Below are 57,671 nucleotides of genomic sequence, written 5' to 3' on the forward strand. Positions count from 1 at the left end.
GACCGGGTGACCACGATCGACCTGGACGCCGAGATCACCGAATCCGCGCGCCGGCATCTCGCGGCCGCCGGGCATCACCCGCTCGTCGTCACCGGCGACGGAGCCCGTGGCGTCCCCGAGCGCGCCCCCTTCGACCGGATCATCGCCACCTGCACACTGACCACGATCCCGCACCCCTGGCTCGCCCAGTGCACCCCGGGCGCCCGCATCCTCGCGCCGCTGGCCACCGGTCTGATCGCCCTGCGGGTGCGGGACGCCGGGCACGCCGAGGGGCGCTTCCTGCACACACCGGCCTACTTCGTGCCCCTGCGCGGTGCGACCCGGCCCGAACGCGCGCCGGAGCACGTCGAAGGGCTGCCCACCCGGGCCCGGAACGAGGAACTGCTCCGCTTCCTGCTGGCCCTGACCGTGGGCGGTCTCGACCCGCGGGAGGCCTACGCGCTCTGGGAGCGCGAGGGCCACCCGGTGCGGGAGCGCTACGGGGTCACGGTCAGCGGGGAGCACGCCCGGGCCTGGCTGGACGACCCCGAGGGGCCGCACACCTGGCCGCTGCCGTGAACCCCGTACGGGCTCGTGTGGCGGTGCTCAGCCCCGGCGGATCGTGATCGTCGTCCAGGCGCCGACGTGCACCCGGTCGCCGTCCTGGAGAGGCACCGGCACGAACGGCTGGATGGGCTCCTCCCCGCCGTTGACCGTGGTGCCGTTCGTCGAGTTCTGGTCGACGACCGCCCAGCCCCCGTCCGGCTGCTGGACCAGGACGGCGTGCTGGTGCGAGACGCCCGGGTCCTCCGGGGGCACCGACAGGTCGATGTCCGGGGTGTCGCCGGTGGAGTGCCGGCGACGGCCGATCGTGAGCTGGTTGCCGGTGAGTGGACGCTGCTGCTCCGGCGAGTACGCCGGCAGGTTCAGTCCCGCGGCCTCGGGGCCCGAGCGCTGCATCATCGCCATGAAGTACTCGCGGTCGGGACCGATCGTCACGCTCCACGCCAGCGGCTGCTGCTGGTAGCCGGGGCCGGGCGGGGCCTGGGTCACGCCGGGCTGCGGGTAGCCGTAGCCGCCCTGGCCCGCGCCGGGACCGTTCGGACCGCCGGGGCCGCCGGGCGCGCCCGCAGAGGGCGGGGAGATCACCCAGTCGTCGTCACCGCCGAAGGCCGGGCCGCCGGGCTGCGGGACGCCGGGCTGCGGCGGGCCGCCCTGGGTGAAGGGCGCGGCGGGCTGCTGGGTGTACGCCTGCGGGGCGCCGGGACCGCCGGGCGTCGGGCCCGGAGGCGGCGGCACGGGCCGCGAGGGGTCGCCGCCGAAGGCCGAGGGGCCGTCCGCACCCCACGGAGAGGAGGGCGGGCCGGGCGGGATCGGCTCGGCGGGCCGGTTCATCTGCGAGGGCCGCGAACTCTGGTACTCGAACGGGTCGTGACCGGGACCGGCACCGGGACCGCCCGGCTGGCCGGGGCCCTGCTGCGGGAACCGCTGCGGGGGGTTGCCGCCGGGACCGCCCATGCCGCCGGGACCGCCCATGCCGCCGGCCGGCGGACGCGGCGCCGCCGGCGTGTACGACGTGGCGGTGTTGGTCAGGAAGTTCCACCGGCACTCCTCGCAGAACGGCGCTGCGCCCTCACGGGGCGTGCGGCACTGCGGGCAGAGCTCCGGCTCGGGGTCGGGCACGGCGGAGAGGTGCGGGCGCCCGCCGGCACCGGGCGGCGGCGGGGGCGAACCGGGCGGCGGATAGCCGTACCCGGCGCCGGGCGGCGGCGGGGGAGGTGGCGGGGGCACGGCTCCGGCCATGCGGTGACCACAGACCTCGCACCAGTCGTCGGAACCCGACTGATGTCCGTTCGGGCAGGTCGGCATGTCGGCGCTTCCCCCTTTCCTCACCGGCCCTCGGGGCCGGGTTTCTCCGGCTCCCCTCGGGAACCGGGCTCGCTACTTCTTTACACGAACAGTCTTTGTGGACCGTGTCTCGAGAGTCATCTCGTCGGCCTCTTCGACCTTTGCCTTCAATCGCACAGTACCTGCCGCGGCGTCGACCACGTCCACCACCTTCGCAAGCAGTTTCGCAGTATCGGCGTTGCCGGAGGCGCCGGCGAGCTGAACGGCACGTCCCAGCTTGGCTGTTGCGCCGTCCACATCGCCCGCTTTGCGGGCATCCAGGCCTTGTTGGATGACTTGCGCCAGTTCGGCCTGTCCTGTGTAGTGCGCCACCTGCGGGTTGATCGACGTCGAGGCGGCCATGTCGTCCGTCCACACCGCCCGGACGAGACCCTGCGCGCCGAGGTTCTGCACGCTGCCGTCGCCCTGCGGGATGACCAACGACACGCGGGCCGCCAGCATCTCCTGGCCGATCCCGGCCGCCGGGACCTCCACGCACACGTGGTAGTCGCGCGACTCGTCGCCCCAGGAGCCGGTCGGGTAGTCCCCGGCGCGCGGACCGGCCTCGCTCCGGCGCTCCGTCAGTTCCTCGACCGTGGGCGCCACTTGCTTGACGAACTTGATCTGCGTCCCGACCGGTGTCCACAGGCGCAGCGCGACGTCCGCGACCTCCTTGCCCATGGCCGTCTCCATCATCTGCGTGAAGTCGGCGGACAGGGCGGCGGGGTCGGCCACGATGTCGGCGGTGCCGAGCAGCGCGGAGGCGATCCCGGTGACCTCCTTGACCTCCCAGTCGGTGCCCACTCCACGCGCGTCACACGTGAACCGTCCGGCGCAGGAGTCCAGCGCGGCCTTCAGGTCCTCGGGCGACTCGTGTTCGTTGCGCCCGTCGGTGAGCAGGATGCCGTGCCGGATGGAGACCTCCGCGGAGGACAGCAGCCGGTCGGCCAGGCGCAGCCAGGTGCCGATGGCCGTGCCGCCGCCCGCGCTCAGCCGGCGCAGGGCCTGCTTCGCCTGGTCGCGGGTGGCCGCGTCGGCGACAGCGAGCCGCCCGCCGCCGGGATAGATCTCCTTGGCGACGTGCGTGCCGCCGATCACCGCGAAGTGCACGCCGTCGCGCAGTGTGTCGATCGCGGCGGCCGTCGCGTCGCGGGCGTTGCGCATCTTGGTCGGCGGGTAGTCCATCGACCCCGAACAGTCGACCATGATCGCCACGGCCGCGTCCGGTCCCTGTCCGGGCGAGTAGAGGTGCGGTGCCGCCACGGCGCTTCCGATGGTGCCGCCGCCGGTCGCGCTCACGGTGACGATCGCGTTGACCTCACGACCGCCCTCGGGCAGGTACTCGTTCTGGTACACGTCGACCGAGAACTGCGGCACGTTCGACTTCGAGAAATTGGCCATGCCTTCTCTGTCCCCCTCGGGCCTCCGGTGCTGGCGGAGGTGATGACTGTATGCGGACCGGTCCCCTCCGGTCCGAGGCCGTCGCTCTGTGCGCGGTCCGCGGTGCCGGGACCCGCGGTGCCACCACCCGCGGACCTGCGGTCCGCGGGCCGGTGGTTCCGTGGCCCGGCTGGTCCGGGTTTCGCGGCCTCAGGCCGATCCTGCCCCCTGCGGTGGGGCGGGGAACGGCAGGACGGCCACTGTTACGTTGTCGTGGCCCCCGCCGTCCAGGGCATGACCGACCAGCACCTGCGCGCTGTGCAGCGGCCGTTCGGCGGCGTCGAGGGGTACGACCTCGGCCATGTCCTCGGCCGCCTCCGCGTAGTTCCACAGACCGTCGGTGCACACCACCACTACACCCGGCCGGTCCGGCTTGAAGGAAGCGGTGTGCGGCTCCAGTTCGTAGGCGTCCGCGCCGAGCCAGCCCGTGATGGCGTGGGCACGCTCGTCGGCGTACGCCTCCGCCTCGTTCATCAGGCCCGCCGCGACCATCTGGGCGGCCCACGAGTCGTCCTCGGTGAGCCGGGCCGGCGGCGAGGAACGGTCGACGGGCACCCAGTAGGCGCGGCTGTCGCCGACCCAGCCGACGACCAGCAGGGCGGTCGTGACGACCGCGCCGACGAGGGTGCACGCGGGCGCGTTCACGTGGGGCGCGTGCTCGCCCTGCGCGGTGGACGCGTCGGCCAGCGCGTTGACGGCGTCCGCGGCGGCGACGATCGCGTCGTGCATCGCCTGCTGCGGATGCGTGCCCCGCGGCAGGGCCGCCAGGAGCGCCTCGTTGGCCGCGTTCGACGCGGCGAGCGAGGCCTCGTCCGGACGGGTCGCCGAGGAGACGCCGTCGCACACGATCGCGACGACCGCGGGCGATCCGTCGGGCAGCGCGGTGGACGAGATCGCGAACGCGTCCTCGTTGCGGTGGTGGCGCAGACCGCGGTCGCTGACCGCCGCGACCGCGCCGAGTTCCTGCTCCATGTGATCGCGCTCCCGGGGCTGCGCGTGGCCGCAGTTCTCGCAGTAGCCGTCGTCGTCGACGCGGCCCGAACGGCAGGCGACGCACAGCTTGGTACCCGCGGACGGGCTCGCCAGATCGGCGGTGCGGGGATCCGCGGGGGCACCGGCCGCACCGCTGCCGGCCGCGGGGGCCTCGGCGGCCGGGGGTGCCAGGGGGTACTCGTCCGGCTCGGAGGGCCGGTCGAAGCGCACCCCGGACGGTTCCGCGCCGTGCCCCTGCCCGCCGGACGGCCCGCCGGCCGGAGTCGGTGCGCCCGCCGCCGCGGCGGGCGCCTGGGCCTCGGGGAGTTGTCCGCCGGACACCTGTCCGACGGGTGCCTGCGTGCCGGGGAGTTGTCCGCCCGGCAACCGGCCGCCGGGCGGCCGCGCCCCCGGTGCCGGGGTGCCGGGGCCCTGAGGGGCGGGGGGCGCCGTCGGAGACTGCGGGGCGGGCGGCCGCGCACCGGAGGCCGGGGCGGTCCCGGGCCGCGCCGGACCGGGCTCGTGCGCACCCGCGGACTCCAGGTCCGGGTGCGGGTGCGGGAGTTCGGAGCCGCCCGAATCCGTGCCGCGGATGTCGGTGGCCCGGTGCATCGGCGCGGGCATGTCGGAGCTGTCGACCTCGGGGGCGACGGGCCACTCCACGGACGCGGCGGCGGCCGGAGGCCGCGCCGACGTGCCGTTCATCGTGATCGTCGCGTCGTCCGGGCTGTCCTGCGGCGGTGCGGGCACGGCCGACAGGTCGTAGCCGCACGCACCGCAGAAACGGTCACCCGCCTCCAGCGGCTCCTCGCACACGGGGCACCGCGAAAGGGCCGTCGGCTGGGGCATCTGGGACATCAATCACACCCACGTCCGGGGGCGGTAACGATTCGCACGTTCCACCAGGTCGATCCTCTCCTCGCCGCCCTGCGCGAGCCGGGCCAGCGTGCGGTACGAACGCTCCAGTCCGAAGCGGAGACCGCGCTCGTCCAGCGCGCTGCCGAGCAGCACACGTCCGCCTCCGGGCGCCGGAGCGGAACCCTGGCTACCGGAGAGTACCCAGTCCAGCGCACAGCCAAGGACTTCCGTCGACAACTGCTCGCGTCGGACCGCGTCCAGACCGTACCCGTCGAGCGCCTCGACCTGGCCCGCCGCCGCGGTCAGATCGTCCAGGAACGCCGCTGCCGCCGCCTCCTCGGCCAGCCGCCGGCGCAGCCGTGCCCGGACGGCCGCGACCCGCGCGGCGGTGTAGTGGATGGACGCCTCCGGCACGGACTCCAGGGTGGCCACGGCGGCGCGGCGGTCTCCCGCGGCGAGCTGCACGCGAGCCAGCCCGAACGCCGAACTCACATAGCTGGGGTCGGTCGTCCACACCAGCCGGTAGTACTCGGCGGCGTTGTCCAGCTGCCCGAGCACCTCCGCGCACAGGCCGAGCGCCAGCTTGGGCGCGGGCTCGCCGGGGAAGGCGTCGTAGACCGCGTCGAAGGACAGCGCCGCGATCTCGAACTCCCCGGTGGCCAGCGCCGCGACACCGCGGTACCAGACCACCCGCCAGTCGTCGGGATGGTCCGCCTCCAGGGTGTCGAGGGCCTTGCCCGCGCTGGTCAGCTCGCCCATTTCGAGGCGGGCCCGCAGCTCGCGCAGCCTGAGCTCGGGCGATCCGGCGGGCGCCGCCTGAAGCGCGGTGATCAGCTCCGCCGGGGCGGACGTCATCAGACCCGCGAGGAAACCCGCGTTGGGGTCGCTCGGGTCCACCAGCGGGACGGGCAGGGCGAGCGCCGTGCCGCCCGCCTGGACGGCCTTGACGAGCGCGCTCGGTGCCGTCGTCGGGGGCAGCGCGGGAGCCACGTACGCCCCGTCCGGCCGCGGGGCCGCGCCCCTCTTCCCGCGTACGGGCAGGGCCCGCGCGCCCAGGCGCGACACCTGGCCGTCCAGCTTCCCGAACAACTCGGTGTCGGTGACCTTCAGTTCGGGGCCGAACAGCGTCGACAGCGCCGGCCGTGCCCGCCCCGTCTGGAGGGAGACGACCTCGCGCAGGACACCGGTCAGCTGCTCGGACATCTCCTGCGCGGACGCGAACCTGCGGGCCGGGTCGGGATCGGTGGCCCGGACGAGGAGCCGGTAGAACGACTCGTACTGGCGGAAGACCTCGATGTTGTCCGGGTCCGGCAGGGAGTCCACGAAGACGTTCGTGTAGCCCTGGAAGTCGAAGGTGAGCACCGCGAGGGTGCGGGCGACCGTGTAGAGGTCGCTCGCCACCGACGGCCCGACCTCCGCGACCTCCGGCGCCTGATAGCCGACCGTGCCGTAGATGGCCGACTCGTCGTCGTCCATCCTGCGCACCGCGCCCATGTCGATCAGCTTCAGCTGGTCCTCGGTCTGGATCGCGTTGTCGACCTTGAAGTCGCAGTACAGGAGGTTGCGGCTGTGCAGGTGACCGAGGGCCTCCAGCGCCTCGATGCCGTAGGCGCAGGCCTGTTCCACGGGCAGCGGGTCCCGCTTCCCGTCCGGTGTGCGGCGGCCGTTGGCGATCTCCTTCAGCGACTTCCCGCCGACGTACTCCATGACGATGTACCCGTCCAGCGAACCCGTCCGCTGGTCGAGGTGCTCGACGAAGTTGTAGATCCGCACGATGTTGGCGTGCTCGATCTCGGCGAGGAAGCGCCGCTCGGAGATCGCGGCGGCCATCGCGTCCTGGTCGCCGGTGTCGAGCAGGCCCTTGAGGACCACCCAGCGGTCGGAGACCGCGCGGTCGACGGCGAGATAGACCCAGCCCAGCCCGCCGTGCGCGAGACAGCCCACCACCTCGTACTGGCCGTGCACGATGTCGCCCGCGTGCAGCTTGGGCACGAACGAGTACGGGTGGCCGCACTTGGTGCAGAAACCCTCGGTGCGTCCGGGCCGTTCGCCGCGGGCGCGACCCACCGGGGCCCCGCAGTCGGAGCGCGAGCAGAACCGCTTGCGCTCGGGGACCTCGGGGTTCTCCTGGACCATCGCGCGCGGGTCGGGCCGCGGCACGCCCGGCACCTCGACGAGACCCGCCCCGAGCCGGCCGCGCCCGGAGGCACCGGCGGTCGAACCCGAGCTGCGGACCGACACCGAACGGCCCGTCGTCCGGCCCGACAGCGAGCGCGACAGGCGTCCGGAGACCGAGCGGCGCGACTGCGAGGAACGTGACGAAGTGCGCGAGCTCGCCCGTGAACTGCTGCTGGACCCCCGGCCGGAGCCGCGCGAGCCCTTCCCGCCCGCGGTGATCCCGGTCGGGGGCGAGCCCACCATGCCGGTCGCCGACACCACCGGCGCCAGGCCGCACGTGTCGCAGTACAGCTCTCCGCCGCCCACGTCCTCGTACGAACCCGAGCAACCGGGCCGCTGGCACTTCTGCTGCCCACCCGGGGCCTGCTGACTCACGATTCCCCCCTCCGGTCCGCCCCGTCGATCCGGTCGACGGGCCCGCCGCCCTGCTCAGGCACGCGCGGACTCAACAGGTCGGCCGCGGCGCGCTGGTAGCGCAGCACCGCCTCCCCGGCGACCCGCAGATCGCACGGCGCGCTCCACAGCATGCGGCGCGCCGCGTCGTACCGCTCGACGAGGAACGGGTCCTCGGCGAGGCCGTGCCGTGCCACCTTCGCCTTGTACGCGTCGAGGCGGCCGCGCAGCTCCGCGCGGACCGCCAGCGGCGCGGTGACCGCGGTCAACGACTCGCGGGCGCGCAGGAGTTCGTCCTCGGCCCGCTCCTCCAGCGATTCGAGCAGCGGGGAGAGCCGGTGCCACTGCGCGTGTCTGCGGTACTCCGCGGCCGTCGCCAGCTGCTCCTGGAGCGCGGTCGGCGGACCGCTGACCACCGGGACCTCGGACGCGGCGATCTTCGCGAGGACCTCACCGCGGGCACTGCGCGCCTCGGCGAGCGTGCGGTCCGCGCGGCTGAGTATGTCCCGCAGCTTCACGAGCCGTGCCTCCGCGTCCTGGCGGACGGTGAGCACCGCGTCGATCTCCCGGCGCACGTCCTCCAGGGCGCGCGCCTCGCGGTCGTACGTCGTCGTGTCCGGACGGCCGCCGCCCGGGGCCGAACTGCCCTGCGCGGGGGTCCAGAAGGCCAGCGGGTCGGACACCACCCGCTCACGCAGCGCGGTGAGCGTGCGGGTGATCCGCTCCAGGTCGTCGCCCGCCGGATGCTCGCCCGGGCGCACACCGACGGAGTGCGCGAGCTGGCGGGTGCGCTGGAGCTCCGCGGCCAGTAAATCGATGCGGGCGGGCAGCGCGGACCAGACGGCGTCCGCGGCGACGACCATGTCGAGGGAGGACGCGTACAGCTCGTTCATCCGCTCCACGAGCGCGGCCAGCGAGAACTGTTCGCTGAGCTTGCCGGCGGAGAGCGTCGGGGCGTTCGCCGTGGCGGTCGCGCTGCCCGCGACCGTGACGCTCTCGCCGCGCAGCAGTTCGGTGAGTTCGACCAGGTCGTCACGGCTGGACCAGCGTCTGCGGGAGCGGATGTCGCGCGCGGAGCGCAGCGCGTCCGTGTACGCGTCGAAGTAGGCCCACAGCAGGGTGATCGACGCGTCCGCGGCCGTCCAGCGCTCCTTGGTGGTGCCGGTGAGTTCGGCGCCCTCCAGGAGCCTGCGGCCCGCGTGGTCCTGCAGGGCGAGGAGCGAGGTCTCGATGGCCTCGTGCTCCGCGCCGAGCCGCGCCAGCGCACGGTCCACCTCGTCCCGGTCCATCACCGGCCCGGGGGGTCCCGTGACGCCCATCGATCACCTCTCGCTCTCCGTCGTCCCCCGTGCGCCCGCCGTTGCCGGTGGTCCGCGCCGGGTAACTCTCCAGTCGTATCAGGTCGGTTACTTGTACTTCGCCGCGGGCGGGTCCGCCGACAACGAGTTCTCGCCCAGGGTGGCGGACAGCCACTCGTCGTACGAGGCGCGCCAGCCGCTCTTGCGGTAGTCCACGAGGACCTGGTTGACCCGGCGTACCAGATCGTCCGCGCCCAGTTTCATCGCCACGCCGTAGTACTCCGTCGTGAACGTGTCGCCCTTCAGCACGACCGTCGGGTCCTGCGCCGCCTGGCTCGCGGCGAGCGCGCCGTCGGTCACCACGGCGTCGACCTCACCCAGTTGGAGCCGCACCAGGCAGTCGAGCTGGTTGGGGACCGTGGTGGAGATGTCGGCGGAGGAGACGAGCTTGTCCGCCTTCTTGTCCGCGTCCAGCTTGTCGTAGGCCGTGGAGCCCGCGGCCGTGCAGATCCGCTGGTGCGCCAGCGTCTTGTCGTACCCCTTGATGGGGGAGGTCCGCGGGGCGAGGACCTGCTGGCCGGTCTTGAAGTACGGGGCGGAGAAGGCGACCTGGCCCAGGCGCTCGCAGGTGATCGTCATGGTGCGGACCACCATGTCGACCTGGCCGCTCTGGATCGCCGGGACGCGCTGGTTGGTGGGGATGGCGTGGAACCGGATCGCGTTCTCGTCACCGAGGATCTCGCGTGCGATGCGGTGCGCGAGGTCGATGTCGAAGCCCTCCAGGTCGCTGCCGCCGCGGTTCGGGTTGCGGTAGCCCCAGCGGTAGCTGTTCTGGTCGACGCCCACCGACAGATAGCCGCGCTTCTTGATGGCGGTGATGGTGTCGCCGCTCTCGTCGCCGGACGGGGCGGGGCTCCGGTCCTGCGGGTCGGTGCACTCCTCGGCCTTCGCCTGGGTGCCCTCGGCCACGCCCCGACTGCCGATCCCCGTGCTGCCGTCCCCACGGCTGCCGCTCAGGGGCAGCAGCAGGGCGAAGACCACGGCGAGCGCGCAGGCGACGGCCATCGCGCCCACGCCGCCCCAGCCCTTCAGGCTCGCCCTCAGACGTCGTGCCGTCATTGCCGCTCCCCCTCTCACCGGTACTCCGAAAGCCTGCGCCCGATACCGAGCACGGCGCCCGCCGCGGCCAGCACCGCGAGGACCGCCGCGCCGACCGGCAGACCGGTCATCGCGTCCAGGCCGTCACCCGCCGCCTGCTTGAACTCGGCCTGCTCGTGGTCGAGCGCCTTCTCCAGGTTCTTGTCCACGCCGTCGAAGCACTCGCCGGTCGGCTTGACCTTGTCGGAGCCGATCACCAGGTCCAGGGCACCCTGGTAGTCGCCGCCGTTGTCGGCCTCACGGGCATCGGCGTGCCGGGACTTCCACACCTTCATGTTGGCCGTCGCCGCCTTGACGGGAGTCTCGCCCGCCGCGTCGTCGGAGAGCTCCGCGGCCTTCGCCAGGCCCTTGGTGAGCGTCTTCATGTCCTGCTGGAAGTCGTAGTCGTACAGGTCGACGGTCGTCTTGCCGTCGGCGAGCGTCTTGGTCTCCGCGCCGCGGCTGACCAGGGTCAGGTTCTCGTTGCCCCGGGCCTTGAGGGAGGCGATCCGGGCGTCGTGCAGCACGTTCAGCGAGCGGACTCCGTGGTCGTACGACTCATCGAGCCCGGCCCGCGCGATGCTGTGCCCGACGACCAGCCAGAGCAGCACGACGGTGGCGGCGGCGGAGGCGGCGACCATGCCCTGGTTCAGCACACGGTTCGTCCGGCGGTAGTTGCGCCGCTGCGCCCACACGAGACCGCCGAGCGCGAGCACACCGAGGCCGATCGCGGCCCACGGGTACGGCTTGGCGTCCGCGTAGTCGGACCCGAGCCGCTGGTTCTCCCGCTTGTAGAGGTCCTCGGCGGCGGGCAGCATCTCGTGCTGCATCTTGTCGTTCGCGTAGCGCAGGTACGCGCCGCCCAGCGGGTAGCCCTGGCGGTTGTTGGCACGCGCCCGCTCGATCAGGCCCTTGTACTCGGGCAGCAGACGGTTCAGCTTGGTGATCGTCTTCGCCGAGGGGGAGCCCGGCTTCGAGCTGTTCGCCGCCGTGATCAGCTTGGCGGCCGCCGTCCTGATGTCCAGCTCGTACCGGTCGCGGGAGGCCTTGGTCTCCTGGCCGCCGGCCAGGAAGCCGCTGGAGGCCGCCGTGTTCGCGTCCGCCAGCGAGCGGTAGATGTCGGCGGCGCTCGCGCTCAGCGGCTGACTGCTGTGCAGCACGTCGTCCGCCGCCGCCGCGCGCTCCGTCATCTGCCAGGCGGTGACCGCGCCGAACGCGACGACCAGCAGCGCGAGCAGCGCGCCGATGATCCGCAGGCGGCCCGGCTCGGTCGTGGCGGCGGCGCGCAGACGGTCGACGCCCTCCGCCCAGGCCGTTCGCCGGGCGGGGGCCGAGGGATCCGTCCGCGGGCCGGCGGGGCCGCCCGGCGGGCCCGGAGGACCGGGCTGCGGCGGGACCGCGGGCATCGTGGGCGTGGCCCGCCCCGGTGGTGCCGTGCTGCCCTTCGGCGGCTGTGTCACTTGACCTCCCCCATGGTCATCCGTTCCGTCACCGTCGTCCCGTGCGCCGGTGGTACGGGGCGCGGACGAAGGTGCACGGCCGCAAGTATCCCCGCCGTGGCTGACATCCGCACAGGCCTTGACTGGATCTTGTTCGGATTGCCCCGCACCCTCCTTACGAGAGCGGGCCGTTCGGGCGGCAGCGCAGCGCGAAACCCCCGCACCACCCCCCTTCCCATGAATACGCGATCCGGATCTGTTCGGTTCCCGTTCGTGTCAGAGCAGACCGGTGAGCCGCCGCAGGCCGCGCTCCCCCTCGCGTCGCACGCCGAGCGGCACCAGCGCCGCGCGTCCCGGCACCCGCACCCCTCCCTCCTGCGCGGCGTCCGGACCCTGGTCGAGTGCCAAGGGAACCGCAGATACGGGCCACGTAGGGGGCGAGTTCGTCGAGCAGCCCGGCCATGGCGAGGGTGTCGCCGCGCTGCGCGGCGCGCACCAGGCGGGCCGTTTCGTCATCGGACACGTACGGCATCTTCCCCGCGCGCGGCGAACCCGGAGGCGGCGGGGCGCCGGTGCCGGGCGACGCGCAGGGCGGCGACGCACAGCAAGGCGCACAACGGGGTGTAGAGCACGAGGTTGAGCCGGTGGAACACCGTCGAGGTGTCCTGGGCGAAGACCCGGTGGACGCCGGCGAGAGCGCACAGCGACAGCCCTGCCGCCGCGGCGAGGGTGCCCAGCCGCAGCACGCGGCGGGGCCGTAGGGACTGGGCGACGACGATGCCGCTCGCCGTCAGCAGGAGCGCGGCGAGCGGCAGGAGGACGGGCGGCGTGAACGGTGCCTCGACGCCCAGGACGGCGTGCGACAGGCCCTTCTCGTCGGCGGCCGGCCAGGTGGAGCCGGTCGCCCGGAAGAGGTGGAGCAGGGCGTCCGCGGTGAGCACCGAGGCGAGCGGTACGGCGGCTCGTCGTCCCGTGCGGTCGGACATGAGGCCTCATGCGGTAGGGATCGACACCCACCAGAGGCGCCGTCCGCGCCGTTCGTTCCCCCGGACGTGCGGGAATTCCCGGCGCGGACCGTCCGGCGGCCCGACGTGGCCTCAGGCCTCCTCGTAGTGCGCCCGCACGCGCGCGTGCACCGCGTCCGGGGCGTCGACGTGGTCGAGACCCAGGAGTGCCGCGCCGAGCACCGGGCTGGTGGTGACCACGCGGGGGACCGCCTTGGGGGCGCGGGCGGCGAGGAGTTCGCGTACGCGGTCGTCGAGCTGGGGGTGGCGCGCCGCGAGGACGGACCCGCCGAGCAGGACCGGGGTCTCCTCGGCGAGCAGGTCGAGACGGGTCAGCGCGACCGTGGCCATCGCCACCACCTCGTTCGCGAGCCGGTCGACGAGGGAGCGGGCCACCGCGTCGCCGTCCGCCGCGGTGGCGAACAGCACGGGCGTCAGCTCGTGCCGCCGGGCGGTGTCGACGTCCCCCAGGTGGAGGGCCTCGATGAGCGCGTACATGGAGGTGAGCCCGAAGTGCGCGGGCAGGGTCCGGGCCAGGGCCGTGGGCCCGCCGCGTCCGTCCTCGGCGCGTGCCGCGTACCAAAGGGCCTCCTCCGCCAGGCCCCAACCGCCGCCCCAGTCACCGGAGATGCGGCCTATCGCGGGGAAGCGGGCGGTGCGGCCGTCGGGCCGCATGCCGACGCAGTTGATGCCGGCCCCGCACACGACGGCCACGCCGCGCGGTTCGGCGATCCCGGCGCGCAGGATCGCGAAGGTGTCGTTGCGCACCTCCACGCTCGGCCCCCACGCGCGCGCGTGCAGCGCGGCGGCCAGCTGCTCCTCCTCCACGGGGAGGTCGGCGTTGGCGAGGCACGCGGACACGTGCGAGGCGGAGTTCACGCCGGCTTCGGCGAACGCCCTGCGTACCGCCTCGCCGACCGTGTCCACGGCCGTGTCGACCCCCACGGCCGGGGGCCGGAAGCCGCCGCCGCGCGCGGTGCCGGCGACGTCGCCGTCGGCGGTGATCACGGCGACGTCGGTCTTGCTGTTCCCCGCGTCGATGGCCAGGACCAACGCCGTCTCCCGGGAGGCCGGGGCGGGCGCGGGGTGCGCGGGGCCGGTCCCGGCGGCCGTCCCGGCGCCGGGACCCGATGACGTCATGCCCACGCGAGGTGCTCCCGGTTGTGCGCGATCAGCTGGTCGGTGAGGGTGTCGGCGTACGCGTACTGACCGATCAGGGGATGGGCGAGGAGAGCCCGGAAGACGCGGTCGCGGCCACCGCGCAGGGCGGCCTCCAGCGCCAGGTCCTCGTACGCGGTCACGTTCGCCATCAGGCCCGCGTACAGCGGGTCCACGGCGGGCACGGGCAGCGGTGCGGGCCCGTGGGACCCGACGGCGGCCTGCACCTCGATGACGGCGTCGTCGGGCAGGAAGGGGAGCGTGCCCTTGTTGTACGTGTTCACGACCTGGTACGGGCTGCCGCCACCGCCGAGCAGGGAGGCCGCGAGGTCCACGGCCGCCTCGGAGTAGTAGGCCCCGCCGCGCCTGGCGAGCAGCTCGGGCTTCTCGTCGAGCGCCGGGTCGCCGTACATCTCGAGCAACTGCTTCTCCATCGCCGCGACTTCGGCGGCCCGGGACGGCTTGGTCCGCAGGTCGCGCACGACCTCGTCGTGCGCGTAGTAGTAGCGCAGGTAGTAGGAGGGGACGACGCCGAGGCGGTCGACGAGGGTGCGCGGCAGGCGCAGGTCGTCGGCGACGGCGTCGCCGTGCTCGGCGAGCAGCTTGGGCAGCACGTTCTCGCCCTCGGGGCCGCCGAGGCGTACGCCGGTCTCCCAGGTGAGGTGGTTGAGGCCGACGTGGTCGAGGTGCACGTCGGCGGGGGCGACGCCGAGCAGCGCGGCGAACTTCCGCTGGAAGCCGATGGCCACGTTGCACAGTCCGACCGTCCGGTGACCGGCCTGGAGGAGGGCGCGGGTGACGATGCCCACGGGGTTGGTGAAGTCGATGATCCAGGCGTCCGGGTTGGTGCGGCGGACACGCTCGGCGATGTCGAGCACCACCGGGACCGTGCGCAGCGCCTTCGCCAGGCCGCCCGCACCGGTGGTCTCCTGCCCGATGCAGCCGCACTCCAGCGGCCAGGTCTCGTCCTGTTCGCGGGCGGCCTGGCCGCCGACGCGCAGTTGCAGCAGGACGGCGTCGGCGCCCTCGACTCCGGCGTCCAGGTCGGACGTGGTGACGATCCGTCCTGGATGCCCCTGCTTCGCGAAGATCCGCCGGGCGAGGCCGCCCACCAGTTCCAGGCGTTCAGCGGCGGGGTCGACGAGGACCAGTTCCTCGACGGGCAGAGTGTCCCTGAGCCGCGCGAACCCGTCGACGAGTTCGGGGGTGTAGGTCGATCCCCCGCCGACCACGGTGAGTTTCATGTGTGGTTCAACCCTTCACTCCGGTGAGCGTGACACCCTCGACGAACGCCTTCTGTGCGAAGAAGAACACGAGGATCACAGGGGCCATGACCAGCACGGTAGCGGCCATGGTGAGGTTCCAGTCGGTGTGGTGCGCGCCCTTGAACGACTCCAGTCCGTAACTGAGGGTCCAGGCGCCCGGGTTCTCGGACGCGTAGATCTGGGGCCCGAAGTAGTCGTTCCAGGCGTAGAAGAACTGGAAGAGCGCGACGGCGGCGATGCCCGGCCTGGCCATCGGCAGGACGACCCGCAGCAGGGTCCGCAGCTCCCCGCAGCCGTCCACCCTCGCCGCGTCCACGTACTCGTTCGGGATGGTCATCAGGAACTGGCGCAGCAGGAAGATGGAGAACGCGTCGCCGAAGGCCATCGGGATGATCAGCGGCCACAGCGTGCCGGACAGGTCCAGCTGCTTCGCCCAGAAGAGGTACATCGGGATGATGACGACCTGCGGCGGCAGCATCATCATCGAGATGACCAGCATCAGCGACAGGTTCCGGCCGCGGAAGCGGAACTTGGCGAGCGCGTACGCCACGGGGATGGACGACACGACCGTGAGGACGGTGCCGGCACCGGCGTACAGCAGCGTGTTCTTCCACCACGTCAGGAAGCCGGGCGTGTCGAAGACCTTCTTGTAGTTGCCCCACTCCCAGGTGTGCGGGATCAGGTCGCGGCTGAGGGCCTGGGTGTCGCTCATCAGCGAGGTCAGGAACACGAACACGAAGGGCAGGACGAAGAAGAGGGCTGCCGCGATGCCCAGCGCGTGGACCGCGACCCACTCCAGGAGGGCCCGGCGGCGGGCGGTGCGCTCGGCGGGCGAGGAGGGCGCCCTCAGGCCCACCGGCTTGTCGAGTACTTGGGTCATGGTCAGTCACCTGCCTGGATGAGGCCGCCCCGGCGCCGCATCAGGAACGCGGTGAACACCATGGACAGGGCGAACAGCACGAGCGCGACCACACAGGCGGAGCCGTAGTCGAAGCGCTGGAAGCCGAGGTTGTAGACGAGCTGCGGCAGGGTGAGCGTCGACTTGTCGGGGTAGCCGGGCTCGAACTGCGTGCCGGCGCCCTGGATGACGCCCGAGGCGACCTTCCCGGCGATCAACGGCTGCGTGTAGTACTGCATGGTCTGGATGACCCCGGTGACCACGGCGAACATCACGATCGGCGAGATGTTCGGCAGCGTCACGTACCGGAACCGCTGCCACGCGGAGGCGCCGTCCAGCTGGGCGGCCTCGTACTGCTCGGTGGGCACGTCGAGCAGCGCGGCCATGAAGATGACCATCAGGTCGCCGATGCCCCACAGGGCCAGCAGGGTCAGGGCGGGCTTCGACCACGTCGGGTCGTTGAACCAGCCGGGGGCGGGGACGCCCGCCTTCTCCAGGATCGAGTTGACCGGTCCCGTACCGGGGTTGAGGAGGAAGGCGAAGGCCATGGTGGCGGCGACGGGCGGTGCCAGGTAGGGCAGGTAGAAGAGAGTGCGGAAGACACCCGTAGCCGTCTTGATCTTCGTGATCAGCAGGCCGATCCCGAGTCCGAACACGACCCGCAGGCTGACCATCACGACGACCAGCCACAGGGTGTTGCGCAACGCGGGCCAGAACAGCGGGTAGTTCTCGAAGACGTACGTCCAGTTCTTCGTTCCGCTCCACGTCGGCGGCTTGAAGCCGTCGTAGTGCATGAAGGAGAAGTAGACGGTCGAGATCAGCGGGTAGGCGAAGAAGACCGCGAAGCCGATCAGCCAGGGCGACATGAAGGCGAGGGTCCGAAGCGCCGAACGGCGGCGCTTCGAAGCCAGCGTGACGGTGGTCATCCCGGGCCTACTTCGCTTGCGCGATGTCCGTGTCGATCTGCTTGGCGGTGCTCTCCAGACCCGCCTTCAGATCCTTGGCCTTGCCGCTCTCGTAGTCGTACCCGAACTGCTGGATCGTCACGAGGTAGGTGCCGCCGTTGATGGAGGCGGGCGTCGTCGTCGAGTTCGGGTCGGACGCGATGTCCAGGAAGGTCTTGAAGCGCGGGTCGTACTTCAGCTTCGGCGACTTGAGCGCGGCGAGCGTGGAGGGGACGTTGTGGATGTCGTTGGCGAAGCCGACCACCGCGTCGGTGTTCGTGGTCATGTATTCGACCAGTTCCCAGGCCGCGTTCTGCTTCTTGCTGGTGGACGCGATGCCCGCGATGGTGCCGGTGATGTAGCCCTTGCCGTACTGGTCGGCCTGGTCGTCGGGCACGGGCAGCGGCGCCACGCCGATCTCGAAGCCGGGCTTGGCGTCCTCGGCCATGCCGAGGCGCCACTCGCCGTCCAGCTGCATGGCGACCTGGCCGGTGTGGAAGGGGTGCTTGGGGCCCCATTCGTCACCGAGCTTGGAGCGGTAGCGCTCCAGCTTCTGGAAGCCGCCGAGCTCGTCGACGAGCTTCTTCTGGAGGGTGAACCCGGCTGTGAAGGCGGGGTCCTTGGCGATGTTCGACTTGCCGCTGCTGTCGAAGTACGTCGGCGAGAACTGCCCGAAGTAGTGCTCGGTGGTGGACTCCCAGCCGTGGTAGTTCGGCATGAAGCCGAGCTGCTCGTAGGAGTCGCCCTTGGAGACGGTGAGCTTCTTGGCGTCCTTCTCGAACTCGGACCAGGTCTTCGGCGGACCGTCGATCCCGGCCTTCTCGAAGGCGGTCTTGTTGTAGTAGAGCCCGTACGCGTCACCGAGCAGCGGCACCGTGCAGCGGTTGCCGTCGAACTGGGTGTACTCGTTCATCGCCTTAGGGAACGTCGTCTCCGGGTCGATGCCCGACTTCTTGAAGAAGGGGTTCAGGTCGACGAAGGCGCCCGACGAGCAGAACTTGCCGACGTTGTTGGTGGTGAAGGACGAGACGACGTCGGGCGCCTTGTCGCCGCCGGCCCGCAGCGCCTGGTTGATCTTGTCGTCCGTCATATTGCCGACGATGTTCACGTGGATGTTGGGGTGCGCCTTCTCGAAGCCCGCGACCAGCGACTTCACGGCCTTGACCTCGCCCGGCGCACTCCACGCGTGCCAGAAGTTGATCGTCTGTTCCTTGGACGCGTCGTCGTCGGCGCCGGAGCCGGACTGGCCGGTACAGGCGGTGGTGAGGAGGGCTATGGAGGCGGATGCGGCGAGCGCGACGACCGCGTTCCTGGACATTCCGGGCATGACGGGGTCTCCCTAGGCAGGGCGGGGCGGTGAAGGGGATGAGAGGGGGCGGGAACCGGCTAGCGGGAGGTGTCGAAGACCTCGTCGCGGGTGGCCGCCAGGGCGCTTTCCAGCGCGCCCCGGAGCACGGGGTGTTCGTGTACGTCGCCGACGACGAGGCGCGGCCGGGACGCGGCCAGCTCCTCCAGCTCGGCCTGGACCAGGGTGCGCAACGGCTCGCCGCCCGCGGTGAGCGAGGTGCCGCTGAGGACCACGAGCTCGGGATCGAGCACCGAGACGAGCGAGGCGAGACCCGTGGCGAGCCCCGTCGCGTACGTCTCCAACAGCCGCCGGTACGGCCCCTCGTCGCGGGCGGCGGCCCGTTCGACGACGGCGGCGGCGACCTCGGTGTACGGGCCGGCGGGTACGTCCTTGATGCCGAGCTCGCGCGCCAGCTTGGGGATGGCCTGCGAACCGGCCAGCTCCTGGTAGCCGCCGCTGTTGGCCTTGGTCACCTGGCGGACCAGGGGCGCGCCCGGCACCGGCAGGAAGCCGACCTCGCCCGCGCCGCCGGTCCAGCCGCGGTGCAGCCGGCCGCCCAGGACGAGTGCGGCGCCGAGACCGCCCTCGTTCCACAGCAGGACGAAGTCGTCGTGACCGCGGGCCGCGCCCAGCCGCTGTTCGGCGATGGCCACGAGGTTGACGTCGTTCTCGTACTCGACGGGCATCGGCAGCGCGGCCGCCAGTTCGTCGAGCAGGCTGGGGGAGTGCCAGCCGGGCAGGTGCGAGGCGTAGCGCAGCCGACCGGTGTTCGGGTCGAAGGCGCCGGGGGTGCCGATGACGAGCCGGCGGACGTCGTCGCGGGCGAGCCCGGCCGCCTTCACCGCGCCGTCGAGGGCGTCGGTGACCTGGCGCACGACCGGCTGGGAGGGGTGCCGACCGGGGGTGGGCAGTTCGTACTCGCCGACCGTGCGGCCGGTGATGTCCGCGACGGCGGCGAGGATGCGCTCGGGGGTGACGTCCAGGCCCGCGGCGTGGCCCGCGCCCGGATTGACCACGTACAGCTGGGCGTTGGGGCCGGGGCGGCCCTCACTGGTGCCGGTGGCGAGGACGAGGCCCGCCGCCTCCAGACGGGCGAGGAGCTGCGACGCGGTGGGCTTGGACAGCCCGGTGAGCTTCCCGATCCTGGTCCGCGACAGCGGTCCGTGCGCGAGGAGCAGGTCGAGGGCGGCGCGGTCGTTCATGGCGCGCAGGACGCGCGGGGTGCCCGGCGTACCGGCGGATCCTGCCATCGGGGTCGACACCTGCCTCTCTCGACTGCCCAGCTTCCCAGTGACCGGACGGGGGAGTCCACGGGGGGTCCGCGTGAGGTCGCGCGGTCCACCACAAGATCACTGTTAGGAAAGTTTCCTGTTCGGTGAGAGGAACGTAGGCCGGGGGCCGAGGGGGCGTCAATAGAAACCGCCCCCGAGGCAACAGACTCGTTACCTGCGGGGGCGGCGTTCCTGCCTGCGGGGCCGCGCTACCTCGCCGGGCCGGACGGGGTGCCGGGCGCGACGGCCGGTGCGGGGATCGGCGCGGCGGCGGCGGTCTGCGGCGACGCGGGGTTGGCCAGGGCCGAGGGCGCCGCGACGTTCTCCGTCGGGTCGGGAGCGTCCTCCTCGGGCACCGCGGTCGGGCCGCCGACGATGCGGATGTCCGCGGCGTCGAAGGCCCGCTTGATGCGCCAGCGCAGCTCGCGCTCCACGGACAGCGCCTTGCCGGGCATGGTCTTGGCCGAGACACGGACGACCATCGAGTCGAGCAGCACACTGTCCAGGCCGAGGACCTCGACGGGGCCCCACAGCTGCTCGTTCCACGGCTCGGCCTTGCTCATGGACTCGGCGACCTCGGTGAGCACGGACCGGACCTCGTCCAGGTCCTCCGAGGCACGCACCGTGACGTCGACGCCGGCCGTGGCCCAGCCCTGGGACAGGTTGCCGATGCGCTTGACCTCGCCGTTGCGGACGTACCAGATCTCGCCGTTGTCGCCGCGCAGCTTGGTGACGCGCAGGCCCACCTCGATGACCTCGCCCGAGGCGACGCCCGCGTCGATCGTGTCGCCGACGCCGTACTGGTCCTCCAGGATCATGAAGACGCCGGAGAGGAAGTCGGTGACCAGGTTGCGGGCGCCGAAACCGATCGCCACACCGGCCACACCCGCGGAGGCGAGCAGCGGGGCCAGATTGATCTCGAACGTGCCGAGGATCATCAGTGCCGCGGTGCCCATGATCAGGAACGACGCCACCGAGCGCAGGACCGAGCCGATGGCCTGCGAGCGCTGACGGCGGCGCTCCACGTTCACCAGCAGACCGCCCAGCGAGGTGCCGTCGACCGCCTGCGCCGTGCGGTTCATGCGGTCGATGAGCTTGGTGATGGCCCGCCGGACGGCCACTCTCAGTACGGCCGCGATCACCAGGATCAGCAGGACCCGCAGTCCGATGGCGAGCCAGGTGGACCAGTTCTGCTGGACCCAGCTCGCGGCGTTGGTCGCACTTTCCTGGGCGTCCTGAAGCGTGGCGGTCGCCGGGTCCGTCGACGTCGAGGGGGACGGCGACGGCGTCGAACCGACGGCCAGTAGGACGGGCAGGGACACGGCAGGTACCTCCAGGCGTAGCGGTCCGCCCGCGGCAGGGGACACAAGAAGGGCACCGTCGGGCAGACCCACCACACTAACGGGGCATCGTGTGTGGATCGTTGCAATGTTCGAGGGAGAGACCGTGCTCACCTGGGGATGAAGGGGGTGTGGTCGAAAACACTCCCAGCCCGTTACCGGGACATGGTGGCGCTTCCACCAGGCATGAGGGGAGACTGACTGCAGATCGTCCCGGCGCGAGCCACGCGCCGCCGGCGTACAAGGAGGCATCCGTGCCGCATGTCCTGGTCCTCAACGCGTCGTACGAGCCCCTCGGCGTCGTACCGCTCCGCCGCGCGCTCGTCCTCGTCCTCGAGAACAAGGCTGTCTGTCTCGAGGAATCCGGCGCCTTCATGCACAGCGCAACCGTTACTGTCCCCGCACCCAGCGTGGTCCGGCTGAAGAGGTTCGTGCGGGTCCCTTACCGGGGGCCCGTTCCGCTGACCAGGCGAGCGCTGTTCGCTCGCGACGGCGGCCGGTGCATGTACTGCGGTGGCGTCGCAACCAGCGTCGACCACGTCATCCCGCGCAGTCGCGGGGGTCAGCACGTCTGGGACAACGTGGTGGCGTCGTGCCGCCGCTGCAACCACGTCAAGGCCGACCGTCACCTGGTCGAGATCGGCTGGCGCCTGCGCCACAAACCCGCCCCGCCGACGGGGCTCGCATGGCGCATCATCGGAACCGGGCATAGGGACCCGCGCTGGCTGCCATACCTGCAGCCGTACGGCGCGGACGACGCGATGGCCCGGATCGACGGCATTTCCGCCTGACGATCCGGGCCTTTGTGTTGCCGCACGGCGCCGTCCGCCGCCGTTCCGGCTCCCCAGAGGACCCCCGTGCCTCCCGGGGAGCCGGCCCGTCCGCACGGCCCGGCCGACCCGAGTCGGGGCCGGCCGGACCCGGTCAGACGTAGCGCAGCTCCGCCGGGTGTGCCGAGCGACGCAGCAGCGGCAGGGACGTCGCCGCGGCCAGCAGACAGGCCGCGTAGACGGCCACGGGGACGACCACCGGCAGCAGCGGCACCGTCCCACCGCCGGCGAGCTGCCCGTACCAGACGCCGATCCCCAGGCCCCCGACGCCGGCCAGCGCGACCGCCGGAGCGAGCGGCAGGGCCGTTTCGAGGAGCAGCGCCCGGCCCAGCACCGCCCGCGGCACCCCGGCGGCGGCCTGCGCGGCCAGCCCGCGACGGCGGCCGACCAGGGACTCGGCGGTGCCCACGGCGAGGCCGGAGAGGGTGATCACCAGGGCGACCAGGACGGCGGCGCCGGTCAGGTTCACCCCGGTCGTGTAGAAGGACATGTCCTCGGCCAGCGTGTTGCGGTCGCGGCCGTGCAGGCCGTCCAGCAGGACCTGCCGCACCCCCAGGAAGCCCGTCCCCACCACGGTGACCAGGAGGACGGCGGCATGGGTGCGGGCGGCGGCCCACGGATCGTCGCGCAAACGCTCCGCCGCGATCAGGGTCGCCGGGTTCTGCGTCCGGGCCGCGAGGAAGCGGCCGGTGAACCGGGCGGCGGCACCCGTCGCCCACACCGCGCCGGTGCCGGTGAGGATCACCACGGAGAAGACGATCAGCGGGGCCGTGCCGAAGCCGCCGAAGCTCGCGGGGGCCAGGACGAGACCCGTGAGAAGGATCACCAGCGCCGCCACCAGGAAGGGGAGGCCCGGACCCCGGCCGGTGCCCGGGCGCACCCGCCGCACCCGGCCCAGCGGTGAGGCGACCACACCGCGCAGCGCCAGCAGGCTGACCAGGACGCCCAGCACGGGTACGGCCAGCAGGACCGCCGCGAAGCCGCCCCAGACGACGCCCGGCGGACTCTGCCACTGCCCGCGCAGCACCACGACGCACGAGACGGTGGCGGCGGCCGATCCCGCGAGGCAGGTGAGCCCCGCCTCCAGAGCGGCGATCCGCCGGACCTGGGCCGGGGAGGCCCCGGCCAGCCGCAGTGCGGCCAGTCGCCGGTCGCGGTGCACGGCGCCGATGCGGGCGCACTGCCCGAGGAAGCCCAGCACCGGAACCAGCAGGAGCAGCAGGGCGAGGACGACGCCCGAACGCTCGCCGGGCTGGTCGAGCAGGCCGTCGGCCAAGGCCACGTGGTACTGGCCGCGCAGCGAGGCGACCGCGGTGGCCGCGAGCGCGAACGCCGTGGCCAGGGCGGCACCCAGCGCGGTGAGCGTGATCCGCCACCACTCGCGCCGGTCCGAACCGCGGACGAGGAGCAGCGCGAGCCGCGCATCGTTGATCATCGGGTGGCCTCCGTGGACGTCGTGCCCGTGGACCCGGCCGTGCCCGCGGCGGAGGGGCCGGACGTGCCGTCCGCGGACGGGTGCCAGGCGCCCTCCGCGGTCACCGTCCCGTCCCGCAGGGACACCTCCCGGTCCGTGTACGCCGCCACCTGCGCGTCGTGGGTGATGAGCAGGACGGCGGTGCCGGTCTCCCGGGCGGTGTGGACGAGCGCCGTCATCACCTGTTCCCCGGCGAGGGAGTCGAGCGCTCCGGTCGGCTCGTCGGCGAAGACGATCCTCGGGCCGGTCACCAGGGCCCGCGCGAGCGCGACCCGCTGTGCCTGACCGCCGCTCATCTCGCCGGGTCGCAGTGCCTCCTGACCGCGGACCCCGAACCGCTCCAGCCACTCGCCGGCCTGCTCCCGCGCCGCTGAGCGGGGGGTGCCCGCGAGCAGCAGTGGCAGTGCCACGTTGTCGGCGGCGGTCAGCTCCGGGATCAGCTGCCCGAACTGGAACACCACACCGAAGTCGGTGCGCCGCAGTTCGCCGAGCCGCTTCTCGGGGAGCCGGTCGAGGCGTTCGCCGTCGTAGTCGACCGTGCCCTCGTCGGGCCGGACGATGCCGGCGAGGCAGTGCAGCAGCGTGGACTTTCCACTGCCGCTCGCCCCGGTGACGGCCAGGATCTCGCCCGCGTGCAGGTCCACCGAGGCCCCGCGCAGGGCGGGGGTGGAGCCGTGCGTCTTGACGAGGTCCCGGGCCACCAGGAGTGGGTTGCTCATGCTGCGTCGACCTCCGCGGTCAGGGTCGTGAGCCGGGCCGCCGTGGTGTTCATCCAGCGGAGGTCGGCGTCGAGGTGGTTGAGGGCGTAGTCGGCCGAGAGTACGGTCGCGAGATCGGCACCGGGCGCCGTCTTCACCGCCGTGAGGTCGCGCATCCGTGCCATGTGCGCGGCGCGCTGGGCCCGCAGATAGCCGGCCGGGTCGGCCGAGGCGAGGATCGAGACGACGACCTTGGCGAAGATCTCGTTCGTCACGAACGGGGCGGGCGGGGTGATCTCCGCGGCCCACTCGGCGAGTTCTCGCGATCCGTCGTCGGTGGAGCGGTACAGCGTCCGCTCGGGGCCGCCGTCGGAGTCGGTGCCGTCGACCTCGGCGAGACCGTCTCGGACCAGCCGCTGAAGGGTCGTGTAGACCTGCCCGTAGGCCAGCGGACGGGCCTGTGGGAAGCGTTCGTCGTGGCGTCGCTTGAGGTCGTACCCATGGCTGGGCCCTCCGGCGAGCAGCCCCAACAGGATGTGACGGGTGCTCATGGAGATCAGTATGCACTCGATATATGTACTGAGTGAATAGTGTTCGCGAAAAAGTGTGTCCGCGCGGGCAGGGAGGGCGTGGATACGTGCGGGCCCGAACTCGCGCGGGGCACCCGCCACTTGCCGTCGCGCGCACGGCTGCCCGGGCCTGCGGTCGGGCGGGCGGTGACCGGCAGGCGCCCGTCAGGGGCCTGTGCCACGGGTGACGGGCGAGCCCGGGGGCGGGCGGGGTGTGCGGTACAGGGCGTGCGCCGGCGGTGTACGGACCCGCGGACGGGGGCGGGCGTCCGGGACGGGCGGTGCGGGGCCCGGACGGGCGACGCGGGGCCGGGAGCGCGGTGTGCGCGCCCGCGGGCGGAACTCCGGTCGCCGCGGGTCGTTCCGGACGCCGGACGCCGGACGCCGGACGCCGGACGCCGGACGCCGGACGCCGGACGCCGGACGCCGGACGCCGGACGCCGGACGCCGGATCAGGCCCGGGGCCCGGCAGGTCTCACGGGGCGGGTGACGTCTTCGTCGCGTCCTCGTGCGTCTCGCGAGCCACCGCGTACGCCCCCACCGACCAGAGCGAATACCCGTACCGCGTCGCCCTCTTGAGCCCCTGGACGCGCACGTACCGGACATCGCGTTCGTCGAAGCGGACCGACTCGCGCCCGCCCCGGCCGTCCCGCACCGTCGCCGCCGTGCGCCAGGTGCGCCCGTCGGCGGAGACCTGGACCCGGTACTCCGACGGGTGGGCGTCCTGCCAGTGCAGCAGGACCTGGCCGAGGTGCGCCGGTTCGGCGAGCCGTACCTGCCACCAGGCGCCGTCCTCCACGGGTGACGACCAACGCGTCGCCGGGTCGCCGTCGTTCGCCGCCGAGGCGGGGAAATCGGGCGTCTCGTCGCCCGAGGAGGACGCCGTGCCGGTCCGGGCCAGGTCGGGGCCCGCCGTGCGGGGGAAGGCACGCACCGTCAGGGTGCGGGTCTGCGCGCCGAAGGCGACGGTGACGCTGTAGGCGCCGGCCGGTGTCCCGGGCGGCACGGTGACCTCGACGGGGACGTCCACGGCTGTTCCGCGCGGCAGGGCGGCAGGCGCCCGCGGGACCTCGGCCCGGATGCCCTTCGGCGCCTTCACGGTCAGTTCGCCGTGCACGTCGGCGGGGCGCAGCGACGTCAGCCGGGCCGTCACCCGGCCCGTGCCGCCGATCTCCACGTCGGTCTCGGAACGCGCCAGTTCCAGCGCGGCGGCCGGTGAGTCGGCGAACCACGGCACGAGATGGCGCACCTGGGAGGGCCGCGGGCCGGTCACGCGGACGGCGTCGGCGCGCAGCCCCGCCGCCGTCGCCCAGCCTTCCCCGGCCTCCTCGCCCGTCTCCTTCTCGCCCGTGTCCTTCCCGGCCGGGACCTCCGTCGCGCCTCCGGCCGCGAGGGGGCCGAGCCGCCGCCAGCCCTCGCCCGGCACGTGCGCCTCGACGGAGCCGGCCGTGCCAGGCTCGGTGAGGACGCTCACGGCGGTGAGGGTGCGGGCGCGCGGGAAGCGGACCGTGCGGCCGTCCGTGGCCGCGCCGTGCTCCGCGGCCGGTTCGTGGCCGAGCCCCGCCCACGACTCGTACGCCGACCGCGCCTTCTTCAGGAACGCGTCCAGCACGCCCTTGCCGACCGTCACCTCGCTCGCGGCGATCCCGGCACGCAACCGGCCCAGGGCGCGGTACGCTGTCCAGGCCGCCGTCGCGTCGCCGTCCGCCTGGGCGCGCAGCATGCCGACCGCGGTCTCGCCGGCCTCCCCGTAGCGCGCCAACTGCTCCGCCCAGGGCGCCACTTCGGCATCGAGGGTGCTGTCGGACAGTCGCTCGGGGGTCTCGCGCATCACGGTGAAGGCGGCGCGCAGCCGACGTGCGGCCGTCTCGTTCGCCGTCCGGTCCGTGCTCGTCCGCGCCTGCCAGAACGCCTCGATCAGCGGGCGCAGATACGCCGACTCCTCGACGCCGAGGACGGAGGACGCGTCGTTGCCGGCGAGGGCGCGCAGTGCCTCCCCGCGGTCCGGGTCCCCGTCCGCCAGGTCGTCCACCGCCGCCCTCCAGGACTCCTGAGGGCGGTAGTCCCGTGGGTTCCACGCGTAGTCGGCGGCGGTGAACAGCGGGATGCGCGAGGCCACGGCCTGCGGCATCGCGTTCGCCAGCAGCGCCGCCGAGCCGGTCGCGACCGCGGGTTCGCGTCCCTGGTAAGGCCCCAGGAAGATCCGGTCCTGTGCGTAGTCGTTGACCGGGTAGTTGTCCATGGTGACGAGCCGGTGGCCGCCGAACGCGTCCCGGGCCCGCGCCAGTTCGGCCCCGGTGATCGTCCTCGGCACGACGCCGACACCGGTCCAGGCGATCTCGATCCCCTCGTCCAGGGCGCTCGCCAGCTCCCGACGGTAGTCGGTCGAGCCGTCCTCGTAGTACTCCGTCGGCATCAGGGACAGGGCGGTGGTGTCCGGACGGCGCTCGGCGAGATACCGGGCGACCGTGTTCGCCACCCGGGCCTGCGCCCTCGCGGCCGCCTCGGGGCCGGAGCCGAAGGCCTGGGCGTCCGCGCCGCAGTGCCACTCGCTGTAACTGACGTCCTGGAACTGGAGCTGGAAGGACCGGAACCCGAGTGCCCACATGGCGTCGAGCTTGCGTGTCAGGGCCTTGACGTCGGCGTCCGACGAGAAGCACATCGCCTGGCCGGGGGCCACCGCCCACGTCAGGGTGACGTGGTTGCGGAGCGCCCGGTCGGTCAGCTCCCGGAAGTCCGAGCGTTGCGCGGCCGGGTACGGCTCCCGCCAGCGGGCCTGCCGGTAGAGGTCGTCGCCGGGGGCGTACACATAGCGGTTCTGCTTGGTGCGGCCCATGAAGTCCAGCTGGGAGAGCCGCTGTTCACGGGTCCACGGGGTGCCGTAGAAACCCTCGGTGGTGCCGCGTGCGGGTGTGCCGGGCCAGTCGCGGACGACGACGCCCTTGATCCGCCCGTCGGCGCCGACGAGCTGACGCAGCGTCTGCACCGCGTGGAAGAGGCCGTCCTCGCCGACTCCGGCCAGGACCACCGTGTCCCGGCCGTCCGTGCGGCCGACGGCCAGCCGGTAGCCCCCGGCGGGCAGGTCGGCGCGGGGGGCGGCGCCCAGAGCCGTGAGGACCCGTTCCAGGGAGCTCGCACCGGCACGCGCGCCGAGGCCGTGCGCTCCCTCAAAGGCCCTGCTTCCGGCGTGCCCGCCGAAGGAGTGGCGCGAGGCCGGGACCGACGGCGAGTGCGAGGAGCCGGTGACCTTCGTGCTCGTGCGGCCACGCGCGGCAGGCGTGCCCGTCGCGTCGCCGGTGCCCGACGCGCCCCGTACGCCGGACCGGGGCGTGGCAGCCGGGTCCTCGCCGAGGCGCACCACCAGCGCACCCGCCGGGAGGGCGTCCCCGTCGCGCACCGTGGTGATCTTCCGCGCGCCGGCCTGGCGCAACAGCGCCCGCAGTGCGTCGAGGGCGTACGGGTCGGTCGTCGCGCCGGGCGCGTACGGACCGGACCCGGCCGTGGGCCCGGATGCGCCCGGCGCTTCGGTGACCAGGACGACCTCGTCGGTGACCGTGACCGCCGCGCCGCCCGCGCGCAGCGACTGGGGACGCGGCCAGACCGCGGGCAGCCCGCCCCCGGTGGGCTCGGATTCGTCCGCGGAGGGCAGCGGAGCGGGCGGCGCGGCGACGGCGGCGGGCGCCGATCCCAGTGCGCCCGCGACAACGGCGAACGCGAGCGCGGCCGCCCCTTTCCCACGCCGCAGCTGCACGCTCCCCCTCCTCGTGGCCCGGCTCCCCGGCAGCCCTGTGCCCGGTTCCCCGACAGCCCTGTCGCTGAGGCGTCGAGCCCACCATTCGCGTGGTGAGGGTGTCAATGAGAGTGGTGGAAGTGCGAGGATTGCCCCAATTCGGAGTCGCACCACGGGGACAGAATGTGACCAGGAGCACCTTGTTCGCCCTTGTACGTCTGCCATCGCGTCCGCTGGGTAGGGCTGCGTTGACCGCCAGGGCCGGAGCGCGCGGCACGACTTTGCGGGAACCGCCCTGGGCCGCCGTACTCGACGTACTCGACAAGGAGGCCCCCGTGGCCGCATCGGCACACCTTCTGCTCTCGGCCCTCTCCAAACGCGAGGCGGAGCTGTCCGCCGAGCCCGAGGGCGCCTACCTGTGCCTGCTCAGCGCCGAAGGCGCCTGCGCGGAGGCGCCGTTGACCAGCGAACCCCCGCTGCCCGACGCCGAACCGCTCACCAGCGAGCCGCCGCTCACCGACGCCGTGCCCCTGACCAGCGAACCCTCCCCCCAGCTCTCGGCCTGCCCCGACCAGGGGGCGCCCCCCTACCCCGGCGCCGTGTCGGAGGTCTAGATGCCACCTCGCCGGCCCGCCGAATCAGCGCAGGCGCCGTCACCGACGCCCCTGTCGCGGCTCGGTGACCTGCACGGCGTCGCCACGTCCTACGAGCCGTCCCCGGGCCGTACGGTCGCCGCGTCCGAGACCGCGCTCGTCGCGGCCCTGGCGGCGCTCGGCGTCGACGCGGGCACCCCGGACGCCGTGCGCGCCGCCCTCGCGGCGCGGGAGGACGCGCTGAAGGGACGGCTGCTGCCGCCGACAGTGGTGTCCTGGGGCGAGGGTGCCCCCGCCGCGCTGGCCGCCCTGCCGGACGGAACCCGGCTCCGCATCGTGACCGAGCAGGGCGAGACCCGCGCCCGGCCCGAACAACTCCCGCCCGGCGTACACGCCCTGCACGCCGCCGCGCCGGACGGCCGCACCGCCGACGTCCACCTCGTCGTCGCGCCCGCCCGGCTGCCCGCGCCGCCCGGACGCGCGTACGGGCTGCTCGTCCAGCTCTACTCCCTGCTGTCGCGCCGCTCCTGGGGCATGGGCGACCTCGGCGACCTCGGGGAGCTGACCGCCTGGGCGGGACGGGCGCTCGGCGCCGGGTTCGTCCAGGTCAACCCCCTGCACGCGGCCGTGCCCGGCACACCCACCGACCCGTCCCCCTACCGGCCCTCCTCCCGCCGCTTCCCCGACCCGGTGCACCTGCGCGTCGAGGACATCCCCGAGTACGCGTACGCCGACGGCTGCGACCGCTCGCTGCTGGAACGCGCCGAACGGCTCCGCGACTCCGTACTCACCGAAGGCGCCCTGATCGACCGCGACGCCGTCTGGGAGCTCAAGCGCGAGGCGCTCGAAGCCGTGCGCGCGGTGCCGCTCGGTCCCGGCCGGCAGGCCGCCTACGCCGACTTCCTCGCCGAAGAGGGCGAGGCCCTGGAGGACCACGCCACCTGGTGCGCGCTCGCCGAGCTGTACGGCTCCGACTGGCGACGCTGGCCACCCGGCCTGCGCGACCCCCGCTCGTCCGAAACCGCTCGCGCCCGGGGTGAGTTGATGGACCGCGTCGACTTCCACAGCCGCCTCGCCTGGCTCACCGACGCCCAGCTGGCCGCCGCGCAGCGGGCCGCGCGCGACGCGGGCATGTCGGTCGGCCTCGTGCACGACCTGGCCGTCGGCGTCCACCCCGACGGCGCCGACGCCTGGGCCCAGCAGGAGTACTTTGCCGCGGGCATGTCGGTCGGCGCGCCCCCGGACGCCTTCAACTCCCGCGGTCAGGACTGGGGTCTGCCGCCCTGGCGCCCCGACCGGCTCGCCGCGTCCGGCTACGCCCCCTACCGCCGCCTCCTGCGTGCCTTGTTCCGGCACGCCGGCGCCCTGCGCATCGACCACGTCATGGGTCTGTTCCGGCTCTGGTGGATCCCGCAGGGACACCCGCCCACCGAGGGCACGTACGTCCGTTACGACGCCGAGGCCATGCTCGCGATCCTCACCCTGGAGGCCTCCCGGGCCGGAGCGCTGGTGATCGGTGAGGACCTCGGCACCGTGGAGCCCGGTGTGCGCGAGACGCTCCAGTCGCGCGGGGTGCTCGGCACCTCGGTGCTGTGGTTCGAACGGGACTGGGACGGCGACGGGCTCCCGCTTCCCCCCGAACGATGGCGCGCCGACTGCCTGGCCACCGCGACCACGCACGACCTGCCGTCCACCGCCTCCCGGCTCACCGGCGACCATGTCGAACTCCGCGACCGGCTGGGCCTGTTGACCGGGTCCCTGGAGCAGGAACGGGCCGCGGCCGCAGCGGACGCCGGGGAGTGGCTGGCGCTGCTCGCCCGGCTCGGGCTGCTGCACGGCGCGAGCGGCGGGTGCGCGGCGGTGTCGGAGGAGGCCGAGATCCAGGCCGTGCACCGCTTCCTGCTGCGCACCCCGGCCCGGCTGGTCGGCGTCTGGCTCCCGGACGCCGTGGGCGACCGCCGTCCGCAGAACCTGCCCGGCACCTGGGACCAGTACCCCAACTGGCGCCTGCCCGTCGCCGACGCCGAGGGCCGGCCGGTGACCCTGGAGGACCTCGCCGCCTCGCCGCGGCTGCACGCCCTGATCGACGTGGTGCGGGGGCGCGCCGCGGGGGATCGGGTCGTGCGGGACGACGCGGGTGCGGCGGACGGTTCGGGCCCGCGGGACGGCACGGCTGCGGGGGACCGAACAGGTGCGGGGGACCGCACGGGTGCGCGGGACGGCGCTGGTGCGGGAGGCGGCCGAGGGGCGGGGCCGGTTCCGGAGGCCGGCGGAAAGACGGCCGGGACACCGGCCTGAGGGCGAGCGGGGCCCGCGCCCCGGGCCCAGCGGAGGGGCGCCCTCCGGCCCCGGGGCCTCCGTACGGCACCCCCGGGCGCGCGACTCATTCAGGTGTTCGCTACGTTTGCACCGTGGACAAGAAGAACGCCCTGCGCGCCGGCGCCCTGGCTGCCGGTACGACGCTGATGATGCTGCTCATGTCGTCCCCCGCGCTCGCGCTGACCCGCGACGACGGCGACGACCCCGGCACCGGCCTGAGCGTGATCGACACTCTGGGTCTGTACGTAGCTGCGCCGATCGTGCTGTTCCTGGTCATCGCCGGCCTCGTGATGGTCCTCGACAAGTCCGACAGGCCGCAGAAGCAGAGCTGACCCGGGTACACCGGTTTCTTCACTTCCGTCGAGGGAGTCCGCGCACGTGTCGCGCGGGCTCCCTCGATGTGTTTGTCCCCCGTCCGGGGCGCTTCCCGCGCCGGCCCGTAGAGCCCAGCCCCACCGCGCCCGCACGCGCCGGTGGCGCCGGATCCGCACGCGCTCGTGGCGCAGGGTCCGCACGCGCTCGTGGCGCAGGGTCCCCCTCGTGGGGCAGGGTCCCCTCGTGGCGAGGGTGATCGGATCGGAGTCGCGGCCTACGGATGCGGCGCCGTCAGATACCGCTGGACCGTCGGGCCAAGCCAGGCCACGATCTCCGCACGGCTCAGCGCGACGGCCGGGCCGATCCGCAGCACGTAGCGGGTGAGCGCGAGCCCGAGCAGTTGCGAGGCGCACAGCGCGGCCCGTACCGGCGCCTGCTCGGGATCGGGGCAGGCGCGCCGTGCGACCGGCGTGAGCTGGTCCTTGAAGATGGCCTGGAGGCGCTCGGCGCCCGCCTGATTGGTGACACCCACCCGGAGTATCGCGGTGAGGACTCCGTTCTCCTCCCACAGGTCGAGGAAGTGGCTCACCAGCACCCGGCCCACGTCCCGCGGATCGAGGCCCGCCGGGTCCGGCAGCCGCAGGTCGACGTCGAGGACGGCGGCGAACAGCCCGTCCTTCGAGCCGTAGTAGCGCATGACCATCGACGGGTCGATCCGGGCGTCCCTGGCGATGGCGCGGATGGTGGCGCGCTCGTAGCCGTCGGCGGCGAAGCGGGCGCGTGCCGCGTCGAGGATCGCGGTGCGGGTCGCGTCGGAGCGGCGGGGCGCGGGCGCGTCCGTCGCCGCCGACGTGGGCGCGGGGTGTTCCTTGAGTGCCATGCCAACGACCGTAGGCCAACACGTGTTGACAGTCCAGTGAGGTCGTCCTATGTTGGCAAACGAGCGTTGGCCAACAAGCGTTGGCAAGCCAGGGAGTGCGGATCGGTCGACAGGCGCTGCGGGTCAACCACGGTTGGCCCACCACCGTTGGCCGACAGGTGTTGGCATCGGAGGTCACCATGAAGGACCACACTCGGAACGCACAGTTCATGCGCCACACGCATGACGACCGGCCCGCCGAGCCCCGCGCCACCGCCGGGGACGCCATCGCCGGGGACGCCATCGCCGGGGACGCCGGCGCCCCTCGCCGCGCGGCGGCGCGCCCCACCGCCGACCCTCGCGGTGTCCTCGTCGTCGGCTCCGGCCCCACCGGGCTGCTGCTCGCCGGTGACCTCGCCACCGCCGGCGTTCCCGTCACCGTCGTCGAGAAGCGGCCGCACAGGATCAGCAACCTCTCCCGGGCCTTCGTCGTGCACGCCCGCACGCTGGAGCAGCTCGACGCCCGCGGCCTCGCCGACGACCTGGAGCGCAAGGGCCGGCGGCTCGACCGTCTCCAGCTCTTCGGCGCGTTCTCCCTCTCGCTGGACACCCTCCCCTCCCGCTTCAACCACCTGCTCGTGATCCCGCAGTACGAGGTGGAGAAGGTGCTGGTGCGCAGGGCGGAGGACGCCGGGGTGCGGTTCCTGTACGAGACCGAGGTGACCGGTCTGAGTCAGGACGCGGACGGCGTGACGCTGACGGTCCGCCGTCCGGACGGCGCGGCCGCGGAGCTGACGGCGGCGTACGTCGTCGGGGCCGACGGGATGCGCAGCGTGGTGCGGACGGCGGTCGGGCTGCCGTTCCCCGGCAAGTCGGTGATCCGGTCCGTGGTGCTCGCGGACGTCCGGCTCGACGAGGAACCTGAGTCGGTACTGACCGCCGCCGCGGTCGGCGACGCCTTCGCCTTCCTCGCTCCCTTCGGCGACGGCTACCACCGGGTGATCGGCTGGCATCGCGGCCGGGACGTCCGCGACGACGAGCCGCTCGATCTCGACGAGGTCAAGGAGATCACCCGGCTCGCCCTCGGCCGCGACTACGGCATGCGGGACGCCCGCTGGATGTCCCGCTTCCACAGCGACGAACGCCAGGCGCCCGCCTACCGGGTGGGCCGTGTCCTCCTCGCCGGTGACGCCGCGCACGTGCACACCCCGGCCGGCGGCCAGGGCATGAACACCGGGCTCCAGGACGCGGCGAACCTCGGCTGGAAGCTGGCCGCCGTCCTCGGCGGACACGTGGACGCGGCCCTGCTGGACACCTACCAGGCGGAGCGCCACCCGGTCGGCCGGGCCGTGCTGCGCAGCAGCGGCGGCATCGTGCGGCTCGCGATGGCCAAGTACCCCTGGACGCTGGCGCTGCGCACCGGGCTCGGCGCGTTCCTGAGCCATGTCGGCCCGGCCCGGCGCAGGGCGCTCGGCCGGATCACGGGCATCGGGTACGCGTACGGGGCGCCGCACGGCTCCCACCCGCTGGTCGGCCGGCGCGTCCCGGACCTCGCGCTGAGGAGCGGCCGGCTCTACGAGGCGCTGCGCGGCGGCCGGTTCGTCCTGATCGCCCCGCGGCCCCTCACCGCGCAAGGCCGCGCGGACCGCCTCGCGGTGGAGCGGTGGGCGGACGGCAGGAGCACGACGGTGCTGGTGCGGCCCGACGGATACGTGGCCTGGGCCGCGGAGTCCCCGGACGCGGCGGCGGTCGAGGCGGCGCTCACCACCGCGCTGGGCGCGCCGGACGACCGCCTAGACGGCAGTGCTGGTCAGCAGACGGCGCAGCAGGTCGGCGAGTTGGGCGGCCCGGGCCTCGTCGAGGCCGGCGAGCGCGTCGGTCTGGACGGCGAGTCCCGCCCCGACGGCCTCGTCGATCAGGCGCAGTCCCTCGTCGGTGAGCGTGACCTGGAGTCCGCGCCGGTCGTGCGGATCGGGTGACCGGCGCAGCAGTCCGGCGCGCTCCAGCTTGTCCAGGCGTCCGGTCATCCCGCCGGTGGTGAGCATGAGCGTCGCCGAGAGCTGCCGGGGGGAGAGCGTGTACGGGGTGTCGGAGCGGCGGAGCGTGGCGAGCACGTCGAACTCGCCCCGGGAGATCCCGAAAGGCGTGTAGGCCTTCTCCATCCGGTCGCCCATCGCCCGCGAGAGCCGGAAGATCCGCCCGAAGACCTCCATCGCGGTGGTGTCGAGGTCCGGCCGCACGGCGGCCCACTGCTCGATGATCGCGTCGACGGCGTCCTTGTCGGCCGGGACCTCGGCCGGGACCTCGGTCGGGTCCTCGGTCAGGTCCTCGGTCGGGTCCTCGACCGGGCCCGTGGAGGCCTGGGCGGAGTCGTCGACGGAGTTCTCGACGGGGTCCTTGGGGGTGTTCATGCGGGTGAGTATCCGCCGAGGCCGGATCGGTCGCAAGAAAGTAGCTCACAAGAGAGTGGATGGACACTGAGTAGATCAGTGAAAAGCGGCTTGACGATAAGTAGCTTGCGACTAAGCTACTTAGTGTCGAGCCGCTCGCGGTCGATGTGCTTCTCCTGGCCCAGTTCTCGCCGGTCTACTGGAAATCGGGTGTCCCATGGCCATGAACCGCCCCACTCTCATAGCGCTCACCGCGCTCGCCCCCGTGTCCTGGGGCAGCACGTACGCCGTCACGACCGAGCTGCTGCCGGCCGACCGCCCCCTGTTCACGGCGGTGATGCGCGCCCTGCCCGCAGGATTGCTCCTCCTGGCCCTCGCGCGGGTGCTGCCGCGCGGCATCTGGTGGGGCAAGGCGGCGGTGCTGGGCGCCCTGAACATCGGTGCCTTCTTCCCGTTGCTGTTCCTGTCCGCGTACCGGCTGCCCGGCGGCATGGCCGCGGTGGTCGGCTCCGTGGGCCCGCTGTTCGTCGCGGGGCTCTCGGTGCTGCTGCTCGGCGACCGGCCGACCCTCCGCACGCTCCTCACCGGTGTCGCCGCGGCCCTCGGGGTCAGCCTGGTCGTGCTGAAGGCCGCCGGGGCCCTCGACGCGGTGGGTGTGCTCGCCGCGCTCGCCTCGACCGCGTCGATGTCCACGGGCACCGTCCTCACCAAGCGCTGGGGGCGCCCCGACGGGGTCGGACCGCTGGCGCTCACCGCCTGGCAGTTGACGGCCGGCGGACTGCTGATCGCGCCGCTCGCACTCGCGGTCGAGGGTGCGCCGCCCGCGCTGGACGGCCGCGCGGTCGGCGGCTATCTGTACCTGGCGCTGGCGAACACGGCCCTCGCCTACTGGCTCTGGTTCCGCGGCATCGGGCGGCTCTCCGCCACCCAGGTCACCTTCCTCGGTCCGCTCTCGCCGCTGACCGCGGCGGTGATCGGCTGGGCGGCGCTGGGGCAGGAGCTGACTCCGGTGCAACTGGCGGGCATGGGGCTCGCGTTCGGGGCGACCGTCCTCGGTCAGCTCCGGCCCCGCCCGGTGGCGGTCAGGACCGTCTCCGGCTCCGGATCTTTCAGTTCTGCTGAAGAAAATGCTCGAAAAGATTCGATGGACGTGACGGTTTCCGCTTTGCGACGGTAGCCGGGCGACCCACCCGACCACCGGAGAGGCGAGGGATACACGTGACAGTCCTGGACCGGACGAGAACGCAGGGCCTGCCCGCAGGGGCCGCCGGGTCCGTCGAGAGCACCGAGCCCGAGAAGAGCACCTGGCTCGCCGACACCACCGAGCCCGTCGCCCCGTTGGAGTCCGTCGAGTCCGTCGAGTCGGCCGGGGCCGCCCAGCCGTCCCCGGCCGCCCAGCCGTCCCCGGCCGCTCGGCCGGGCAGGACCGGAGCGGTCGCGGGGAAGGGCCCGGTCGGACTCGGTCTCGCCCTCGCGGCCGTCGCCACCGTCGTCTGGTCCGGCAGCTTCGTCGCGTCGCGCGCCCTGCACGACAGCGTGCCGCCCGTCCAGCAGGCGTTCTGGCGCTGGGTCGTCGCGCTCGCGGTGGTCGCCCCCTTCGCGGCACGGGAGACCTGGCGGCAACGGCCCCTGATCCGCGGACACCTCGGTCACCTGCTGCTCGCCGCGCTCCTCGGCGTCACCGTCTACAACACCCTGGTCAACCAGGCGGGCGTGTCCACGTCCGCCGGCACCATGGGCATGATCATGGCCGCGTCGCCAGTCCTGATGGCGGTGTACGAACGGCTCGGCGGCGCACGCCTCGGCGCGCGCCGGGTCGCCGGCATGCTGATCGCCTGCGCGGGCGTCCTCCTCCTGGTCGGCGGTGGCCCCGCGGCGTCGACGGACTTCACGGAGGGCGACCTCTGGATGATCGCGGCGGCGACGTGCTTCGCCTCGTACAGCGCGCTGCTGCGCCGCGGGCCCGCCGAACTCGGCGGTCCCGTCTTCCTGTTCACCACCTTCACGCTGGGCACGGCGATGCTGCTGCCGGTGTTCGTGCTGAGCGTGGTCGTCCAAGGGGCCTTCACCCCGGCCCCCGGGACGGTCGGCCCGCTCCTCTACGTCGGGGTCGCCTCCTCCGCGGTCGCCTTCTTCACCTGGAACAAGGCGATCTCACTCATCGGCGCGGCCCGCGCCGGAACGGTCTACTATCTCCAGCCGGTCTGCGTGACCGTCCTGTCCTACGCGCTCCTCGGTGAACGCACCACGGCCGAGCAACTGCTGTGCATGGCAGTGATCCTGGGCGGAGTCGTCCTGGGTACCGCCTCCCGGGCCCGCTGAACTCCCGGGACAGGTTGCCGCCATGGCCGATTACGACAAGTGGGACATCAGGAAGCTGGAGATCCTGCGGACGCTGCGCGAGCGCGGAACCGTCACCGCGACCGCCCGGGCCCTGCTGATGACCCCCTCGGCCGTCTCGCAGCAGCTGACCAACCTCGCGAAGCAGCTCGGTGTGCCCCTTCTGGAGGCGCAGGGCAGACGGGTGCGGCTGACCGACGCGGCGGAACTCGTACTGCGGCACGCCGAGGCCGTCTTCGAGCAACTGGAGCGCGCCGACGCCGAGTTGTCCGCGTACGCGCACGGCGAGGTGGGGCAGGTGCGGGTCGGGGCCTTCTCCACCGCCGTGCCCGCGCTCGTCGTCCCCGCCGTACGGGCGCTGCGGTCGGCGCGGCCCGGGATCGCCGTGCAGGTGCGGGAGGCCGAGGCGGCGGAGGCGTACGAGCTGCTCGGCGCCGGGGCGGTGAACGTCGCGCTGTCCCTGGCCGCGCAGGCCCCGACGGCGACCGACGCCCGCTTCACCCGGGTGCCGCTGCTCGCCGACCCGCTCGACCTGGCGCTGCCGCACGGCCATCCGCTCGCCACCGCGCCGGACGTGCGGCTCGCCGACTTCGCCGCCGAGTCGTGGATCTTCGGCGGGAGCGGCCCGTGGTCGGACATCACGCGGAGCGCGTGCGAGGCGGCCGGGTTCAGCCCGCACCAGGGTCACTCCGCGGCCGGGTGGACCGCGATCCTCGCGATGGTCGAGGCGGGGATGGGGGTGGCGCTTGTGCCGCGGATGGCCGCGGCGCGGCGGGAGGGCGTGGTGATGCGGGAGCCGGCGGGGGAGCGACCGCATCGGCACGTGGTCGCGGCGGTGCGCCGCGGCGCGGAGGAGGCGGCCGCGGTCGGGTTCGTGCTGGGAGCGCTGCGGGAGGCGGCCCGGGGGCCGGACCGGTAGCCGGCGGTCCCGAGTACCGGTCGTTCGGGGCGGGGTACCGGTCGTTCGGGGGCGGGAGACGCCAGGAGACGTATAGCGTCACGTCGTCCCTGTGTGACGCAATCGCCGGAGGCCTCATGGACGTCGACGCCGTGTGCCGCAGCTGCGGGAAGTCCCTGCCCGGCCGGTCGGGGCGCAAGGGCAGGAGCTCGCTGTACTGCTCCGCCGCCTGCCGTCAGAAGGCCTACCGGGACCGGCGGACCGAGCCCGTGGACACCGTGCGCGGACTGATCGACGAGGTGGCCCGGCAGGTCGACGCGCTGGTCCCGCAGCCGCCGTCGGTCTTCTACTCCGGTGTGACGGCACTGTCCTCGTCCGTGGGCCGGCTGCGACGCGTCGCCCGCGTCGCACGGGACACCGCGCACCGGGACCGGGACGCCCGCGAGGATCACAAGGCCGGCGAGGCCCCCGAAACCCGGCCGGATTCCGTAACGGGGGGCGCCGTTACGGAATCCCCGGCCGTGCGGACGGCCGCGGCGGACCCCGGCGGCACGGTGACCGGCGCCCCGGAGTCCGGGCACGGCGGAACGGTCGCGGCGGGCCCCGCCTCCGCGCAGGCCGGACACGGCGAAATCCCCCTCGCGGAGGGAGACTTCGCCGCCCTGGTCGAGTCGTACCGCCGTGAGCTGCGTGTGCACTGCTACCGGATGTCGGGCTCGTACGACGACGCGGAGGACCTCGTGCAGGAGACGTTCCTGCGGGCCTGGCGGGCGCGGGACGGTTTCGCCGGCCGGGCGAGCCCGCGGACCTGGCTGTACCGGATCGCGACCAACGCCTGTCTCGACTTCCAGCGGCGCACCGCACGCCGCCCGCAGCGCTACGAACCGCTGCCCGGCATGAACCACGGGGACGCAGAGCCGCCCGCCCGCGTCACCTGGCTCCAGCCGTACCCCGACGAGGACCTGCCCTCCGCGGAGGAGCAGCCGGACGCCCGTGCCGTCTCCCGGGAGACCCTGGAACTCGTCTTCCTCGCCGCCGTCCAGCACCTGCCGCCCCGCCAGCGCGCCGTCCTCGTCCTGCGTGACGTGCTGGGCCTCGCCGCCGCGGAGACCGCCGAGGCACTGGAGATGACGGTGGCCTCCGTCAACAGCGCCCTGCAACGCGCCCGGCCCACGCTGCGCGACCACCTGCCGCGTCGCCGCGCCGACTGGACCGCCGAGGCGGACGCCCGTGAACGCGAGGTCCTGCGGCGCTACATGGCCGCCGCGGAACGCCTCGACCTCGACGAGATCGCCACCCTGCTCAGCGAGGACATCACGCTCACCATGCCGCCGAACCCCTTCTGGTTCGTCGGCCGCGAGGCGCTCACCGAGTTCCTGCGCCCGAGCCTCGATCCGGCCTCGCCGATGTTCCTCGGGGACTGGCGCCATCTCCCCGCACGGGCCAACGGGCAGCTCGCGGCCGGGGGTTACGTCAGGCGCCCCGGGACCACCGTGTACCGGGCGCAGGTCCTCGACGTGCTGCGCATCGAGGGCGACCGCATCGTGGAGATCACCTCCTTCGAACCGCACCTCTTCCCGGCGTTCGGCCTGCCGTTGCAGCTCCCCGCCGACCGGTGAGGGCCGGGGGCACGACCCGCGACCGATGAGTGACCGGAGGTTCGTACGTCTCCATGACCGACCCGTACGAACGGTTCGTGCGACCTGCCTCCAGGAGATCATCATGCTGCTCACCGACAAGACCGCGATCGTCTACGGCGCGGGCGGAAGCATCGGCGGCGCCGTCGCCCGCACCTTCGCCCGCGAGGGCGCCCGCGTGCACCTGGTGGGGCGGACGGCGGCCACACTCGACGCGGTGGCCGAGGACATCGCGGCGGCCGGCGGCCGGGCGGGGACGGCGGTGCTGGACGCCCTGGACGAGGCGGCGGTCGAGGCGCACGCGGCGTCCGTGGCCGCCGGCGGCGGAATCGACGTCTCCTTCAACCTGGTCACGCGCGGCGACGTGCAGGGCATGTCCCTCCTCGACATGCCCGTCGACGACTTCGTGGCGCCCGTCGTGACCGGCATCCGCGCCAACTTCGTCACCGCCCGCGCCGCGGCCCGGCACATGGCCGAGCGCGGCTCCGGTGTGATCCTCACCCTCAACAGCGGTTCCGCGCACGGCAGTCCGATGATGGGCGGCACCGGGCCCGCGGACGCGGCGATCGACACGCTGGTCCGGAACCTGGCGGTGGAGCTCGGACCGCGCGGACTGCGCGCCGTGGGCCTGTGGGCGGCCGGTGTGCCCGAGACGCTGACCAAGGAGAAGCTCGCCGCGGTCGACAGCGGCATGGGCCTCGACGAGAACGCCGTCCAGGGGCTGCTGGCCCACCTGGCGGGCATGCGGATGACCCGCCGCAACCCGACGCTCCCCGAGATCGCCGCCACCGCCGCCTTCCTCGCCTCCGACCACGCAGGCGGCATCACCGGCACGTTCGTCAACGTCACCGGGGGGATGTTCCCCGGCTGATCCTGCGCTCGCGGCGCCCGCGCCACCAGGTGCGGGCCCACAGCAGATGGATGCCGCCCAGGGCGACGACGACCGCCGCGGCGTCGAGGTTCCGCGCCACCGGCTCCCCCGGGCCCAGCCGGGTCACCGCACGCGCGAACAGCGTGATGTCCGCGGGCAGGGTGACGGTCGCGAGGAACGCGAGACACAGCGTGGTGCCGACGACGAGCACCACGCTGTACGCGCGCACGGCCCGCCGCTCGTGCCGCGGGAGCCCGAGACTGGGGTCGGACTCCCCGGTGCGGCGCAGCAGCCGCCGTGCCGCGTACTTCGTGTACGCCACCCCGTCCCCGTACAGGTCGCGGCAGCGCGTCACGTCCTGGAGCACGAAGTACAGGTCCGTGCGCATGAAGACCATCAACTGGAAGGGGAGCGGCAGCAGGGCGAGCAGGGCGACGGCGGCGAGGATCCGCCGGGCCGTTCCGTCGGCGGCGCCCGCGCCGAGCGCGGCGAGGCAGGACACGGTCAGATTGGTCGCGATCCCGGCGAGGTACGCGGTCAGCCGGTGGCGGCGCGGGGCGAGTTCGATACCGCTGATGTCCGTCTGCACGACCAGGAACTGGAGCCGCGTGCCCAGCCGCATCCGGCCCGGAACGCCGGTGGCGCGCGCGGTCATCAGATGCGCGCACTCGTGCAGGAACAGCAGACTCCAGCCCACGCCCGCGCCGAGCGCGATGACCGCGCTGCCGTGCGGGCTCCACAGCAGGGTCCGGTAGCTCAGCGGGACCGGCGGGCGGGCGAGCAGGGTCACCGCGATCAGCAGGCCGACGAGGGCGGGCACGACGGGGCTCAGCGCCCAGCGCACATGCCGCGGCCGTATCCCGGCGAGCGTCGGCTTCGGCGGGGCGGGCTGCGGCACGGCCCGGCCGTCCACCTCGGCGACGAACCCCAGCCCCAGCAGCGCCTCCACGAAGTCCGGTACGTCGATCTCGTCGCCGGTCTCCACCCGCAGCCGTTCCCCGACCTCGGCGGCGCTCAGCCCCTGCGCGAGCAGGTCCAGCGCCTGCTTGCCGACCTCGGGCAGGGCGACGAACCGGCCCGTGGCCATCCGCCCGACGATCCATTCCTCGCCGTCGGGACGGGAGTCCAGCGCGTGCAGGCGGACGTGGGTCACTCGGCCACCCCGCCCGCCCGGTCGCCGCAGGCCGCGCAGTCGAGGTGCCGTGGGGTGCGCTGGAGGACCGGGTCGCCCGGCAGCATCAGGTTGATCCCGAAGCGGAAGCCGGGTTCGAGGGCCGGGACCCCGGTCAGCAGGGCGAGGGCGGCATGCGCGAGCAGGCCCCCGGAGAGTCCGGCGGTGACGGCGCTCGCGGGGTTCCACGGCATGCGCGGGGAGGCGACCTCCGGGTCCTGGCCGGGCGCGAGGCGCAGATCGCGGCGGGCCGCCTCACCGGCGCGCAGGCACTCCCAGCAGGCGCCCCGGCCGGGCACGTACACGCCCGCCGTCACCAGTGGGCCGCGGTATCCGGCGTCGGCCCACGGCAGGCCTGCGGCCAGACAGACCCGGTTCGCCCAGCGGCGGATGTCGTCGGGCCGGTCGGCGGCGAGGACGAGCAGGTCGTAGGCGGACGAGCGAGGCCCGCCGCCCGGCACCGCGGCGGACGGGTCCGGCAGGCGGGCGTCGTCCGGTGGCCCCGCGGCGGGTCCGGACGGGTCAGGGTCCCGGGCGCCGGACATGGAGTGCTGGGCCAGGCCGCCGGGGTCCAAGTCCCCGGGAGCTGTCGCGAAGTGCGGGGACAGGCCGTCGAGGTCCGGGGCGCCGGACCCGGAGTGCGGGGCGAGGCCGCCGCGGCCCGGGTCCCCGGGGGCGGCAACGAGGTGCGGGTCCAGGCTGTCGGAGTCCTCGTCCCGGGGGCCGGCCACGAGGTCCGCCAGATCCTCCGGCCCCCGGACCTCGCGGCGCTCCCCGGTCACGGTGACGTCCGAGTTGACGGCCCGCAGTGCGGCGACCGCCGCCTCCACCTTGGGGCGGCCGATGTCGGACTCGCGGAACAGGGGCTGGCGATTGAGGTTCGAGAGCTCCACGACGTCCGGGTCCACGCAGTGCACCCGTCCGACGCCGGAGGCGACCAGACTCTGCGCGGCGTGACCGCCCGTGCCGCCGACGCCGATCAGCAGCACACGCGCCCGGCGCAGCCGCAGTTGGGCGTCCCACGGGTTGCCGCGCGGGGCCAGGTCCATCCAGCGCAGCAGCGGCACCCCGCGGCTGTAGCGGACCCGTTCCCGCTCGGGCAGCGGCACGGCCGCGCCCGCGTCGTCCACGAACCCGGCGGCGAGCAGGTCCGCCATCGCCTGGCGGGCGTCCTCGCCGGGGAGGTCCGGGTGCGCCCGCACCACCTCGTCGACCACCGCGCCCGGCCCGCGTGTCCCGTCCATCGCCTCGACCAGCGTCCAGACCCAGCCCTGCGGATCGGCGATCTCCGCGCCGATGCCGTGAATGACGCTGCCGATGCGGACATTGCCGTCGACCGTGCGATAGGCGCGGTGCTCGGGCTTGATGCGGGGCAGCCGGAGTGCTTCGACCGTCACTGTCACCAGGATCCCTCCCGTTTACAGGCACATGCCTTGACACTCTGGTCCCACGAGTCGAGCCTTGACAAGAGTGGTCGACCATGACGTCGGAGAGCTCAACCCCACAACAGAGGTGAGGAGTTGACGTGCCCACCAAGATCGTGATCCGCCCGCTGGACAAGAAGGAGACCACGGGCGACAGCAGCGGAGGCAACGGCGGCTGAGTGCCCCCGTCGCTCGGACAACACCCTTCAGCACACCCGAGGTCGTGAACGGAGAGGAGTCTGCATGCCTACCAAGATCGTGATTCGCCCGCTGGACAAGAAGGAGACCACTGGGGACAGTAACTCCCAGGGCGCCTGATCGGAGGACCAGCGTGCGGACACCGCTCCATCCGGTCTACCCGGCCGTCGACGAACTGGAGCGGCGGGCCCGCGCGCTGGTCGCCGCGGCACCGCGGGTGCTGCGGCTGCGCCCGGCCGGCGAGAGCCGCTCCGGGCACCCGCTGTGGCTGCTGTCCGCCGGGCACGGGGACCGGCAGATCCTCACCGTCGCCGGCGCGCACGCCAACGAACCGGTGGGCGGCACCTCCGTGCTCCGCCTCGCCACGCTGTTCGCCCACCGGCCCGAGATGCTCGAACGCCTCGGCTGCACCTGGCACTTCCTGCTCTGCCTCGATCCGGACGGCGCACGGCTCGCGCACGGCTGGACACCCGAGGAGCCGCAACCCTCCCTGGAGGAGTGCCATCGCGCCTTCTACCGGCCGGCGTTCGCCCGCCAGCCGGAGTCGCTGCCCGCGCCCGACGAGCCCCGCGCACCGCTCCCGGAGTCGAGGGCGCTCGTGCGGCTGCTCGACGAACTGCGGCCCGTCGCACAGTTCACGCTGCACGGCATCGAGGTCGGCGCGGCCTTCATGATGGCGACACGGGAGGTGCCCGGCGCGGCCGACGCCTTCAGGGGGACGGCCGCCCGCCTGCGGATCCCCCTCGACCGGCACCCCTGCGACGGCCCCGACTGGCGGCTGGACGCGCCCGGCGTCCTGCTGCTGCCCGACGACCGCGGCGGCGGCGAACGGGACCCGAGCGGGTTCGTCGCCGAGAGCACCTGGCTCTACCCCCGCCGGTACGGCACCCTCACCGTCCTGGTCGAGACCCCCGCCTGGTGCGTGCCGGCGATGAGCGACGCACGCCCCGCCGGCGCCCCGGATCGGGAGATCGCGCGCGTCGGCGACGTCCTGCTGGGACACACCCGGGAACTCGCGGAGGCGCTCGGCGACCGGACGGCCGCCGACGTCCCCGACGACCTGATGCCGCTCTACGACGCGGCACGCGAACTCGTCGAGGTGGCACCGTCGATCGTGCGGAGCTGGGCCGCGGAGGAACCGAGCGCCCACCAGGGGCACTTCGCGACCCTCGGGATCTCCGCGCGCCGCATCCCGCTGCGCGCGGCGGCCATGATGCGCCGGGCCCTCGCCCGCACCCGGCCCGACACGGCCGCCGTCCTCGGGGACCTCGTGCGCGAGTGGTGCCAGGAACTGCAGAAGTCGTACGACCTGCGGTGGGTGCCGGTGTCCGCGCAGACCGGACTGCATGTGCGGACCATGCTCGACACGGCCCGTCTGGTGTGCGCGGCGGGCGGGTGACCGGCCCGGTCACCCGCCCGCCGTCGCCTGTTGCTAGGCGGTCGCCGCCTGCGCGTCGGCCCGCTGCGCCTTCAGGGCCCGCTCGACGCCCGAGCGGGACTCCGAGACCAGGCGCCGCAGGGCCGCGTTGGGCTCGGCGGCGGCCAGCCACGCGTCCGTCTTGGCGAGGGTGTCCTCGAAGACCTGCACGGACGGGTAGAGACCGACGGCGATCTGCTGCGCCATCTCGTGCGACCGGGCGTCCCAGACGTCCTTGACCACGGCGAAGAACCGGTCCGTGTAGGGCGCCAGCAGCTCACGCTGGTCGGTCTGCACGAAGCCCGCGATGACCGCCTCCTGCACGGCGTTCGGGAGCTTGTCCGACTCGACGACCGAGGCCCACGCCTCCGCCTTGGCCTCCTCGGTGGGACGGGCCGCACGGGCCGTGGCCGCGTGCCGCTCGCCGGCCGCCGTCCTGTCGCGCTCGTACTCCGCGGCGATCTCCGCCTCGTCGAAGCGCCCGACGGCCGCCAGCCGCTCCACGAACGCCCAGCGCAGCTCGGTGTCGACGGCGAGACCCTCGATGGTCTCGCGGCCCTCGAGCAGCGCCTCCAGGAGGTCCAGCTGCTCCGGCGTGCGGGCGGTCGCCGCGAAGGCACGCGCCCAGGCCAGCTGGTGGTCGCCGCCAGGCTCGGCCGCGCGCAGGTGGGCGAGCGTCGCGTCGGTCCAGCGGGTCAGCAGGGTCTCGCGGGCCGACGGGTCGGCGTACAGCTCGATCGCCAGCTTCACCTGGCGGTGCAGGGACTGCACCACGCCGATGTCGGACTCCTTGCCGATGCCGGACAGCACCAGGGACAGATAGTCGCGGGTCGCGAGCTCCGCGTCACGCGTCATGTCCCAGGCGGACGCCCAGCACAGGGCGCGCGGCAGGGAGGCCTCGAAGTCGCCGAGGTGCTCGGTGACGAAGGCCAGCGAGGCGTCGTCCAGACGCACCTTGGCGTACGACAGGTCGTCGTCGTTGAGCAGGACGACGGCCGGGCGGGCCGTGCCGACGAGCTGCGGCACTGCGGTCAGTTCGCCGTCGACGTCCAGCTCGACGCGGTCGCCGCGCACCAGCTTGCCGCTGCTCGCGTCCAGGTCGTACAGGCCCACCGCGATGCGGTGCGGGCGCAGCGTCGGCTCGCCCTTGGCGCCGGCGGGCAGCGCCGGGGCCTCCTGACGGATCGCGAAGGACGTGATGACGCCGTCCGCGTCCGTCTCGATCTCCGGGCGCAGGATGTTGATGCCCGCGGTCTGGAGCCACTTCTGCGACCAGGTCTTCAGGTCGCGTCCGGAGGTCTCCTCCAGGGCGCCCAGCAGGTCGGACAGGCGCGTGTTGCCGAACGCGTGCGCCTTGAAGTAGGACTGCACGCCGCGGAAGAACTCGTCCATGCCGACGTACGCGACGAGCTGCTTCAGGACGCTGGCGCCCTTGGCGTAGGTGATGCCGTCGAAGTTGACGAGGACGTCGTCCAGGTCGCGGATCTCGGCCATGATCGGGTGGGTCGACGGGAGCTGGTCCTGCCGGTACGCCCACGTCTTCATGGAGTTGGCGAACGTGGTCCACGAGTGCGGCCAGCGGCTGCCCGGCGCGTACGCCTGACAGGCGATGGAGGTGTACGTGGCGAAGGACTCGTTCAGCCAGAGGTCGTTCCACCACTCCATGGTCACGAGGTCGCCGAACCACATGTGGGCCAGCTCGTGCAGGATGGTCTCGGCACGCACCTCGTACGCGGCGTCCGTCACCTTGGACCGGAAGACGTACTGGTCCCGGATGGTCACGGCACCGGCGTTCTCCATCGCGCCCGCGTTGAACTCGGGCACGAACAGCTGGTCGTACTTCTTGAACGGGTACGCGTAGTCGAACTTCTCCTGGAACCAGTCGAAGCCCTGCCGGGTGACCTCGAAGATCGCGTCCGAGTCGAGGAACTCGGCGAGCGAGGGACGGCAGTAGATGCCGAGCGGGACGGACTGCCCGTCCTTCTCGTACACGCTGTGCACCGAGTGGTACGGGCCCACGATCAGCGCGGTGATGTACGTCGAGATCCGCGGCGTCGGCTCGAACGCCCAGACGTCGTCCTTGGGCTCCGGCGTCGGCGAGTTGGAGATGACGGTCCAGCCCGAGGGCGCCTTCACGGTGAACTGGAAGGTGGCCTTCAGGTCGGGCTGCTCGAAGGAGGCGAACACGCGACGGGCGTCCGGGACCTCGAACTGGGTGTACAGGTAGGCCTGCTCGTCGACCGGGTCGACGAACCGGTGCAGACCCTCGCCGGTGTTCGTGTACGCGCAGTCGGCGACCACGCGGAGCACGTTGCGGCCCTCCAGCAGGTTCGACAGCGCGATCCGCGAGTCGGCGAAGACCTCGGCCGGGTCGAGCGCGTCCCCGTTCAGGGTGACCTCGTGGACGGTCGGGGCCACCAGGTCGATGAAGGACTCCGCGCCGGTCTCGGCGGAGTCGAAGCGCACCGTGGTCACGGACCTGTAGGTGCCGCCCTCCTGCGCGCCGGAGAGGTCGAGATCGACCTCGTACGAGTCAACGGTGAGCAGCTTCGCGCGCTGCTGCGCCTCTTCGCGGGTCAGGTTTGTGCCAGGCACGCGGTCATCTCCTCGTTATGTGTGGGTTGCGCCATCCTTCCACGGGACCTGCACCGAATGCGATGTCCGTTTCCCGCCGGTGCGGGCCCCCGGCGGGCGGGAGCCTGGACACATGACCACGTACACCGCACAGGCCGTTCCGCAGGCCGTCCTGAAGGAGCTCCGCGACACCGACGACGCGGGCCGCCGCCGTGTCCCCCTGGTGGACGACGAGGGGGGCGCCCCACTGCGCTGCTGTCTGCGCCGCAGCGAGCCGGGGGAGCGGATCGTGCTCGTCTCCTACGCGCCGCTGCGGCGGTGGGCCGCCGAGTCGGGGGCCGATCCGGGGGCGTACGACGAGCAGGGGCCCGTCTTCGTCCATGCCGAGGAGTGCGCGGGGCCGGACGGCGGCCTGCCGTTCACGAACGCCCACCGCACGGTGCGCCGCTACTCCGCGGACGGCCGCATCGTCGGCGGGCGGCTCGTGGCGGACCCCGCGGAGTTCGAGGAGGCCTTCGCCGAGGCGTTCGCCGACCCCGAGGTGGCCCTCGTCCATGTGCGGGCCGTGGAGTACGGCTGCTTCCTCTACGAGGTGCGCCGCCCCTGACGCCACGGGGCGCGCCGCCGCCGACGACGACACACAGCCCCCGGGGCGGGACCGGTGAGGTCCCGCCCCGGGGGCTGTGGGAAGCGTCCCGGACGGTCAGCCGCGCAGCTCGGCGGCGACCAGCTCCGCGATCTGGACCGCGTTCAGCGCGGCACCCTTGCGGAGGTTGTCGTTCGAGATGAAGAGGGCGATGCCGTGCTCGACGGTCTCGTCCGAGCGGATCCGGCCCACGTACGAGGCGTCCTTGCCGGCGGCCTGGAGCGGGGTCGGGATGTCGGAGAGGGTCACGCCGGGGGCGCCCGCGAGCAGCTCCGTGGCGCGCTCGGCGCTCAGCGGACGCGCGAAGCGGGCGTTCACCTGGAGGGAGTGCCCGGAGAAGACCGGGACCCGGACGCAGGTGCCGGAGACCTTCAGGGCCGGGATCTCCAGGATCTTGCGGGACTCGTTGCGGAGCTTCTGCTCCTCGTCGGTCTCGTTCAGCCCGTCGTCGACGACGGAACCGGCCAGCGGGAGCACGTTGAACGCGATGGGGCGCTTGTAGACCTGCGGCTCGGGGAAGTCGACCGCCTCGCCGTCGTGGGTCAGCCGGTCGGCGTCGGCGACGACCTTCAGGGCCTGGCCGTGCAGCTCGGCGACGCCCGCGAGACCGGAGCCGGAGACCGCCTGGTAGGTGGCGACGACCAGCGCCTCCAGGCCCGCCTCCTCGTGCAGCGGCTTCAGCACGGGCATGGCGGCCATCGTCGTGCAGTTCGGATTGGCGATGATGCCCTTGGGACGGTCCGCGATCGCGTGCGGGTTCACCTCGGACACCACCAGGGGCACCTCGGGGTCCTTGCGCCAGGCGGAGGAGTTGTCGATCACGACGGCACCCTGGGAGGCGACCTTCTCGGCCAGTGCGCGCGAGGTCGCGCCGCCCGCCGAGAACAGCACGATGTCCAGGCCCGAGTAGTCCGCCGTGGAAGCGTCCTCCACCGTCACACCGTCGATCTCCGTCCCGGCCGAGCGGGCCGAGGCGAACAGGCGCAGCTCGTCGACCGGGAACTCCCGCTCGACCAGGATCCTGCGCATGACCGTGCCGACCTGACCGGTGGCTCCGACGATTCCGACCTTCACGGCGACTCCCTTTGCGTGCGTTTCACGTGGTCCAGCGCTTCCATGATGCGTCTCACCAGTCCCCGCGTGTCCAATCCTTTCGTCCCGGTGACCGAGGAGTGGGACGCCCGGAACGGGTGGACCCGCCCCGATCGTCCGGTGCGGGCTGCCCCCGGTCCGAAGAAAACCGCCCGCCGCCCGCCCCGGACCGCAAGCCGTACGGCGCGGCCGCCGCCCTCCGGCGCCGGGCGGTGTGACGTACGACTCCGGGCCGGGGGAGGGGCGTGCGCGGCGGTGTCAGCCGCGCGCCTCGATGGTCCACTTGCCGCCGCCGCTGGTCCTGACCTGGACGAGGCCCTGCGGTATGTGCTGGAGACCGGTGGCCATGCTGATCCGTCGGATCGGTTCGAGGCGCTCGTCGAGCTCCCACAGGGCGATGAGGTCGAGCAGACCGCGCACCTCGTAGCGGACCATCATCTCGGCCGCCGGGCCGGTGTGACGTACGACTGCGTAGCCCTGCCCCGACACCTTGTCGGTGAACGCGGGCACGGTGTCGAGGGAGGCCGGCTCGATCTGCCAGCCGGTCGTGTGACGGGCGGTGACCAGGAGGTAGCAGTATCCGGCCGCCGAGACCGACAGGGGGCCGACGACGGGCCGGCGCCGCCCCGCGGTGCTCGCGCTCATGCTCTTCCTGCCGTCCGCCTGGACGACGGAGGTCTCCAGCGGATCCTCGTCCCGGGTGAGGCGGCGCAGGGTCTGCACCGCGGGCGGTCCGGTGTGGCGGAACACCGTGCTGCCCTTGCCCTCCGTCCGTCCGGTCAGCGGCGTCGCGGCCTCGACGGGCAGCAGGCGCAGACTCCACGCGCCCACGCGCTCCAGCCGCAGCCGGACCTCGCTCTCGCCCGAGCCGAACAGGAGGGTGCGGCCCTCCACCCCGTGCGTGCCCGATTCCATGAACTTGTCGGCGTCGTCGTACTCGTCCAGCCGCTCGACCCGGTAGCCGCCGTATTCGTTCTCGTCCTTGATCGAGTATTCGAGGATCGCGGGCTTCCCCGGTTCCGGGTTGACCAGCGTGACCGTCTTCGCGCCGCGGCCCGCGTGCTCGTCCTTGGCGCGGCCGAAGCGGCCGAGGAGGCCCTTGGTGCGGGGCCCGTCCTTGGCCGCGCCGTCGCCCGCGTCCGCGTACGGCTGGGCGGGCGGTGCCGCGGGGACGGCGGCGGGCGGTGCCGCGGGGACGGCGGCGGGCGGTGCCGGGGGGACGGCGGCGGGCGGTGCTGCGGGGACCGCGGCGGGAGGCGCCGGCGGCACGGCGGCGGCCGGCGGCTCGAACGTCATGGCCGGGCCGGGGTCGAGGGCGGGCAGCGGCCGGGCGGTCAGCTGCCAGGGGCCGTCGGCCTCGACGAGCAGCAGCAGCGGGCCCGCCGGGACGGGCGCGGTCTGCCGGAGTCGTCCGACGTCGTTGAAGATCAGGTCCTGGGAGCCCTGGAGGTTGTGCGCGTCCACGCTCCACACGACGAACGAGCCGTCGCCGTCGCTGTCGCCGGCGAACTCCGCGTCGACGTCGGCCTCCGTGCCCGTGTAGGCGAGCACCTCGGGGCCGATGCCCTGCACGGTGCCTTCGAGATGGCGCACCGCCGACAGCGGCTGGAGGGACACCGTCCAGTCGTTGTCACCGGTGACCCGCAGCCGCAGGCGCCGGTCGTCCCCCTGGAAGACGAGCGCCCGCCCGTGGAAGTCGGTGATGGTGTTGTTGAAGACGAGCTTGTCGTCCTTGTTCCGCTTGGTCAGCGTGTACGCGTAGATGTAGCCCTCGCCCTGGTGCCAGGCCTCGACGAGCACGGGGCCGGGAGGGACGGACCCGCCCACGCTGACGACTCCCTGGCCGCGGCCGCGCTGCACGACGGGCGCGAAGCCGGGCCCGAACGGGAACGGGGCGCCACCCTGCGGGACCGGCGGCACGGCGCCCAGCGGCGCCGGCCCCAGCGGCGCCGGCCCCGGCGGCGGCGCGGGCACCGTGGCCGCCGGTACCTGCATCGGTACCGGTCCCGTCGTCTTGGAGGGCACGGTGTCCAGCGGGACCGGCCCCGACGGCGGCGGGGGCACCGCGTCGGACGGCTCGGGCCCGGCCGGCTCCTCCGCCACCGCGATGCCGAAGTCCGTGGCCAACCCCGCGAGCCCCGACGCGTATCCCTGGCCGACCGCCCGGAACTTCCACTCCCCGTTTCGCCGGTAGAACTCGCCGAGCACGAAGGCCGTCTCGCTCGACGCGTCCGTGACCTCGTAGTGCGCCACGACCGCACCGTCACCGGTCAGCGCCTGGACGGCGAGGCCGGGCACCTCGCCGAAGACCCCGCCGTCGCAGGAACCGGCGATCAGCACCCGTTGCACCTGCGGCTCGACGCGCGGCAGGTCCAGCTCCAGCCATTCGGCGAGCTGCCCGTCGCCCTTCGCGTTGCCGGCGTGCCGCACGGCCCCCGAAGGATGCGCCGGCTGGTTGTAGAAGACGAGGTCGGCGTCCCCGCGCACCTTGCCGGCCGCGTCGAGCAGCAGGGCCGAGGCATCCACCGGCGGCGTCCCGGGGACGTCGCGACGACAGACGGCGACCCGCAACAGAGCTGCGGGGACAGGGGTGTTGGCTCCTTTGGTGATGTGCGTCATGAGCCACATGCTGACAGTGAGGATCATGTGAAGTCGAGGGGTGGGAGATAGGGAGGGAGGCGGTCCGGAAAACTGCGCCGAACAGGGTCGAACGTTTCGGCCCGCACCCGCGTCGTAGAGGAAACGCGGGAAGGGGAGGGGTGGCTGTGCTGCGCAGAAAGGCCCGCGCCGCCCAGGGGGTGGACGACCCCCTGGACGCGGCCCAGGAACGCCGGGTGCGCGCGGTGCTCGCGCTCGGCGGTGTACCGCAGGCGGACCTGCCGGACGGGGTGCAGCAGGTCCGCCTGCGATTGCTGGAGCGCGCGGCGAAGGGCGACGAGGCACCGCGCGACGTGTCGGCGTGGGCGGCGGTCGTCGCCTCGAACCTGGCGATGGACTGGCACCGGGCCAAGCGCCGCCAGGAGCGGCTCGGTGAACGTCTCGCCTCGCTGCGGCAGCTGGAGCACCCCTCGGGCGAGGACTCCAGCGTGCTCTCGCTGGCGGTCGCCCAGGGCCTGGACGAACTGCCCGACGCCCAGCGTCAGGTCCTCGTCCTGCGCTTCTACGCCGACCTGTCCGTGCGCGGGATCGCCGAGGAGCTCGGCGTCCCGGAGGGCACGGTCAAGAGCCGGCTGCACGCCGCGGTGCGCGCCCTGCGCGCCCGCCTGCACGAGGACGAGGTGGTGTGACGTGGCCGAGTACGAAGGTGTGGACGCGCTGCTGGCCGCGATCACGGACGAGCCGTTGCCCGAAGGAGCACGCGACGACGCGGAGTTCATGGCCGAACACCGCTCGGCGGCGGCGGACCTGACGCTGCTGCGGGAGCAGCTGGGACTCATCGGGGACGCCCTGGCGGACGCCGGGAAGGTGTCGGAGACGGGCGGGGCGCGTGCCCCGGGGAAGGCGGCACGGTCCAGGAGGCCGCGGCGGACCGGGAACCGGGGTCCGGCGGGCGGACCGGGGAAGCGCTCCCGGCATCCGGGGGCGCTCGCCGTGTCGCTCGGCACGCTCGCCGTCGCCGCGGTGGCCGCGGTGGTCGTCGGCATGAGCTGGCTGCTGGCGCAGGGCGGGGGATCCGCGCTCGGGGGAGGCTCGGCGGACTCCGCGAAGTCGGACCAGCGCGGCAGCGGAGAAGGCTCCTCGCTCAGCGCTCCGGGCTACCTCGCGTGCGCCCGTCTCGTCGTCGAGGGCAGGGTCACCGCGGTCGAGCGGGTGCCGGGCGGCGGGCAGGACCGGGTGACCATGGACGTGGAGCGCTCCTACAAGCCGGCGAAGGGCGAGGACCGGGTGACGTTCCTGATGGCCGAGGACTCCGTTCCGCGGCTCCACGAGGGTGAGCACGCCCTCGTCGCCGTACGGCGCCACCAGGAGAGCGCCGACCAGTGGACGACGGGCGAGAAGGCCATCGCCGAGCAACGGGCCCGGATCCTCGACGCGCTGCCCGCCTCCCGCGGCCTGCCCTGCGAGGAGTGAGCCGACCGAATCCGGGCGCCCGGCGGGGCGGGGGCCCCGTGCCGGGAGCGGAAGGCGCGCCCCGCCGAAGAGGCCGGAACGCCCCTGCCGGAGCAGCGGGATCGCCGGGCGCGGGCCGAGGGCGCGCCCCGTGGCCACCGCCCGGAGGGCACGTCTCGCCGGAGCGGAGGGGACGCGCGGCCGCACGCCCGGCGGGGGCCGAAGGGCCTGACGTCGGGCCGGGAGGGCGCGGCGGCCGGCGGGTCGCGGGAACGCGCCGGCCGGGCCCGGGTACGGCGAAGGGCGGGTGCCCGGTCCCGGACACCCGCCCCGTGCCGTCCGGGCGGGCGCCCGTTTCCGGGCCCCGCCCCAGGGCGGGACGCGCGCACCGGCGCACGTCCCGCACGCGCTACGGCGTGACCTTGTCGATCTTCACGCTGCCGATGCCCGCGACCGTGCCGCGCGCGTTCACCAGCTGGACCTGGCCGAAGAACTCGCGTCCCTCGGGCGCCGGGGCCGCCGCGGTGACCGAGCCGGACACCGTCGCCGAGTCGCCCGTGCCGAGCTTGACCGGCGCGGACTCGTCGACGGTGACCGTGCCGAGCGCGGACGAGAAGAACACGTCCTGGTAGTCGTAGGCGGTCGAGCCCGACGGGACCGAGTAGCCGACGACCTCGATGGTGTAGGTCCCGGCGGCGGGGGAGGCGATGGACACGGCCTCCTCGGAGTCGCCGTCCGCGGACTGCGCGACCTGCGCGCCCGTGGAGTCGTAGACCGTCAGGTCGAGGTCGGCGGCGTTGTCCGAGACATTGCCGATGGCGACGTCGAGGGACTTGGCGCCCGCCGGCACCTCCACGGTGGTGGTCTGCGTGGCGCCCTCACCGATGGTCGGCCGCGCGTTCTTCGAGGAACCGAGCGGGCCGCCCTTGAGGGTGCCGTCGAGCGCGGCGTACTTGTTCGTCACCTTCCAGGAGGCGGCGGCCGGGGTACCGACCTTGGCCTCGGGGACGGTCACGACGGCGGGGTCGAAGTCCGCGCCGAGCACGGAGACACCGAGCTTGTACGGGTTGTCGAGCAGCGGCGACGTGCGGCGCGCCTCGACCTCGATCTCCCATACCCCGGCCTGCGGGTCCGCGTACGAACGCACGTCGGGCTTGCAGCCGTTGCCGTCGAGGTAGTTGTTGTAGCAGAACGGCGTCGAGGTGTTGTCGACCGGAACGCCGTACGGGTGGATCGAGATGAACCGGGTCTGGCTCTTGTCCTTGAGCCCGCCGATCGCGACCTCCAGCGACTTCGCGCCCTCGGGCACGGTCACGAAGTACGACTGCGTGCTGTTGCGCTGCACCGAACCCGACGCGGAGTAGGTGTACTTGACGGGCGCGGAGACCACGACCGTCGTCAGGACCTGCTTGTCGACGCCCTCGGTCCTCGGGTCGTCGACCTCCAGGATCGCGCTCTTGAGGCCCGCGGACCGCGGGTTCGCCTGCACCTTGACGGTGACGGGCTGGTTCAGCCCCAGCTTCACCTCGTCGGAGCCGACGATCCGGAAGGTGTCACCGGCGTTGTTCTCGAAGTGCAGCTCGTGGCGGATCGCCCGGTCGGCGCCCGACGTACGGGTCAGCGTGATGTCGTACGTCTTCCTGTCACCGGCCTTGAGCCCGCCCTCGCGGTCGTACAGGCCCGTGCCGAAGCCCGGCGTCTTCAGCGCGAAGTCGATCGCGGTGTCGACCGGCGCCTTCACGGTGTAGTCGTGCGCGGTGGCGCCGTCCTTGATGGAGTCCCAGGCGTCCTCGATGTCGATGAGGCCCGCGCCCTCCTCGTACGCCTGCACACCCTTGATGTGGTCGGCGGTCGAGCTCAGTGCCGTGCGCAGGGTGGCGGGCTTCAGCTCGATGCCCTTCTGCTTCGCGGCGCTCAGCAGCAGCGCGGACGCGCCCGCGGCCTGCGGCGACGCCATCGACGTGCCCTGGAGCATCGAGTAGCCGGCCGGCAGCGAGTAGCCCGCCTCGGCGACCGGGGAGCCCGGCAGCCAGGTCTGCGTGGAGTTGATGGAGGCGCCGGGCGCGCTGAGCGTCGGCGTGAAGCCGCCGTCCTCGCGCGGGCCGCGCGAGGAGAACGGCATCATCGCGTACGACTTCTCCACCTGCGAGCCGTAGTTGGCCGCCCAGGTCTGCTTGGAGATGGTCGCGCCGACCGAGATGACCTTGTCGGCCAGGCCCGGGTCGCCGATGGTGTTCGCGCCGGGGCCGGAGTTGCCCGCGGAGATCACCAGCTGCACGCCGTAGGTGTCGATGAGACGCGTGTAGAGCTCGGCGCGCGCGTTGTTGCCGTCGTTGAGCGCGGGCAGTCCGCCGATGGACATGTTCACGATGTCCACGCCGCGGTCGGCCACGAGGTCGATCATGCCCTCGGTGAGCGCCACGTTGGTGCAGCCGCCGGTCCAGGTGCAGGCCCGGGAGGAGACGATCTTCGCGCCGGGCGCGGCGCCGTTCATCGTCCCGCCGAACAGGCCGTTGGCGGAGGTGATGCCGGCGACGTGGGTGCCGTGCTCGGACTCGATGACACCGATGTTGACGAAGTCGGCCTTCTTGCCGACCCAGTCGCCCCCGTAGGGGTCCATCGGGACGTCCTTGCGGATCTCGACGACGAACGGCTGCCGCTCGACGACGTCGGTCGTCGGGTTGTCGGTGCCGAAGTAGCCGATCTGGTAGCCGTCCTTGTACGGCTTCATCGGCTTGTCGTCGGTGAAGTCGCCGTTGTTGTTCAGGTCGACGGTGACCGTGCCCGCCGCCGGGTCGTACAGGACGCCCCAGGCGTCGGTGGTGTCGCCGTCGCGGTTCGCGTCGCCCTTGGCGTCGCCGCCCGCGGTCACCGACTCGCGGAAGGTGCTGATCTCGTACGAACCGGCCGGTGCCGTCCAGGTCCTGCCGCTGTAGGTGAAGGTGGGCCCGGTCACCGCGGTGACCATCGGGCGCCAGGTGGCGTCGCCGTCCACGATCGGGTCGGTCGAGGTGACCCAGTCGACGATCTTGCGCTCGCCGGTCGTCGTCTTCTGCAGCGCGGGGTGGCCGAGGTCGACACCGGAGTCGAGGATGCCGATGGTGATGCCCCGGCCGTCCGCCTTCGGGTGATCCTTCACGAAGTCGACGGCGCCCGTCTCGAAGGACGGGTTGTACGGGTTCTCGGCGGGGGTCTTCTTGGACGGGCCGGAGTACGTGGCCGTCGAAGTCGCCTGCTCCCGGGCGCCCTTGGCGGTGTCGGCGCTCGGCGTCGGGTCGTCCAGCGCGATCTCCTGGCGCAGGTCGATCCCGTGCACCGAGGAGAGCTTCGCGGCGGCGGCGATGGCCGCGTCGGCCCGGCCGGTGGGTACGGTCGCCCGGACGTACCCGAGCTTGTCGTAGGTGCGGCCCACGGAGCCGCCCTTGACCGCGTCCAGTTCCTCGGCGACCTGCTCGGTCCGACCGGGAGCGGTGGCGATCATCATGGTGACGTTCTTGTCGCCGTTGGCCTTGGCCTCGGTGAGGAGTTCGGCGTCGGCGGAACCGAGCTTGGCGGCGGCCGACTTGGTGCCGGGGTCGGCCGCCGGTGCGCCGGAGTCGGCGGAGAAGGCCATGGGTATCGGCCCGGCCGTGGAGAGCGCGGCCACCAGGCCGGCCGCCACGGCTATGCGGGCCGCGCGTCTCGCGCCGGATATCGGAGCGCGCTGAGGGTCGGAGGTCATCTGCATCCCTTGTAGGTAAAGGAACGAGCGCGGAGCGACCGGCTCCGAGGGTCCTTCGGGGTCCGATCGCATCAGTCCGGTATGTGGACCCGGATGACCGCTCAGCTTTGCCTAAGGGGCAGTTGTTTGGGGAGTGTTGACCGAGGCGGGATGGAGCCATGGCGTACTTCCGCCATGCGCCACGCCGGTTATGACGGTGTATCGCCGGACAAGTAGGGCGTCTCAGCTCTCCTTCGTGCGCGCGTAGTGGCGGGACGCCTTCGCGCGGTTACCGCACGCCGCCATCGAGCACCACCGGCGGGTGCCGTTCCGTGAGGTGTCGAAGAAGTGCAGGATGCACGCCTCGTGGGCGCAGCCGCGGATGCGGTCGGGGGCGGTGTCCAGCAGGGTGAGGTAGTCGCGGGCCGCCAGCCAGGCCGGTCCCCAGGAGGGGTCGTCGAACTCGGCGTCCTCGGCCGGTCCCTGCCCGGTCAGGGTCAGGCGGACCCGCCCGTGTGCGAGGACCGCGTCGATGCGCGCGACGGCCTCGGGGGAGATTCCGTCGACGGCAGCGCGGAGGGCGTCGCGTGCCTGGAGCGTGTGCCGCAGGACGGTCTCCTCGGCCGGGAAGTCGAGCCCGTTGGCCGCCAGCCACACGGCCAGCCCCTCGGTGTCCGTCAGCAGGTCCTGCGTCTCGCCCTCCCGGTTCCAGCGGGTGTTGAGCAGGTCGAGCGAGACCGGCTCCCCGGTGAGCGGGCGCGGGTCGGGGCGGGTGGGCATGGCGGGGCTCCCTTCGCCGCCGGTCGCTGCGGCGGCACTCACTGCTAACCAGTCAAGGTTAGGTCACCGGTTGCACCTCCCAGCTCTAACCTTTAAAGTCGAATACAAAGGTTAGCTCCCGGGTGGGGCTGCCATCGACAGAGGGGACTGCCATGACCTTGCGCGCCGGCCACATCGGCCTGAACGTGACCGACCTCGACCGCTCGCTCGCCTTCTACCGCGACGTCCTCGGCTTCGGGGTGCTCGGCGAGGGCAAGGAGGACGAGCGGCGGTACGCCTTCCTCGGC

At 73.1% G+C, this 57,671-nt stretch carries 44 protein-coding genes and 1 pseudogene (2 of these 45 running past the window's edge); 16 read left to right on the plus strand and 29 right to left on the minus strand.

Translation table 11 applies throughout. The features are described from left to right. Window positions 1-558 carry the 3' portion of a methyltransferase domain-containing protein gene (locus tag ABEB03_RS04520; RefSeq protein WP_345641470.1) on the plus strand. The gene continues 423 nt to the left of window position 1, outside the view, so 558 of the gene's 981 nt are visible here — the last part of the coding sequence; the start codon falls outside the window, past its left edge; its stop codon occupies window positions 556-558. 27 nt (window positions 559-585) lie between these two features. Here the strand turns inward: ABEB03_RS04520 and ABEB03_RS04525 are convergent, their stop codons facing one another. From ABEB03_RS04525 to ABEB03_RS04600, 16 genes are all read right to left on the minus strand, one after another. Continuing rightward, window positions 586-1,848: an FHA domain-containing protein gene (locus tag ABEB03_RS04525; RefSeq protein ID WP_345641473.1), complete on the minus strand. Its 1,263-nt coding sequence runs from the start codon at window positions 1,846-1,848 to the stop codon at window positions 586-588. A gap of 72 nt (window positions 1,849-1,920) precedes the next feature. Further along, a complete protein-coding gene (locus ABEB03_RS04530; RefSeq protein ID WP_345641476.1) occupies window positions 1,921-3,267 on the minus strand; it encodes a vWA domain-containing protein in 1,347 nt (448 codons plus the stop codon). Window positions 3,268-3,456: 189 nt separating this feature from the next. Beyond that, window positions 3,457-5,136 (minus strand): PP2C family serine/threonine-protein phosphatase, encoded by a 1,680-nt coding sequence (locus tag ABEB03_RS04535; protein WP_345641479.1) that lies wholly within the window; start codon window positions 5,134-5,136, stop codon window positions 3,457-3,459. Between the two features lie 3 nt (window positions 5,137-5,139). Next, the gene (locus ABEB03_RS04540) at window positions 5,140-7,689 is read right to left on the minus strand and encodes a serine/threonine-protein kinase (RefSeq protein WP_345641482.1); all 2,550 of its coding nucleotides are present in this window, start codon (window positions 7,687-7,689) and stop codon (window positions 5,140-5,142) included. Further along, on the minus strand, window positions 7,686-9,026 hold the full coding sequence (locus ABEB03_RS04545; protein WP_095934393.1) for a coiled-coil domain-containing protein: 1,341 nt from the start codon (window positions 9,024-9,026) through the stop codon (window positions 7,686-7,688). The genes ABEB03_RS04540 and ABEB03_RS04545 overlap by 4 nt, the downstream gene beginning before the upstream one ends. 87 nt (window positions 9,027-9,113) lie before the next feature. Beyond that, a complete protein-coding gene (locus tag ABEB03_RS04550; RefSeq protein WP_345641488.1) occupies window positions 9,114-10,124 on the minus strand; it encodes a glutamate ABC transporter substrate-binding protein in 1,011 nt (336 codons plus the stop codon). A 14-nt stretch (window positions 10,125-10,138) separates the two neighbouring features. Next, the gene (locus ABEB03_RS04555) at window positions 10,139-11,548 is read right to left on the minus strand and encodes a hypothetical protein (RefSeq protein WP_345644050.1); all 1,410 of its coding nucleotides are present in this window, start codon (window positions 11,546-11,548) and stop codon (window positions 10,139-10,141) included. 309 nt (window positions 11,549-11,857) lie between these two features. Then, a complete protein-coding gene (locus ABEB03_RS04560) occupies window positions 11,858-11,989 on the minus strand; it encodes a hypothetical protein (RefSeq protein ID WP_345641491.1) in 132 nt (43 codons plus the stop codon). A 104-nt stretch (window positions 11,990-12,093) separates the two neighbouring features. After that, entirely contained in the window at window positions 12,094-12,567 is a 474-nt protein-coding gene (locus ABEB03_RS04565; protein WP_345641494.1) for a DUF3995 domain-containing protein, read from the minus strand. A gap of 111 nt (window positions 12,568-12,678) precedes the next feature. Further along, on the minus strand, window positions 12,679-13,725 hold the full coding sequence (locus ABEB03_RS04570) for an N-acetylglucosamine kinase (protein WP_345641497.1): 1,047 nt from the start codon (window positions 13,723-13,725) through the stop codon (window positions 12,679-12,681). Next, window positions 13,722-14,987: a 6-phospho-beta-glucosidase gene (locus ABEB03_RS04575; RefSeq protein WP_345641500.1), complete on the minus strand. Its 1,266-nt coding sequence runs from the start codon at window positions 14,985-14,987 to the stop codon at window positions 13,722-13,724. Before ABEB03_RS04575 ends, ABEB03_RS04570 begins: the two co-directional genes overlap by 4 nt. A 7-nt stretch (window positions 14,988-14,994) precedes the next feature. After that, window positions 14,995-15,888: a carbohydrate ABC transporter permease gene (locus ABEB03_RS04580; protein ID WP_345641503.1), complete on the minus strand. Its 894-nt coding sequence runs from the start codon at window positions 15,886-15,888 to the stop codon at window positions 14,995-14,997. A 2-nt stretch (window positions 15,889-15,890) separates the two neighbouring features. Then, window positions 15,891-16,832 carry a carbohydrate ABC transporter permease gene (locus ABEB03_RS04585; protein ID WP_345641506.1) on the minus strand — a complete coding sequence of 314 codons (942 nt, stop codon included), beginning with the start codon at window positions 16,830-16,832 and terminating at the stop codon, window positions 15,891-15,893. Window positions 16,833-16,839: 7 nt separating this feature from the next. Continuing rightward, window positions 16,840-18,177: an ABC transporter substrate-binding protein gene (locus ABEB03_RS04590; protein WP_345641509.1), complete on the minus strand. Its 1,338-nt coding sequence runs from the start codon at window positions 18,175-18,177 to the stop codon at window positions 16,840-16,842. 59 nt (window positions 18,178-18,236) lie between these two features. Next, complete coding sequence (locus tag ABEB03_RS04595) at window positions 18,237-19,448, minus strand: ROK family transcriptional regulator (protein WP_345641511.1); 1,212 nt, start codon at window positions 19,446-19,448, stop codon at window positions 18,237-18,239. A gap of 230 nt (window positions 19,449-19,678) precedes the next feature. Beyond that, on the minus strand, window positions 19,679-20,791 hold the full coding sequence (locus tag ABEB03_RS04600) for a mechanosensitive ion channel family protein (RefSeq protein ID WP_345641514.1): 1,113 nt from the start codon (window positions 20,789-20,791) through the stop codon (window positions 19,679-19,681). Window positions 20,792-21,063: 272 nt separating this feature from the next. Between ABEB03_RS04600 and ABEB03_RS04605 the strand changes: the two genes are divergently transcribed. Further along, window positions 21,064-21,600 (plus strand): HNH endonuclease, encoded by a 537-nt coding sequence (locus ABEB03_RS04605; RefSeq protein ID WP_028802683.1) that lies wholly within the window; start codon window positions 21,064-21,066, stop codon window positions 21,598-21,600. A 133-nt stretch (window positions 21,601-21,733) separates the two neighbouring features. Here ABEB03_RS04605 and ABEB03_RS04610 read toward each other — a convergent pair whose 3' ends face one another. The 4 genes from ABEB03_RS04610 to ABEB03_RS04625 form a co-directional block, all read right to left on the minus strand. After that, window positions 21,734-23,074, minus strand: coding sequence for an FtsX-like permease family protein (locus ABEB03_RS04610; protein WP_345641519.1), 1,341 nt, complete (start codon window positions 23,072-23,074; stop codon window positions 21,734-21,736). After that, on the minus strand, window positions 23,071-23,832 hold the full coding sequence (locus ABEB03_RS04615) for an ABC transporter ATP-binding protein (RefSeq protein WP_345641521.1): 762 nt from the start codon (window positions 23,830-23,832) through the stop codon (window positions 23,071-23,073). The genes ABEB03_RS04610 and ABEB03_RS04615 overlap by 4 nt, the downstream gene beginning before the upstream one ends. Beyond that, complete coding sequence (locus ABEB03_RS04620; RefSeq protein WP_345641524.1) at window positions 23,829-24,362, minus strand: PadR family transcriptional regulator; 534 nt, start codon at window positions 24,360-24,362, stop codon at window positions 23,829-23,831. The genes ABEB03_RS04615 and ABEB03_RS04620 overlap by 4 nt, the downstream gene beginning before the upstream one ends. A gap of 493 nt (window positions 24,363-24,855) precedes the next feature. Further along, on the minus strand, window positions 24,856-28,131 hold the full coding sequence (locus ABEB03_RS04625; RefSeq protein WP_345641528.1) for a beta-N-acetylglucosaminidase domain-containing protein: 3,276 nt from the start codon (window positions 28,129-28,131) through the stop codon (window positions 24,856-24,858). Between the two features lie 314 nt (window positions 28,132-28,445). Between ABEB03_RS04625 and ABEB03_RS04630 the strand changes: the two genes are divergently transcribed. The 3 genes from ABEB03_RS04630 (at window position 28,446) to ABEB03_RS04640 (ending at window position 31,354) form a co-directional block, all read left to right on the plus strand. Continuing rightward, window positions 28,446-28,724, plus strand: coding sequence for a hypothetical protein (locus ABEB03_RS04630; protein ID WP_345641531.1), 279 nt, complete (start codon window positions 28,446-28,448; stop codon window positions 28,722-28,724). After that, window positions 28,725-31,001 carry a 4-alpha-glucanotransferase gene (malQ, locus tag ABEB03_RS04635; RefSeq protein WP_345641533.1) on the plus strand — a complete coding sequence of 759 codons (2,277 nt, stop codon included), beginning with the start codon at window positions 28,725-28,727 and terminating at the stop codon, window positions 30,999-31,001. It begins immediately after the preceding gene. A gap of 113 nt (window positions 31,002-31,114) precedes the next feature. After that, window positions 31,115-31,354: a hypothetical protein gene (locus tag ABEB03_RS04640; RefSeq protein WP_095934379.1), complete on the plus strand. Its 240-nt coding sequence runs from the start codon at window positions 31,115-31,117 to the stop codon at window positions 31,352-31,354. Window positions 31,355-31,611: 257 nt separating this feature from the next. Here the strand turns inward: ABEB03_RS04640 and ABEB03_RS04645 are convergent, their stop codons facing one another. Further along, window positions 31,612-32,217, minus strand: coding sequence for a TetR/AcrR family transcriptional regulator (locus tag ABEB03_RS04645; protein WP_345641537.1), 606 nt, complete (start codon window positions 32,215-32,217; stop codon window positions 31,612-31,614). A 179-nt stretch (window positions 32,218-32,396) separates the two neighbouring features. Between ABEB03_RS04645 and ABEB03_RS04650 the strand changes: the two are divergent. After that, window positions 32,397-33,974: pseudogene (locus tag ABEB03_RS04650) on the plus strand (FAD-dependent monooxygenase); the annotation flags it as partial. Between the two features lie 15 nt (window positions 33,975-33,989). Here the strand turns inward: ABEB03_RS04650 and ABEB03_RS04655 are convergent. Then, window positions 33,990-34,607 carry a MarR family winged helix-turn-helix transcriptional regulator gene (locus ABEB03_RS04655; protein WP_345641540.1) on the minus strand — a complete coding sequence of 206 codons (618 nt, stop codon included), beginning with the start codon at window positions 34,605-34,607 and terminating at the stop codon, window positions 33,990-33,992. Between the two features lie 196 nt (window positions 34,608-34,803). Between ABEB03_RS04655 and ABEB03_RS04660 the strand changes: the two genes are divergently transcribed. The 5 genes from ABEB03_RS04660 (at window position 34,804) to ABEB03_RS04680 (ending at window position 40,332) form a co-directional block, all read left to right on the plus strand. After that, a complete protein-coding gene (locus ABEB03_RS04660) occupies window positions 34,804-35,763 on the plus strand; it encodes an EamA family transporter (protein WP_345641543.1) in 960 nt (319 codons plus the stop codon). Between the two features lie 161 nt (window positions 35,764-35,924). Beyond that, window positions 35,925-36,908 carry a DMT family transporter gene (locus ABEB03_RS04665; protein ID WP_425589199.1) on the plus strand — a complete coding sequence of 328 codons (984 nt, stop codon included), beginning with the start codon at window positions 35,925-35,927 and terminating at the stop codon, window positions 36,906-36,908. Window positions 36,909-36,930: 22 nt separating this feature from the next. Continuing rightward, entirely contained in the window at window positions 36,931-37,845 is a 915-nt protein-coding gene (locus ABEB03_RS04670; protein WP_345641549.1) for a LysR substrate-binding domain-containing protein, read from the plus strand. Between the two features lie 116 nt (window positions 37,846-37,961). After that, window positions 37,962-39,443 carry a sigma-70 family RNA polymerase sigma factor gene (locus ABEB03_RS04675; RefSeq protein ID WP_345641552.1) on the plus strand — a complete coding sequence of 494 codons (1,482 nt, stop codon included), beginning with the start codon at window positions 37,962-37,964 and terminating at the stop codon, window positions 39,441-39,443. 103 nt (window positions 39,444-39,546) lie between these two features. Next, window positions 39,547-40,332: an SDR family NAD(P)-dependent oxidoreductase gene (locus ABEB03_RS04680; RefSeq protein ID WP_345641555.1), complete on the plus strand. Its 786-nt coding sequence runs from the start codon at window positions 39,547-39,549 to the stop codon at window positions 40,330-40,332. Here the strand turns inward: ABEB03_RS04680 and ABEB03_RS04685 are convergent. Together ABEB03_RS04685 and ABEB03_RS04690 are read right to left on the minus strand one after the other, a co-directional pair. Continuing rightward, window positions 40,307-41,485, minus strand: coding sequence for a hypothetical protein (locus ABEB03_RS04685; RefSeq protein ID WP_345641558.1), 1,179 nt, complete (start codon window positions 41,483-41,485; stop codon window positions 40,307-40,309). The genes ABEB03_RS04680 and ABEB03_RS04685 overlap by 26 nt on opposite strands. After that, window positions 41,482-42,900, minus strand: coding sequence for a ThiF family adenylyltransferase (locus tag ABEB03_RS04690; protein WP_345641561.1), 1,419 nt, complete (start codon window positions 42,898-42,900; stop codon window positions 41,482-41,484). Before ABEB03_RS04690 ends, ABEB03_RS04685 begins: the two co-directional genes overlap by 4 nt. A gap of 358 nt (window positions 42,901-43,258) precedes the next feature. Between ABEB03_RS04690 and ABEB03_RS04695 the strand changes: the two genes are divergently transcribed. Next, a complete protein-coding gene (locus ABEB03_RS04695; protein ID WP_345641564.1) occupies window positions 43,259-44,524 on the plus strand; it encodes a M14 family zinc carboxypeptidase in 1,266 nt (421 codons plus the stop codon). Window positions 44,525-44,557: 33 nt separating this feature from the next. On the opposite strand, the gene pepN is transcribed toward ABEB03_RS04695, so the two are convergent. Beyond that, on the minus strand, window positions 44,558-47,137 hold the full coding sequence (gene pepN, locus ABEB03_RS04700; protein WP_345641567.1) for an aminopeptidase N: 2,580 nt from the start codon (window positions 47,135-47,137) through the stop codon (window positions 44,558-44,560). A 112-nt stretch (window positions 47,138-47,249) separates the two neighbouring features. On the opposite strand from pepN, the gene ABEB03_RS04705 reads away from it, so the two are divergent. Continuing rightward, on the plus strand, window positions 47,250-47,723 hold the full coding sequence (locus ABEB03_RS04705; protein ID WP_345641570.1) for a DUF1203 domain-containing protein: 474 nt from the start codon (window positions 47,250-47,252) through the stop codon (window positions 47,721-47,723). A gap of 96 nt (window positions 47,724-47,819) precedes the next feature. Here ABEB03_RS04705 and ABEB03_RS04710 read toward each other — a convergent pair whose 3' ends face one another. Together ABEB03_RS04710 and ABEB03_RS04715 are read right to left on the minus strand one after the other, a co-directional pair. Beyond that, a complete protein-coding gene (locus tag ABEB03_RS04710; RefSeq protein WP_345641573.1) occupies window positions 47,820-48,836 on the minus strand; it encodes an aspartate-semialdehyde dehydrogenase in 1,017 nt (338 codons plus the stop codon). A gap of 276 nt (window positions 48,837-49,112) precedes the next feature. Further along, complete coding sequence (locus ABEB03_RS04715; protein WP_345641576.1) at window positions 49,113-51,473, minus strand: TerD family protein; 2,361 nt, start codon at window positions 51,471-51,473, stop codon at window positions 49,113-49,115. 140 nt (window positions 51,474-51,613) lie between these two features. Between ABEB03_RS04715 and ABEB03_RS04720 the strand changes: the two genes are divergently transcribed. Continuing rightward, window positions 51,614-52,141, plus strand: coding sequence for an RNA polymerase sigma factor (locus ABEB03_RS04720; RefSeq protein WP_345641579.1), 528 nt, complete (start codon window positions 51,614-51,616; stop codon window positions 52,139-52,141). Window position 52,142: 1 nt separating this feature from the next. Continuing rightward, window positions 52,143-52,925 (plus strand): hypothetical protein, encoded by a 783-nt coding sequence (locus ABEB03_RS04725; RefSeq protein ID WP_345641582.1) that lies wholly within the window; start codon window positions 52,143-52,145, stop codon window positions 52,923-52,925. Window positions 52,926-53,313: 388 nt separating this feature from the next. Here ABEB03_RS04725 and ABEB03_RS04730 read toward each other — a convergent pair whose 3' ends face one another. Continuing rightward, a complete protein-coding gene (locus ABEB03_RS04730; protein WP_345641585.1) occupies window positions 53,314-56,625 on the minus strand; it encodes a S8 family serine peptidase in 3,312 nt (1,103 codons plus the stop codon). A gap of 222 nt (window positions 56,626-56,847) precedes the next feature. Next, window positions 56,848-57,384 (minus strand): CGNR zinc finger domain-containing protein, encoded by a 537-nt coding sequence (locus ABEB03_RS04735; protein WP_345641588.1) that lies wholly within the window; start codon window positions 57,382-57,384, stop codon window positions 56,848-56,850. Between the two features lie 152 nt (window positions 57,385-57,536). Between ABEB03_RS04735 and ABEB03_RS04740 the strand changes: the two genes are divergently transcribed. Next, window positions 57,537-57,671: the beginning of a VOC family protein gene (locus ABEB03_RS04740; RefSeq protein ID WP_345641591.1), read on the plus strand. 318 nt of this gene lie beyond the right edge of the window; the window shows 135 of its 453 coding nt (coding positions 1-135); its start codon is at window positions 57,537-57,539; its stop codon lies beyond the right edge, outside the window.

It is taken from the genome of Streptomyces siamensis (assembly GCF_039543605.1).
Lineage (GTDB): Bacteria > Actinomycetota > Actinomycetes > Streptomycetales > Streptomycetaceae > Streptomyces > Streptomyces siamensis.

Bases quoted from the DNA above. Each gene is read 5' to 3' on its own strand.
- ABEB03_RS04525 (WP_345641473.1), bottom strand. From the start codon at position 1,848: ATGCCGACCTGCCCGAACGGACATCAGTCGGGTTCCGACGACTGGTGC.
- ABEB03_RS04530 (WP_345641476.1), bottom strand. From the start codon at position 3,267: ATGGCCAATTTCTCGAAGTCGAACGTGCCGCAGTTCTCGGTCGACGTG.
- ABEB03_RS04535 (WP_345641479.1), bottom strand. From the start codon at position 5,136: ATGTCCCAGATGCCCCAGCCGACGGCCCTTTCGCGGTGCCCCGTGTGC.
- ABEB03_RS04545 (WP_095934393.1), bottom strand. From the start codon at position 9,026: ATGGGCGTCACGGGACCCCCCGGGCCGGTGATGGACCGGGACGAGGTG.
- ABEB03_RS04550 (WP_345641488.1), bottom strand. From the start codon at position 10,124: ATGACGGCACGACGTCTGAGGGCGAGCCTGAAGGGCTGGGGCGGCGTG.
- ABEB03_RS04555 (WP_345644050.1), bottom strand. From the start codon at position 11,548: ATGCCCGCGGTCCCGCCGCAGCCCGGTCCTCCGGGCCCGCCGGGCGGC.
- ABEB03_RS04565 (WP_345641494.1), bottom strand. From the start codon at position 12,567: ATGTCCGACCGCACGGGACGACGAGCCGCCGTACCGCTCGCCTCGGTG.
- ABEB03_RS04570 (WP_345641497.1), bottom strand. From the start codon at position 13,725: ATGACGTCATCGGGTCCCGGCGCCGGGACGGCCGCCGGGACCGGCCCC.
- ABEB03_RS04575 (WP_345641500.1), bottom strand. From the start codon at position 14,987: ATGAAACTCACCGTGGTCGGCGGGGGATCGACCTACACCCCCGAACTC.
- ABEB03_RS04580 (WP_345641503.1), bottom strand. From the start codon at position 15,888: ATGACCCAAGTACTCGACAAGCCGGTGGGCCTGAGGGCGCCCTCCTCG.
- ABEB03_RS04585 (WP_345641506.1), bottom strand. From the start codon at position 16,832: ATGACCACCGTCACGCTGGCTTCGAAGCGCCGCCGTTCGGCGCTTCGG.
- ABEB03_RS04590 (WP_345641509.1), bottom strand. From the start codon at position 18,177: ATGCCCGGAATGTCCAGGAACGCGGTCGTCGCGCTCGCCGCATCCGCC.
- ABEB03_RS04595 (WP_345641511.1), bottom strand. From the start codon at position 19,448: ATGGCAGGATCCGCCGGTACGCCGGGCACCCCGCGCGTCCTGCGCGCC.
- ABEB03_RS04610 (WP_345641519.1), bottom strand. From the start codon at position 23,074: ATGATCAACGATGCGCGGCTCGCGCTGCTCCTCGTCCGCGGTTCGGAC.
- ABEB03_RS04615 (WP_345641521.1), bottom strand. From the start codon at position 23,832: ATGAGCAACCCACTCCTGGTGGCCCGGGACCTCGTCAAGACGCACGGC.
- ABEB03_RS04620 (WP_345641524.1), bottom strand. From the start codon at position 24,362: ATGAGCACCCGTCACATCCTGTTGGGGCTGCTCGCCGGAGGGCCCAGC.
- malQ (WP_345641533.1), top strand. From the start codon at position 28,725: ATGCCACCTCGCCGGCCCGCCGAATCAGCGCAGGCGCCGTCACCGACG.
- ABEB03_RS04645 (WP_345641537.1), bottom strand. From the start codon at position 32,217: ATGGCACTCAAGGAACACCCCGCGCCCACGTCGGCGGCGACGGACGCG.
- ABEB03_RS04655 (WP_345641540.1), bottom strand. From the start codon at position 34,607: ATGAACACCCCCAAGGACCCCGTCGAGAACTCCGTCGACGACTCCGCC.
- ABEB03_RS04660 (WP_345641543.1), top strand. From the start codon at position 34,804: ATGGCCATGAACCGCCCCACTCTCATAGCGCTCACCGCGCTCGCCCCC.
- ABEB03_RS04670 (WP_345641549.1), top strand. From the start codon at position 36,931: ATGGCCGATTACGACAAGTGGGACATCAGGAAGCTGGAGATCCTGCGG.
- ABEB03_RS04675 (WP_345641552.1), top strand. From the start codon at position 37,962: ATGGACGTCGACGCCGTGTGCCGCAGCTGCGGGAAGTCCCTGCCCGGC.
- ABEB03_RS04680 (WP_345641555.1), top strand. From the start codon at position 39,547: ATGCTGCTCACCGACAAGACCGCGATCGTCTACGGCGCGGGCGGAAGC.
- ABEB03_RS04705 (WP_345641570.1), top strand. From the start codon at position 47,250: ATGACCACGTACACCGCACAGGCCGTTCCGCAGGCCGTCCTGAAGGAG.
- ABEB03_RS04715 (WP_345641576.1), bottom strand. From the start codon at position 51,473: ATGACGCACATCACCAAAGGAGCCAACACCCCTGTCCCCGCAGCTCTG.
- ABEB03_RS04730 (WP_345641585.1), bottom strand. From the start codon at position 56,625: ATGACCTCCGACCCTCAGCGCGCTCCGATATCCGGCGCGAGACGCGCG.
- ABEB03_RS04735 (WP_345641588.1), bottom strand. From the start codon at position 57,384: ATGCCCACCCGCCCCGACCCGCGCCCGCTCACCGGGGAGCCGGTCTCG.